We start from the raw sequence: 57,671 nt of genomic DNA on the forward strand, positions 1-57,671 counted from the left end.
CAAAAAAAGCTGTCTCAAGAGTTTCGAGGCATAGCCTAGCTTTTGAGACAGCTCCGTCATTCCTTTAATTATGCTTCAGTATCTGCGTCAGCTGCTTCTTGTTTTTCAACAGATTGGCTGCCAGAGCCTTCCACAACGTTTACGATTTCTTCAATTGAAGTTGCTTCGTCAGCTGCGTTTGCGAAAGTTTCTTCCACCACTTGGTCTTCACCTTGGTTACCTTCGATAAATGCGTCTGCCATTTTAGCAGTGATCAATTTAACGGCACGGATCGCGTCATCGTTAGATGGAATCACTACGTCGATTTCATCTGGATCACAGTTTGTATCAACCATCGCTACGATCGGAATGTTCAATTTGTGTGCTTCTTGAACAGCGATACGTTCTTTACGTGGGTCTACGATGTAGATCACGTCAGGAATACGAGGCATATCAGCGATACCGCCTAAGAATTTTTCTAAGCGTTCACGTTCTTTGTTTAAGCCAACAACTTCTTTTTTAGGTAATACTTCAAAAGTGCCGTCTGCTTCCATAGCGTTGATGCGTTTCAAGCGGCTGATACGTTTTTGGATAGTATCCCAGTTTGTCAACGTACCACCTAACCAACGATGGTTAACGTAGAATTGACCAGCGCGAGTTGCTTCTTCTTTAATTGCTTCTTGAGCTTGTTTTTTTGTTCCTACGAACAAAGCAACGCCGCCTTCTTCAGCAACATTTTTCATGTAGTCGTAAGCTGCATCTACTAATTTGACTGTTTTTTGCAAGTCGATGATGTAGATTCCGTTACGTTCTGTGAAGATATATTTCTTCATTTTTGGGTTCCAGCGACGAGTTTGGTGACCAAAGTGTACGCCGGCTTCTAGCAATTGTTTCATTGAGATTACTGCCATGTTTTGTTTCCTCCAGTTTGGTTTTTTTCCTCTCCTGTCTTCTACTGTATGAAGAACTCCTAGGAGCACCTCTTCACGCATCAGACAAGATGTGGTATTTGGTGATATTTTCACACCTTTGCTAGTATAGCGGAAAAGGGCTATTTTCGCAAGTATCCGACACAAAAAAATTCTCTCAAAAGAAAAATTGCGGTACACTGTTTTTAACGGAAGGAGGGGTTCCATGAATCGTTTAGGCATCATGAGCGATCTGCATATTGATTTGAACGCTATCACAGAGGGCGAACGTTTTTTGTTGGCGCGTTTTTTACGCAGCCAAGATTTGACGCATCTCCACCTAGCTGGTGACATTAGTAATGACGCCAAGCGGATTGGTCTGTCCTTCATCCATGAGTTGCAACGACTGACTAAGCTGCCTGTTACCTTCAACTGGGGCAATCATGACTATTTAAGATTGACGGAAAAGGAGCGCATTGCTTTTCCAGACCCAGGGTTTCTCAATCTGCGACCCTACTCACTATCCGCGCAAACAGCGCTTTTAGCTTTTAATGGCTGGTACGACTATTCCTTCGCACCGGACCAGACTGTAGATTTTGCGACGATGAAACGAGTTTATTGGTTTGATGGCCGTTACCAACGCCCTGAAACAGACCCTTTGATTACAGATATGATTTTGCAGAAGTTAACGACCCAGTTGGAGCAAACGGATAAACAAGTGATTTTGGCGTTGCATTTTGTGCCCCATCATGCGTTTGTCAATTATAGCCGGGCCTACAATGGGCGTTGGGATTTGTTGACCGCTTATCTAGGCAGCCAACGTTTTGCCGAGCTTTTCCAACAATATCAAGACCGAATTCAGGCTGTCGTTTTTGGACATAGTCATCTACGCTATGGCTACCAAGAAGTTGCTGGCATCAATTATGCCAGCCATCCTTTTGGTTATATCAAAGAATGGCGGCTCACAAATGACTTTGCTGAGCTGAAGGGCTTAAACGATTGGAATGACCCGTTAAATATTCCCCACCGATTTCAAAAAATGCGCCACTTGACTGACTTCACGGCTTTTCGTCGTGCACATATGCTGCAGGAGTTCCAGCAAGCACTGACCATTATCCCTTATCACTAAAAAAACCACTTTGCTAGCTTATAGAAGCTTTACAAAGTGGTTTTTGGTTATTTACATATGACTAAAGCTCAGGCCGGGAACAGCGTTCAGCGACCAGTCTGCTGGGGCTTGCTTTTGCCATTCAATATAAGCGGCTGCGCCAATCATGGCAGCATTGTCACCGCATAAGCATAGCGGTGGAATAATCAGTTTCATTTCTGGAAAAGCCTCGGCCAAAGCGGTGGTCAAACTTTCCCGCAAGCCTTGATTGGCTGCCACACCGCCAGCCACAATAAGTTGTTTCACTGGATATTGTTGACAAGCCCGCAAGGTTTTAGCCACCAAGACTTCTACCACACTAGCTTGAAAACTAGCTGCCAAGTCTTCCTTAATTAAGACTTCGCCACGTTGCTCTGCATTATGAACCGTATTGATTACGGCACTCTTCAATCCGCTAAAGCTGAAGTCGAGATTATCTTCCTTAAGCATCGCCCGTGGAAATCCATAGCTATCTTGACCCTCATGGGCTAGGCGGTCGATTTCTTTGCCGCTAGGGTAAGGTAATCCTAGAATTCGACCGATTTTGTCATAGGCCTCACCAGCAGCATCGTCCCGCGTTTCTCCCACAATCTCATAGGAGCCATCTTCGGCCATATAAACTAATTCGGTATGCCCCCCGCTGACTAATAGGGCCATCAAAGGAAATTCTAAAGGTGCAACAAAACGGGCAGCATAAATATGACCAGCCATGTGGTTAACTGGAATCAAGGGCAACCCATGGGCCCAAGCAAAACTTTTAGCAGCCGTGATGCCAATCAACAAGGAACCTACCAAACCAGGACCAAAGGTGACAGCTACTGCCGTCAAGTCAGCTGCGCTTACTTTTGCTTCCGCTAAAGCTTCATCTAAGCATATGGTGATTTGTTCTACATGATGACGGCTAGCCACTTCTGGCACCACACCGCCAAAGCGTTGGTGACTTTTGATTTGCGAAGCGACAATATTGCTTAAGATTTCATGACCATTGCGGACGACTGCCACGCTGGTCTCATCACAACTACTTTCAACTGCTAAAATGAGTGTATCCATCTAAATTTCTCCTCGTTTCAGTTTAAAAATCAAGGCATCCTCCAAAGGACGCTGATAATAATTACGCCGTTGGGCAATTTCAACAAAGCCATTTTTTTGGTACAGACGTTGAGCCGCTAGGTTGGATTTTCTAACTTCCAGAAAAACTTCCTTCACTGTAACGGCGGTCTCGTCAAAAAATTGTTCCAATAAAGCTTGCCCTACGCCTAATTTTTGATGTGTTGGTAAAACAGCCACATTGGTGATCTCTGCCTCATCTAAGACTAGTTGATAACTCAAAAAACCAACTATTTTTGAATCTCGTGTCACGAAAAGGTAGTGAGCAGTTGGCGTCTGTAAATCTGCCAAAAATTGCCTTTCATGCCACGGTGCGCCTTCCGGGTAGGCCTGCTCACTAATTTCAAAAAGCAGCTTTGCCAGCTGCTGCTCATTTTTTTTCATATCATCACACTTCTTTTAATTGGAGTTGCATATCTAACGCATCTTCATTGGTCTCTGTATAATACCCGCGTTTAATAGCTTTTGAGACAAAGCCCAACTTCCGGTAGAGCCGTTGCGCTTGGTTATTATTAATGCGAACTTCTAAGGACATGGTGTCACAGCCGCATATTATAGCAAATTTTTTGGCTTCTTCCAATAGGTAAGTGCCGACACCTTGACCTTGCTGGTTAGGGCTGACGGCAACGTTGGTGATATGACAATCTTTTTCGCGAACGCGACACCCGATAAAGCCCCAGACTTGCTTAGGGGATTCAATCAGCAAATAGCGGTGCAAAAGTGGGGAATTCAGTTCACTCAAAAAGGCGGATTTTGTCCAAGGTAATTGGCCAAAATAGACTTCACGCTCAATTCCCAGTAGCGCTTTAATATCATTCTCTTCAATCGCACGAATCACCAATTCCTGCTCGCCAATCTTGATGGTTTTAGCTTTGAAAGGCGGCGAATCCGCTGGGACGAAGCCGATGGCCGCCAGTACCTGCTTAAATTTTTTCCACATAGTTTGTCGTATCCTCGTGGTGAGTTGCCAACCATTTTTCTTCCGCCTCTACTCGTTTCAGATAATTGGGTAAGAAAGAGGCGATGTCCGTTGGTTCAGCAAAGCTGCCCAATTCAGCTAGCATAAAACCGTTAGGCAAATCTTGCAGCGGCTCTGCACTGAAACGTGCTTTTGGTAATACTTCTTTAATGATTGGCGCAAAAGTTTGCGCAGCGGTACCTAAAAACAGCGGTTCTGACGTAACCGCAGCAATTTGCTGCAGCCACTCAGTTAAAGGAACGTGCTGGTCTGGTAACAAGTTGGTTACCCCTGTTGCAGTAGGCTGATACAAGCCACTATACACATTTTGCCGACGAGCATCAAACAAAGGCACGATGTACTCCGCCCCCTGACCGTTCATAGCTAAAGTGGCCAAGCTGGAGATTCCCACAAGTTCTTTTTTCAAGGTATCGGCTAACGTTTTGCCCGTAGTCACCCCAATACGTAGACCGGTATAAGAGCCTGGCCCTTGCGCCACTACAAAGCGATCAAAATCTTGTGGTACTAGTCCCAGATTCTTCACTAAAAAATCGATAGCCGGCATCAACGTCACACTATGATTTTTATTTTTGGCTGTTTGGTATTGGCCTAACAATTGATGATCTTCCCAAACTGCTAAGGCCAATGGTTCATTTGATGTATCGATAGCTAAAATATGCATATTGATTTCTCCCTCTATGATGTCGACGTTATTGTAGCACATTTTAGAATGCGGTTAAACTTTTGGAAATTTTCTGTAAAACTTTTGCTTAAGCCTGGCTGATTTATTTGAAACACCGTCTTATTTCCGCTATACTGTATTAATGTTTAAATCAGACTATTGAAGGGATGTCTACCATGTATCAATTTAAAATCGGTATCGACCCCAAAACGCATGATGCATTTGTAGCAAATCATCCATTATGCTCCTTGTTGCAATCATCTGCTTGGGTAAAAATTAAAGACAACTGGGGCTCCGAATTAGTGGGGGTCTATGAAAATGACCAGCTAGTCGCTTCAGCACTAGTTTTAATCAAACGATTGCCCTTAGGCTTTACCATGTTGTATACCCCACGGGGACCTATCATGGACTATCAAAATACCGAGCTCGTACAATTTTTTCTAACAAACTTAAAAAAATATGGTAAAAAACAACGTGGGCTCTTTTTAAAAATGGATCCCGGTGTTCATTACCATGATTTTCATGTCGGTGAAGAACCGCTGCTTAACCCAGAGGCTCCCGCGGTCTTAGAAGCATTAGCGCAAGCTGGTGCTAAACATCAAGGCTTTACCATGGCAATGGACGCTACTATTCAGCCGCGTTTTCAAGCTAATATTTATCAAGCCGATTTTAGTGAAGAGCAGCTAAGCAAGAAAACGCGTAAATGGTTGAATACTGCCCGTAAAAAAGGCGTGTATACCGAATTTGTCGGCGTCGAATCGGTGAATGACTTTGCTAAAATTATGGCTGCGACTACGGAACGGAAGCATATTTCCTTGAGAAATGCCGATTACTTCCAAAAACTACTAACGACGTATCCTGATAATTCCTTTATCACATTAGCTCGTTTGGACCAACAAAAACTTTATGACGAGACGAAAGCTCGTTTTGATAAAGCAACCGCAGATTTAGCCGCTTGTCCACCCAATGCCGCCAAAAAGCGCCATAACTTAGAGGAACTGTTAGCCTCTTTGACTCGTGAAGTGACTGAACTAGAAGAGCGGATTGCCACTGACGGACCAATCGCAACCGTCGCCGGTGCCTTGACTCTAACTTTCGGCTCTACCAGTGAGATTTTGTACGCTGGCATGGATGATCGTTTCAAACGCTATATGCCCGCTTACTTGACTTGGTTCGATACAATTCAAGCTTGCTTTGACCGCGGCTGCACTAGCTGTAATATGGGCGGCTTGGACGGCAGCTTAAACGATGGCTTGATCCAGTTTAAACAAAATTTCAATCCTACTATTAATGAACTGATTGGCGAGTTTGACTTGCCCGTCAACAAAGTTCTTTTCTCTTTAAGTGAGACCGCCTATAAGCTGCGCAAAGCAAAACACTAGCAGTTGAACGCCTTGCTTAAACGGCTAAATTGGACAAAGCGAAAAGCGTCACAGTCACCCTGTTAGTAGGGAAAACTGTGACGCTTTTTGGATTGTCTATCCGCGAACTTTATCTACCAAACCACGTAACGTTTGATAAATTTGATATTTTAAAGGTTGCACGATCAAATCGAAAGTTCCAATCATCTCTTCGGTATACCCGCTAAAAGACTGCTTGAACTTCAAGACTCCATCGTGCCCGTCAAACTCACCACTAACCCCGTAAAAATTATATTTAGGGATTCCCGCAGCTACCGCCGTCCGCATAATATCATCTTGCAGTAAATAAGGCGCATAAAATTTCTTGTACTGGTCATATGAACCACTAAATAGGTAGACTACTTCTTGTGGTTGTAAAATAAACAGTGAACCAGCCAAAACGACCGGACCAGGGCCAGTGCGTAATTCTTTAGCTTCTGCAATTCGTTTCACGAAGGTTTGCCGTTCGTCTTCAAATTCACGTTTTTGATTACGACGTTTACGGCTATTAGGATTTTTGGCTAAATCAGCATCAATATCGGCCAAACGTTCTGCCAGCGCCTGCTTTTTTGTTTCCAAATTAGCAATATAAGTATCAAAATCGATCTCTGCCACCATAAACCGCGCTTGGTCGCCAAACTCTTGGAATAATGATTGATAGTAGGCCAAATCTTTATCTTGAAAGGCGCGGCGTTCACTAGTGTGTTCCGTGATTTCTTTAAATAAAGGTAATTCTTCATAGGTCAACTGCCGTAAAGTGATACCAAATTCTTTGGTTTTCTTAATGGAGTACTGGGCAGATTTGCTGTAAGAAGCCCACAATGCTTGCTCATCCATACCAGCCAAGTCTTTGACAAACATCCAGCGTGGTGTTTCATTATGATTGCCCACCGTAAAGCCGTGATGCTTGAAGCCTAATTGTTGCAGCTGCTGAAAAGCTTTCGTTTCAGCAGGGGCAATAGGCGTTCCCATATCATCGCGCTTTTGGTAAACAAAATTCGGTACAATCGTTAAATAAAGACCGCCCTGCTGTTTCACATAGCTTTTGACTGCCTGAAAGAACTCCGCTAAAAGGGTCGCATCATGGAAGTCTAAGAGCGGACCGCCATTGATTTCGTAATAGCGGCCAAAGCGAATCTTAGTACTACTCAATAAAGCCGCCGCCAAAATCGCGCCGTCCTTTTTTAGTGCAACATACTCACTTTGCCAACCGCGATCTTGTCTTAAATGTCCCATCGCTGTTGTTTGTAAAAAGTTTCCCAGCGCCTGTTCCCGGGAAAATGTTTGAAATTCTGCTTCAGAAATTTTACCAAATTCGGCCATTCTGATTATCTCTCCTGTCGTAATTGCTTTTGTGCGTGCACTACATAATGTTCGGCATTTGCCCGATTTTTAGCGATTTCAGCTGCAGTTAGCGGTCGAATCACTCTGGCTGGTCGGCCGAACGCCAGCATACCGGCTGGAATCACTTGGCCTTCTGTGACTAAAGAACCCGCCCCCACCATAGCATTTTCTTCCACGACGGCGTGATTCATAACTAAACTCCCCATGCCAATCAAGGCACCATTCTCAATCCGACAACCATGTAGTAAGCACAAATGCCCCACTGTTACATAGTCGCCAATCTTGACTGGCGCGTCCTCATCCACGTGGATAACGGTACCATCTTGAATATTCGTAGCAGTGCCAATCGTAATAGGGGCATTATCGCCACGCAGAACACTCTGATACCAAATATTGACATCCGTACCTAGCGTCACGTCACCAATCAAATCAACATTTTCTGCTTGCCAATAACTCATTTTCGTCACGCTCCTCAACTGTTTCATTATAGTATAACTGACTGCAAAAAGCATGACGACAAAATTTTTTTAAAAAGTTTTAGCATTTATAAGCAAAAAAGGCTGTGAAAGAAGTGTCTATCCGGATAGAAAAAGACTGGGACATAACTTTTTGCGGTATGCCCCAGTCTCTCAATTCTAAGCGTCATAATCGCCTTCTTCAGCGAACTGACTATTATATAGTTTTTCATAAAAACCGCCTTGAGCTAATAAGCTTTCGTGCGTCCCTTGTTCAATGATTTGCCCTTGATTCATAACTAAAATCAAATCTGCGTCGCGAATCGTAGAGAGCCGGTGCGCAATCACGAAGCTGGTACGGCCTTGCATGACCCGTTCCATCGCTTTTTGGATCAAGCCTTCCAAACGAGTATCCACCGAACTAGTCGCTTCGTCTAAAATCAAGATTTTAGGATCAGAAACAATGGCCCGCGCAATCGTTAATAACTGCTTTTGCCCTAGGGAAACATTGTCGCCTTCAGCATTGATTGCCATTTCATAGCCATCGGGCATCGTCCGGATAAAGTGATCGACATTGGCCGTTTTAGCAGCGTCGACGACTTCGTAATCTGTGGCCTCAAGATTCCCAAAACGAATATTTTCCATGATGGTTCCTTGATAAAGCCACGCATCTTGCAAGACCATCCCAAATTGGGAACGAACATCACTACGCTTCATTTGTTTCGTATCAATGCCGTCGATTTTGATTGCTCCTTCATTGACATCATAGAAACGCATCAAGAGGTTAATTAACGTCGTCTTACCAGCGCCAGTTGGTCCAACAATTGCCACTGTTTGACCGGCTTTAACACTAAAGTTCAAATCCTGAATCAATGGTTTTTTAGGATCATAGCTGAAAGAGACATGCTGGAAAGTCACATTGCCTTCGACCTTTTCTGGCAGCGGAATATCTGTCTCATTTAAAATTTCTTCCGGTTCATCGAGAATCTCAAACACGCGCTTCGTCGCCGCTGAGGCACTTTGTAAGACCGAGGATAGCTGCGTGATTTGTCCCATTGGCTGGCTGACTTGCCAAATGTATTGAATAAAGGCTTGTAATTGCCCTACTACAATCACCGAGTGAATCACGTAATAGCTTCCTAGAACAGCCATGCCGATATAGGTACTGTAGGCAGTCAGCTGAACTAACGGCATCATCAAGCCCGAAATAAAGGCTGCTTTGAAACCAAAGCTCTGCAAGTGGTGGTTGACTTGTTTAAAGCCTTGCAAGGTTTCTTGCTCGCGACCATATAGCTTCAACACGCTAAAGCCAGTCATATTTTCTTGTACAAAGCCATTCAAATCACCTAAAGCATTTTGTTGCCCTTGAAAATATTTTTGCGAGATATGGACGATTGTTCGACTAATGATCAAAGAAGCTGGGATCATAATCAAGGATAACAAGGCCATCATACTATTAATATAAAACATCATCGCCACCGCCATCACGATTCCCAATAGAGCCGTTACGATTGCAATGAAGCTTTGCTGCATGGCATTACTTACCGCATCCACGTCGTTGGTAACTCGGGATAAAATATTGCCTTGCTGGTTGCGGTCAAAGTAAGAGACCGGCAGACGATTGATTTTTTCATCAATATCCCGACGCAAATCGCGCATAGCATTTTGGACCACCTTGGTAACTAGTAACCCTGAAGCTAGTTGGGCCACACAATAACCAACCCCCACGATTAAAATCCAAATCAAACATTGGAAAACATAATCAAAATTGATTGCTTGACCCTCGGCGATATTTTTGGCAATTTCCGTTGTTGGCAACCCAGAAACATAAGGCATAGCGGCATTAAAACCGACTGTTAACACGGTAAAAATAATCACGAGGATAAAGGTTCCTCGGTAAGGCTGGATATAATGTCCTAGCCGTTTAATGGAAGCAAAAGCGTTTTTCATGCTAATTCCTCCTTCGATAATTGTGAAGCCGCGATATCATAATAAATCGGGCAAGTAGCTAGTAATTCGCGGTGTGTGCCAATTCCAACGACATTGCCTTCATTCAGAACGACAATCCGGTCAGCATGCATAATCGTACCAACCCGCTGTGCCACGATCATTACCGTTGACTCCCGGGTTTCCTTCTTTAAACGAGCCCGTAATTTCGCGTCCGTTTGATAATCCAATGCTGAAAAACTATCATCAAAAATGTACAAGGCCGGTTTGCGAATGACAGCCCGGGCAATAGCCAAGCGTTGTTTTTGGCCACCAGAAAAATTGGTACCCCCTTCTGACAAGAGCTCATCTAATTGATCAGGTTTTTGTTTCACAAATTCTGAGGCCTGGGCAATATCTAGCGCTTCCCACATCTCGGCCTCTGTCGCGTCTTTCTTGCCGTATAGCAGATTGTCGCGAATCGTTCCCGTAAAGAGCAAAGCTTTTTGCGGAATATAGCCGATTTTTTCTCGTAGTGCCTTCAATTCATAATCCCGCACATCTACACCATCAAGCAAAATGGCTCCTTGTGATACATCATAAAAACGCGGAATCAATTGAATCAACGTGGACTTACCGCTACCAGTACTTCCGATAAAGGCAATCGTTTCACCTGGTTTGGCAGCAAAACTGACATCACGAATCACCGGCGTTTCGGCATGTCCCGGATAAGCAAAGGTCACATCTTTGAATTCCAGTACTCCCCGTGTTGCGGTTTCTGTAACACCGGCTTGCTCTACGATTTCTGGTTGCATATCAAAAATTTCTTGGATACGGCGGGCTGATACTGCCGCCCGTGGATACATCATAAAGACACTAGCAAACATCATAAAGGAAAAGAGTGCGTGGAAAATGTATTCAATAAAGGCAATCAAATCCCCTACCAGTAAGTCGCCAGCACTGATTTGAACCGTACCACTCCAGATAATCAGCACCATGACGATATTGAATAAGAAGAAAAAGCCAGGTTGCGCTGCGGCCATCAACCGAAATAAACTTTTAGAACTGCTGGCATATTCTTCATTAACGTTTTTAAAGCGTCGTTCTTCAAATTTTTCATTAACGAAAGCTCGAATAACACGTAACCCTGAAAGGTTTTCCCGCAAAATCAAGTTGATACCATCAAGGTTTTTCTGTTGTTTCGTTGACAATGGATCTGAAATTTTGGCAATCACTACAACACTTAATAGTAACACCGGCAAGGCCCCTAACACATAGAGGGATAATGACGGACTGGTCCGAAAGACCATGTATAAGCTAACAATAAACATCATAGGCGTCATGAAGCCTAACCGTAAAATTTGTCCCATAAATAACATGATTTGGAACGCATCGTTAGTTGTCCGGGTAATCAAAGAAGAAACCCCAACCTGTTCATAATTTTGATGGGTGAAGGTTTGGACCTTAGCAAACATATCATCGCGAATATCCCGAACGATATTCGTAGTGATACGTGCCCCAAAATAACCCAACAAAATATTCATGGTAATTCCGACAGCCGTAATCACGATCATCCAAATTCCCATCATTTTGACATATTCAAAGTCTTGATTGACGATACCCACGTCAATCATGCGTGCCAGTAAAGTCGGCAGACCCAGTTCAATTAAAATGAACCCAAACACACATAAAAAGTCAAAAAGTAGCAGCTTTTTATAGCGCATTGTATACTGCAGCATTAATTTCATTTAAACGCCCCCTTATTTTTTCGTCACTTTTCACTATATCATAGCCAAAAATGAAGGAAAACCTTTTTTCCTTTTTACTTGAAAAAGCCCTCAGCCGTTTTCTATACTTCTTTCAGAAACTATGCTAAAATGAACATACTTGTTGTTATACACAACACACGGACGGATGAAGGCTCGATAATCACATGACCAAGGGGCAGCAGGCTCCTTATTCATCAATAACTAGCCGTTTTTGATGAAACGGGTGAAGATTTCACCCTGTTTTGTTGTGTTTAAAAACGATTCAAGAAAACTTGGTTTTCTAAAAATCTACATTGAATTGAAGGAGAAATGAACATGATCTACAAAGTCTATTATCAAGAAACAAAAGTGCGCAATCCTAAGCGCGAGGAAACACAATCACTTTATATTGATGCTGAAAGCGAAGTTGCCGCTCGACACTTAGTCGAAACCAACACCCCATACAATATCGAGTTTATTCAATTATTAGAAGGCAACCATCTTGCGTATGAACAAGAAAATGCCGACTATAAATTGACGGAGTATTAAGATGAAACTTTCCATACGCAATAATGAAACAGCTGTTTTTGCGATTGGCGGACTCGGTGAGATCGGAAAAAATACGTATGGGGTACAATTCCAAGATGAGATCATCGTAGTCGATGCTGGAATCAAATTTCCGGAAGACGATTTATTAGGGATCGATTATGTCATCCCAGATTACAGTTACTTGGTCCAAAATGCGCAAAAGGTCAAAGCCTTAGTCATCACCCACGGTCACGAAGACCATATTGGTGGTGTGCCTTACCTCTTGCGTCAATTAAATGTGCCAATTTATGCCGGTCCTTTAGCCATGGCTTTGATTCGAAATAAACTGGATGAGCATGGTTTACTACGGGATGCAGAATTGCATGAAATCAATGAAGATTCGGTGATTCGTTTCCGAAAAACTTCCGTAAGCTTTTTCCGCACGACCCACAGTATTCCTAATCCTTTAGGAATCGTCGTCAAAACACCACCAGGCAACATCGTTTGTACGGGGGACTTTAAATTTGACTTCACACCAGTAGGAGAACCGGCGGACTTACACAAAATGGCCCGTATCGGTGAAGAAGGCGTCTTATGCCTCTTATCTGATAGTACCAATGCTGAAATCCCCACTTTTACTAAGTCTGAAAAAGTGATTGGTCGCTCAATTTCAAAAATCTTTGAAAAAATTGAAGGTCGCATCATCTTTGCTAGTTTTGCTTCAAATATTTATCGTTTACAACAAGCCGCCGATGCCGCGGTTCAAACTGGACGTAAAATTGCTGTTTTCGGTCGTAGCATGGAAAACGCCATTGTAAATGGTCAAGAATTAGGCTACATCAATGTACCTAAGGGAACCTTTGTGGACGCTCATGAGTTGAATCAGCTCCCGGCTAATGAAGTCATGATTCTTTGTACCGGTTCTCAAGGTGAACCGATGGCTGCTTTAAGTCGGATTGCTAACGGAACCCACCGACAAATCTCGATTCAACCCGGCGATACCGTGGTCTTCTCTAGCTCACCAATTCCCGGAAACACTACGAGTGTCAATCATTTGATTAATTTGCTATCTGAAGCTGGCGCTGAAGTGATTCATGGTAAAATCAACAACGTCCATACTTCTGGTCACGGTGGCCAAGAAGAGCAAAAATTGATGTTGCGCTTGATGAAACCAAAATTCTTTATGCCGGTCCATGGTGAATTTCGGATGCAAAAAATCCATGCTACCTTGGCACAAGATATTGGTATTCCAGCTGAAAACTGTTTTATTATGGAAAACGGTGATGTCTTAGCCTTAACTGCAGATAGTGCGCGCCGGGCAGGGCATTTCAATGCCGGCGATGTTTATGTGGATGGTAGTGGGATTGGCGATATCGGCAACGTGGTCTTACGTGATCGTCGAATTCTTTCTGAAGAAGGTTTGGTGCTAGCGGTGGCTACCGTTAACTTGGAAACCAAAGAAGTCTTGGCGGGTCCAGACATCTTATCCCGTGGTTTTATTTACATGCGTGAATCAGGTGAAATGATTTATGAAGCACAAAAGATCCTTTTCAATGCTTTGCGTGATGCTTTGAAGCAAGAAAATTGTACGGAAGCCAAGTTACGCGATGCCATGACAGGCGCTTTACAACCATTCTTATTTGAACAAACTGAACGTCATCCAATGATTTTACCTATGTTGATGACACCGGATAATATGTAGAAAAAAAGACTGGAACCTAACTCAAAAAGTTAGGTTCCAGTCTTTTCATATCCAAATAAACGGGGGAAGCAGGAGCAATAGCTATACGCATACAGTTACTGCTAAGCTTTGCTAAGCAGAACTAGCCTCCTTCAATCACAACGATTGCCTCAGGTAGAGTTGAGGATGAAAAGTACCTACCTGGTCTCGCAATTAGCCCCTGTCCTAACTTTCTAGTTATGCCATTCAACAATCTCGCAGTATTCAATCGGTCCTTTGCGACCAGTCATGGTTCGAATGACAATGCCATGGGTTACCACGATCACCTGCTCGTATTGTTGATAACGAGCCAACGTATCCTCTACCCGTGCCACTATTTCTTGACGGGTTTCATAAGTCATAAAAAAATCTGCCGGAACCTGTTCAGGCGTTAATGAGTATTGCTCAAAGGCGGCTACAGCCTCTGCTCCAGAGGTCAACTGTCTTCCCGTCTTATCTGGACGCCATTCATGTAAGCCCAGTTCAACCACTAGCTGACGTCCTTCCGCAAAATAATGTGCTGTTTCTAATGCCCGTGTATAGGGTGAGCTTAAGACTAACGTTGCCTTTGCTAAGCGGGCATCCTGTGCTTTTTTCTGAGCATCTTTTCTACCAGCGGCTGTTAAGCCACTTAAATCACGACCATAGCCTACATAGCCTGCTTGGTTGACCGGCTCAAAATCTGGCTCGCCATGACGAACGAAATAAACATTCATTTTTTCCCTTCTTTCTAGTACACTATCCTAAAGGAGTGGTTACAATGAAACAACAATTGATTGATGAGGTTATTGCAGAGGTTTTAAAGCGTAAAGGAACCAAAGTAAAATTAAAAACGAAGAAGACAAAGATCAAAGGTAAGTTTGCCAATCGTAAAACAGCTAAGCAATTTGAGGCTTCTTTAAAAGACTTATTAACCCAAGAACTATCAGCGGAGTATGACCGGTTGATAAAAAAAGAGCGTCTCAGCTAAAGCTGAGGCGCTACTTTATTTCTTATTGTTTTTCAACGTTAGTTGCTTGAGGTCCGCGGTCTGAATCTTCTACGTCAAAAGTTACTGCTTGACCTTCTTCTAAAGTCTTGAAGCCGTCACCATTGATTGCAGAGAAATGTACGAATACATCGCTACCATCTTCACGTTGGATAAAGCCAAAACCTTTTTCTGCGTTAAACCATTTTACTGTTCCGTTTTCCATCTTTCTTCCTCCTCATGCGTCTTGCGCATTTTCTGTTCGTAATTGTTGCTGAGTGAATAAAAAAAGATGACGATGTTCCGAAAACAGCGGTTCTGGATCTTTTCTTATGAAGCCCTAACAAAATTACACATATATTGTACTCTACCCCCAAGATGATTGCAAGAAATCCCCCCTAGATCACCCCTTCTTCTCGCAAGCTAACATAACTATCAAAGCCAGTAATAACATGGTCCAATACTTGGATTCCCATTAATTCACCACATTTTACCAAACGTTTGGTAAATTCGACATCATGCTCAGAGGGATGCGGATTACCGGAGGGATGATTGTGGACAACAATTAGTCTAGCTGCCGATAATTTAACGGCTAATTTGAAAATCTCGCGCGGATGCGCAACACTTTGGTTTAATGACCCAATGAATAATTCCGCTCGTTTAATAACTTCATTTTTAGTATTCAGATATAGAACTAGCAGATGTTCCTGTTCATGATCCTTCAGCTCGGCAATCAATTGCTGGGCTAATTCAAAACTCGAAGTAATCCGACCATTTTTAACCACACCAGCAGTATACAAGCGGCGGCCCAATTCAATCGCAGCCATTATCTCGATAGCTTTAATCTGGCCAATCCCCACAACCTCCTGGATTTCTTCCAAGGTGGCTTTTTTTAATTGATACAGATTTTCAAAGTGGCAAAGACAGTCGCGCGCCAGCTCTAATACATTTCGCTCCTTTGTTCCTGTTCGTAACAAAATCGCCAATAGCTCCTGATCCGACAGTGCTCTCTCGCCAAACACGACTAAACGTTCCCGTGGTAGCGAGCTAGCTGGTACTTCTTTCACAAAAGACCCATTCATCGCAAATCTACTCCTTTCACCAAGTAGTTACGCAATGACTGGGTCTTTTCGTTAGCCTAAGTAAGCAGGAATCTCTGCTAAAGAGGTAAAAATACGATCTGCTTTGGCTTTCATTTCTGCCGTTGGTGGCAATAAATCTGGTACTAAGAAAACCGGAATCCCCGCCGCATGACCTGCTTTGATACCATTTAAGGAATCTTCCAGGACTAAGGTTGTTTGTGGTTCACTGGCCATGATGTTTATAGCTTCGATAAAAATCTGCGGATCCGGTTTGGCTCGAACCACATTTTCAGCTGAGACAATCTCGTTAAAACGATGCGCAATTCCCGCTTGATCTAACAAATGCTCAATAACCGGTCGGTTATTACTAGACGCTACTACTCGGTTAACGCCTAAGTCGTCCAAATAATCTAACATGGTCAAAACGCCTGGTTTCAGTTGAACATCACCTGCAATAAAACGGTCTTTGATGGCTTCATGTCCTCGTTCGATAAATTCTCGCACTTTATCCGCACCAAAATCACGATAAATCACATGGTATTCTTCCCACATTTCCGCATCAGAAACACCCAGAAAACGCAAATACAAATCTAAATCATAGGGGAAGGACATGGCATCCGCCACTTTTTGTGTTTCTTCATAATACAATTTTTCCGTATCAAAAATCAGACCATCCATATCAAAAATTACACCCTTAAGCTCCATTGTTACCTCCCAGTTCTCCTAATAGTTCTCGCACTTGCGATACAAAATACAAGGATCCAGTGATAATCAACACATCATCTGGTTCCATCTTTTCTAGAATTTCGGCTAAGCCAAACTGCCATAATGAAACGATCGTTGTTTCCTCATCTTCCAGATCCCGCAAGTCTGCAAGATCCACGGCCTTCGGATAGGCGAACGTCGTCAAATAACGCCGTGAGCGAGGAATTTGCTTTAATAGCTCGACCATCTCATGGATATTTTTCGTGCGAATAGCGGAAAATAGAAAATAAATTCGGCGGCCTTTGAATTCCTTCTTCACATTTTGGACTAAGCGCCGCATGGCATGGTCATTGTGGGCCCCATCCAAAATCACTAGTGGTTCTTCTGAAACGCGCTCCATTCTGGCTGGCCAAAATGCTTGCATTAAGCCGCTAGCAATCACTCGTTGCGGCTCGCGAATCCCTTGTAATTGACAAAAGACAAAAAACAGCTCAATCGCCATGCCGGCATTTTCCGTCTGATGTTCACCTAACAACGGAATTTTTAAATGCTTGAGCTTGCCTGCTTCATTGGCAAAATCAAAGACTTCGCCCCACTCTTCGTCAGGGTGCAAATAATGCGTTTCGTAATCCACACCATACTTATAAATTGGACTATTCATTTTTACCGCTTGTTCTTGGATGACAGCTAAGGCCGGTTCAACGATATTACCGGTAACTACTGGAATCTCTGGCTTAATAATGCCAGCTTTTTGTTGGGCAATGGCTTCAATCGTATCCCCTAAAATTTCAGTGTGATCCATGCCAATCGTCGTAATACCTGTCAGAATCGGCGCTACAACATTAGTACTATCCAGCAAGCCCCCTAGTCCAACTTCAATGATGGCAACATCGATTTTTTCTTGCAAAAAGTGATCAAAGGCCATCGCCGTTAAGGTTTCAAACTCGGTAATTCCCGCAACAGCTGGTACTTGGTCCAAGTCATTTACTAGTGGCTGAAACTTCTCCACAAGCTGGATTAATTGACGATCCTCGATGGCTCGGCCATTGATGGCGATGCGTTCATTAAAACTTTCAATATAAGGCGAGGTAAAAGTTCCCACCTTCAGTCCTAGTTCTTGCAGCAAGCAACGTAAATAGGTAACCGTGGAACCTTTACCGTTGGTACCGGCAATGTGGATGGTTGTCACTTTTTCTTGGGGATCATTTATCTTTTTTAACAGTGCTTGGACCCGTTCTAGACCTGGTCTTGAACCAAAAGGCAGCCGGCTGTGGATCCATTCAATTGCTTCTTCGATTGTCATATTTCTCAACTCCCACTTCATTATAGCGAAAGCCATCAGTTATTTCATGGGAAATCGCTTTGTTTTTGCGAGAAGGGCGAAAAAGACCGCCACGATGATTCGTGACGGCCGATTTTTATTCGATAGTACGCAGGCTAACAATCCGTTCTTGGACCGCAGCTTGTTTTTCTAAATAGTCTTTTTCTTTCGCCTTTTCACCTGCGACAACGTCTTCAGGAGCATTGGCAACAAAGCGTTCGTTGGCTAATTTTCCTTGAACCCGTTTTACTTCTTGGTCCCATTTTGCCAATTCTTTTTCTAACCGGGCGATTTCTTCTTCGATATTGATCAATCCCGCTAATGGCAAGTAAATTTCTGCACCGGTCAAGACTGCCGACATCGCTAAATCTGGTGCCGTGATCTCACTATCAATCACTAATTCTTCTGGATTACAGAACCGTTCAATATAACTTGTATTTTCTAGCAAGAAAGTATTAACTTTGGCATCCGTCGTTTTAATCAACAAAGTGATGGGTTTTGATAATGGCGTATTCACTTCTGAGCGAATATTACGGACTGAACGAATCAATTCCATCAAAACAGCCATCCCATCAGCTGCCGTATGGTCATCAAATTCAGGGTGGGCCACTGGATAATCCGCCACCACCAGGGATGTTCCCTCATGAGGAATTTTGCTCCAGATTTCTTCCGTCACAAATGGCATGATTGGGTGTAATAACCGCAAGATTTGATCCAGTGTATGAACCAAGATACTACGCGTTGTTTGTTTGGAAGCTTCATCATCTCCATAAAGAACTTCCTTACTCATTTCGATATACCAGTCACAGAAGTCGTCCCAGATAAAGTTATACAGCTGACGACCCGCTTCACCAAACTCAAAACGATCGAACAAATCGGTTACTTTGGTGATTGTTTCATTTAGACGCGTCAAGCTCCAACGATCAGCGACAGTTTTATCGCCAGTCAGATCAATGTCAGCCACCGTCATCCCTTCCACGTTCATAATAACAAAACGAGAAGCGTTCCAAATTTTATTGATAAAGTTCCAAGCTGCATCCATTTTTTCATAACTAAAACGGACATCTTGGCCTGGTGCTGAACCATTTGATAAGAACCAACGTAAAGCATCCGCGCCGTATTTTTCAATCACGTCCATTGGATCAATTCCGTTACCTAGTGATTTCGACATTTTACGTCCTTGTTCATCACGAATCAAGCCATGGATCAAAGCATTTTCAAAAGGACGTTCGCCAGTGAATTCCAGGCTTTGAAAAATCATACGGCTTACCCAGAATGGTAATATGTCATAGCCCGTAACTAAGGTATTCGTTGGGAAGTAGCGCTTATAGTCAGGACTGTCTGTATCTGGCCAACCCATCGTCGAAAATGGCCATAATGCCGAACTAAACCAAGTATCCAACACATCCGGATCTTGAAGCCAGTTTTCAGCATCGACTGGTGCTTCCATGCCGACATACATTTCGCCAGTTTCTTTATGATACCAAGCCGGAATTTGATGGCCCCACCAAAGTTGACGAGAAATTACCCAGTCATGGACATTTTCCATCCATCGTAAGAAATTTTGATTAAAGCGTGGGGGAAAAAAGTTTACGGCATTATTTGTGTCTTGATTAGCGATGGCCTTTTCAGCTAATGGCGCCATCTTAACGAACCATTGCGTTGATAGACGTGGTTCGACTACTACGCCTGTCCGTTCAGAATGACCGACACTATGGGTCATTTTTTCGATTTTTACTAGTCGGCCTAATTCTTTCAAATCAGAAACAATTAATTTACGAGCTGCAAAACGGTCCATGTCAGCATACTTGCCAGCCAATTCATTCATGCTACCATCATCGTTCATAACATTGACCCGTGGTAAATCGTGACGATTACCCACCTCGAAGTCATTAGGATCATGAGCTGGGGTAATCTTTACGACACCAGTCCCAAACTCCATATCAACATATTCATCCGCAATAACCGGAATTTCTTTATCTACCAATGGCAAGATAACGGTTTTGCCAATATATTGTTGATAACGTTCATCTTCCGGATGGACTGCCACCGCGGTGTCCCCTAACATCGTTTCTGGCCGGGTAGTTGCGATTTCCAACTCACCAGTCCCGTCACTTAACGGGTATGTCATATGGTAGAAGGCTCCTTCGACATCTTTATGGATTACTTCGATATCGGATAAAGCGGTCCGAGCTTGTGGATCCCAGTTAATGATGTATTCGCCACGATAGATCAAATCTTTTTCATACAATTTAACAAAGACTGTCCGTACCGCTTTTGATAAGCCATCATCAAGGGTGAAACGCTCCCGACTATAGTCCAATGACAGGCCTAATTTAGCCCATTGTTCACGAATATGGTCTGCGTATTCTTCCTTCCACTCCCAGACTTGATCAACAAATTTTTCGCGACCCAAGTCATAACGAGAAATTCCTTGTTCCCGCAATTTTTCCTCTACCTTAGCCTGCGTAGCGATACCCGCATGGTCCATTCCTGGTAACCATAACGTATCATACCCCTGCATCCGTTTTTGACGGATGATCATATCTTGCAAAGTGGTGTCCCAAGCATGACCTAAATGCAGTTTTCCAGTTACATTAGGTGGCGGAATCACGATTGAATAAGGCTTGGCGTTTTGATCACCACTTGGTTTGAATAAGTCTTGTTCAAGCCAAGATTCATAGCGGCCCGCTTCAACTTCTTGCGGATTGTACTTGGTTGATAAATTATCAGACATAATGCTCCTCCTTTAGTGCTAAGTTTGATTGTAAAAATTATGAGCCGGCCATTCTCCACAGTTATTGGATTGAGTTGCGTATCACTAGTATTGCTCTACATCGCCTCTGTCTCTCTTTGAGAGCCAATCGCTGTGTTTCAATGCTGCGGACACTACTCGCATACGCCACTAGTATTGCTCAACATCACCTCTGCCTCTCTTCGAGAGCCAATCGCTGTGTTTCGCAACAAAAAAGCCCTAAAATACGATTGTATTTTAGGACGTAATAGCTACGCGGTACCACCTAATTTGCAGAATGTTTCTGCCGCTCATTGTGCGTGTTAACGGACGCAAGGCGTTTATTCCTACTGCGATGTTCAGAATAAAGACTCCCAAGCTACCTTCACTAGTATTTGTTAGAAACGTTTCACCTAGTCGTTTCTTCTCTGAAAACAAAATTCCAGTTACTCTTCTTGTTCTTAGTCTTGCCTTATTCTACAATGCACTATCAAGTTAGTCAAGGACTAGAGTGCGCTAGCAACGGCTAAAGCTTGTTGATAGTCTGGTTCTTGTGACATTTCTGGTACAATTTCTTCATAGACAATTTTACCGGTTTGATCTAACACAAATATTGCACGAGCATACCGGTTCAATTCTGGAATCAAGATACGGTAGCTTTCGCCAAAATGATTTTCAGGATCATGCAGCATTTGCATGTCTACTCCCTCAGCGGCGCACCAATGCTCTTGTTCTTCGCGAGTGTTATTAGAAATCGTCAAAAACTGCACGGTAGCCAATTCACCAGCTAATTGATTGAAACGCTTGGTTTGGATAGAACAAACGCGTGTATCAATATCTGGTACCACACTAATCAAGATAGGTTTTCCCAGCAAATCCGATAGTTGGATGACCTGTTTTTTTAAATTCAGTAATTGAAAGTCGGGACTTTTCTCTCCCACTTTTGGTGGTTCACCGACTAACGCGACCGTCTGGCCTTTTTTAGTTATATTCACGAACATCCCTCCTAGCTTCAGTATAGAGGAGGGATGTTTAGAATACAAAATAAGTGCCTATTCTAAAACGTCTTGCAGTTTTCGTGCGGGAAACTTGTCGTCAAAGTAGATTAAGGTTTGTAGTTCGGTGGTTAAGTCGATGTACTGAACTTTCACGTTACTTGGCACGATAACTCGGTCGGGCGCAAAATTTAAGATTGCCGTAATCCCCGAAGCTACGATGACATCAATTGCCTCTTGCGAAAACTGACTAGGTACGGTGGAAATCGCCACACTGGCACCCGTTTCATTAACAACTTTTGTAAAATCTTCCATTGGGTAGACCTTGAGCCCATCAATTTCACTGCCCACAACACATGGATCGTTTTCAAAAGCACAAACGATATTCAAATTTTCATTTCGGCGGAAATTATTTTTAATCAAAGCTCGGCCTAAATTACCGCAGCCAACTAACGCGATACATTTCTCTTGCTGCGTATTCAGAATACTACTGAATACCTCAATCAAATAAGGTACATCATAGCCATAGCCACTACGACCTAATTCGCCTAGATGAGAAAAATCGCGCCGAATTGTTGCTGGCGGGACTTGGATCATATCGCTAAATTCTTTTGATTTGATACGTGTTACACCTGATTCACCTAACATTTTTAAATAACGCAAGTACAACGGAAATCGTTTTGCCGTTGCTTTCGGAATTTCTCTTTTTGGTGTCATATGATATCCCTCTTTGTTAATTTATTCACATATCGAGTGTATCATGGATTCAAGATTCCTTCAACAACTTTGTGAAGTAAACGACAAAGATGAGGATTCCCTCATTCAGCTTTGTTTTTTATTTACTTTAAGATAACACCGCCACAAAAAATGAGACTGCTTAAGTAAGCAATCCCATTTAGACAGGTTATTTTACAGAACCTTCTGCCACGCCTTTGATAATTTGTTTTTGCATGAAGAAGTAGAAAATGATAACTGGCAATACGGCAATGACTAAACCCGCTAACGCTAAATGCCATTGTTTTGTGTATTGTCCGAAGAAGAAAAACATCTTCAAAGGAATTGTTTGTGTATCCGGTGAGTTAATGACCAATGAAGGCAACAGATAATCATTCCAGATCCACATTGTATTCAAAACTGCTACGGTTACCGTCGTTGGCTGTAACATAGGGAAAATGACTTTCCAGAAAACTTGGAAACGATTAGCCCCGTCAATAATAGCTGCTTCATCTAATGCTTTAGGAATTGATTTCAATGCTCCATGATAAAGGAAAATCGACATACTTGCACCAAAACCTAGATACATAAAGATGATCCCGACTTGGTTCAACATTTGTGCCTTCCCAAAAATACTTACTAAAGGAATCATAACTGATTGGAATGGTACTAGCATGGCTGCTACAAAGCCCATGAAAATAATCGTACTAATTTTTGTTTTGCTTCTTTCCAATGCATAAGCACACATTGCTGAAAAAATTATAATGAATACCACACTAAAGATCGTAATAACTAAAGAGTTAAATAAAGTCTTCAAAAAATCCAATTGTGTAAATGCTTCAGGATAGTTGGCAGTAGTAAAGTTTTCCGGCACACCTAAAGGATTTGTAAAAATTTCTTGCTTTGTTTTAAAAGAGTTCGTCAGCATTAGGTAAAATGGAATCAACCAAATTAATCCTAATAACAATCCTAAAAGGGCGCGTCCAAGTTGTTTGGGTGTGCTATTTGGCATTATGCTTCGACCTCTTTTCTCTTAGTTAAGTAGACTTGCGTTAAGGAAATGATAGCTACGAATATGAAGAAGACTACCGCTTTAGCCTGTGCATAGCCCATTTTATTTTCCAAGAACGCTGTGTTATAGATATTCATTGCCACCATTTGAGTAGAATTGTATGGTCCACCGTTGGTTAATGATAAGTTTTGATCGTACAATTTGAAACAGTTTGATAAAGTCATAAACAAGCTGACTGTGAAACCAGGCATAATCAAAGGAAACTTAACATTCCAGAATTTTTGCCAAGCTGTTGCCCCGTCTAGATCGGCTGCTTCTAGCAGTGACTCGTCCACACCTTGTAAGTATGAGATATAGATAACCATGATATAACCTGACATCTGCCAGCACATCACGATGACCATAGCCCAAAAGCCAGTTTCTGTTGTTGATAGCCACGTTTTTAGTGCGGGATTGCCAATCATATCACCAATGGCTGAAAAGGCATTAATAAAAATAAATTGCCAGATGAAACCCAGAATCAGCCCACCAATCAAGTTAGGCATAAAGAAAATCGTTCGTAAAATGTTGGCACCCTTGAATTTGCTTGTAACCAGCATTGCCAAACTTAAACCAATCACATTGATCAAGATAATAGAAATAACGGCAAATTTTGTTGTAAACCAGATGGCATTCCAAAATCCTTCGTCAGAAAACAGCCGTTGATAATTTGCTAGTCCTACGAAGTCGCCTTGTGCAACTGCATCCCAGTTAGTAAATGAATAATAGATCCCATAAATAAAGGGAACAATCACGACTAAAATCAGTGCAATGACGACGGGCGCCGAAAAAAGGTAAAACCAAGTCTTTTTTTGATGTTTCATCGTCTTCTCCTCCTAATCTAAAACACGAGAAAGTGCCTCATCCAGCCCTCTCTCGTGCAGACTTTAAGACTTATTTTCTTTCGTCACTCCATTTGTCTTGTGCAGTTTTAACAACTTCATCCCATGATGCTTCGCCAGCAACATATTTTTGGATTTGTGCACCGACAGTTTGTTCACCCCAACCTGCAGGGTAGCCCATGAAGACCCAACCAGTTGTTTTGCCTTCAGTATAGTAAGTGTAAACTTCTTTTGATAATGGATCAGAGATTTTATCTGTATCGAAACCTTTGTAGGCTGGTACAAATTTGAAGTCTTCCAAGACGATTTGTTTACCTTCATCCGTTGTGTATAGGTAATCTAGGAAGTCTTTTGAAGCTTGAACTTCTTCATCAGAAGCATTTGGATTTACACCCCAGTACATTGGTACACCGACAGGAATCGTTCCTTCGGTCACGCCGTCGATTGGAATTGGTAATAAACCAATATTGTTATTTGCCAAATCTTCATTGATACCAGCAATCGTTGGGTAAACCCAGTTACCTTGTTGTGTCATAGCTACTTTTCCGTTAGAGAAAAGTTGTTCGATTTGTTGAGAGTAGTCTAAGCTATTAGTTGGTTGAACAGAATATTTATTGCTAATGTCGATATATTTTTTGAATTGATCGCCATATTTAAACGAAACAGTTTTTGATTCATAAGCTTTCATGACATCATTATCAAATTCAGCATTTAAAAAAGCATTAGATCCATGTAAACCTGTAATCCATTGTTCTTTAGCTGCTAATGCAAATGGTGCATCAATACCCAATTCAGCTTTTTTCTCATCCAAAGTTTTAGCTGCAGCTTCTAAGTCTTCTAATGTTTTAATTGAAGAAGCATCGATACCGGCTTTTTCAAAAATTTCTTTGTTATAAAGCACACCATACCCTTCAATATTGTATGGTAACCCTAAAACTTTACCATCTTTGGTTGAACCAGTTAAGGTACCATCTAATGCTTGCTTAGCAGCTTCTGTATCAGACAAGTCTGTTAGACTCTTTTCCCACATATTAACATCTTCTGGCCCACCAATATTATAAATATTTGGTTCATTACCTGAAGAAAATTTTGATTTCAAAGCTGCACCGTAGTCGCTACCACCACCAACTGTTTCGATATTAATTTTAACGTTTGGATGTTCTTCTTCATATTTCTTAGCCAACGATTCGAATTGATCCTTAAACTCTACTTTAAATTGGAAAATATCGATTTCTGTTTTATCACCACTGGCACTATTATCAGTACCACCTGCATTATCTGATGCGTTACCGCAGGCAGCCAAGCTCAACCCAATTAAAGCTGTAAAAGAAACTAAACCAATTTTTTTCCACATTTGCATTTTCATGTTTCGTCCTCCTAATCTTTTCTACACACTTATTATGCAACCGATTTCACTAAGTGTCAATTCCGTTTCCAATGTTACCGATAACATAAATTATGTCATAGTTTGTTTAGTCTAGACATTCAGGTAAATAACTTACTTATTGCTATCTGTCAAGCAATCGGTTTCGTTAATTTTCTAATAAATCTCCTTAGTCGATTTTTACAATAAAAAAAGCAAGAGGTTTCCCTCTCGCTTTATTAAAAGAAATCCGCAAACTCGGCTTCTTTCTTCCCAACTTTTACTTCTTCGATTTTAAGTCCTGCTAAGGAACGTTCAATCATTCCCACAACATCTAAACGTTCTTCGTAAGCCAATACTTTTTCTAGTTTAGGACGTGTTTTAGGTTGCGGTGGCGCAAAAATCGTACAGCAATCTTCAAATGGTTGGATGGCTAATTGGAATGTGTCAATTTCTTCGGCAATCTCAATGATTTCGGTTTTATCCATGGTCACTACAGGACGGATAATGGGGGTTGCCGTTACTTCATTGATAGCTACCATACTCGGTAAAGTTTGTGATGCCACTTGCCCCAGTGACTCGCCGTTAATAATGACTAAGCCTTTCCGTTGTTCCCGGATCAAATCAGTTAGGCGCAACATAAAGCGGCGCGTAATGGTCATCCAGTAACCTTCTGGGACACTTTTTTTGATTTCTTCTTGAATCTCCGTAAAAGGAACTTCGATAAATTGGATACTACCGGCGTAGGGGGCTAGCTTCTCCGTTAAATCTTTGGCTTTTTGCAGCGCTTGTTCACTAGTGTAAGGTGGTGAGGCAAAGTGAACGGCCTCAATTTCAACGCCCCGTTTCATTGCTAGGTAGCCAGCAACAGGTGAATCAATTCCCCCAGAAAGCATCAGCATGCCGCGACCACTCGTACCTACTGGTAAACCACCGGCTCCTTTGAGTGTTTCACAAGAAAGATAGGCGCCATCTAAGCGGATTTCTACGCGCAAATCAATGTCTGGTTTACGCATTTGCGCTTGAATGCCAGGGAAAGTGTCGACTACGGCATTACCTAAGAGAAGATTCAGTCCATGAGTATCTAGTTCAAAGTTATGGTCGGAACGCTTAGCCGTGATTTTAAAGGTCATGCCTGTTTGATAACGCTCTTTAACTAAAGCCAAGGCGATCTCTTTAATAGATTCCAACTCTTTTTCAACCCGAATGCTAGGAGAAAAGTTTTGGATCCCAAAGACTTTTTGTAGCAGAGGCATCACTGCTTGACTATCTGAACCGTTCAACAGTAAATGCATGCGATCACGATCGGCGTGGATCTTGATATCTGGAAACGCGGCTAACGTCCGTTTAACATTTTGAGCTAATTGATTGATAAAGACTCGGCGATTCTTACCTTTGGTGGAAAGTTCACCGTAACGTACCATAATTTCTGAATAATTCACTGTAAAACTCCTTTAGTTTAGTTTTGCAAATTTTTGATACAGCTGATTGAAGATAATCATAAACTGTTCCGCCTCGGCCATGGTGTTGCTTTCATCTAAGCTGACCCGGACAGCGGTCGTGGCAATATCCCCCGGTACATGCATCGCGTGTAGCGTACTACCGGCAACTTTTTTGCGGCTAGAACAAGCACTAGTAGTTGAAATATAAATTTGTTTTTCTTCAAAAGCATGGACTACGACTTCCCCGCGAATACCTTTAATCCCAAAACACAGAATATGAGGAGCAAACGCATCGGTAGCTTCCGTAAACAATGTTACATTTTCATACTCAGCTAAAGCAGCCCGTAAGTAGTCACGAATCAACCGCACATGACGTGGTTTTTCAGCAATTTTTGCTTGATACAAGTTCAAGGCTTTAGCCATTGCGACGATCCCCGGTGTGTTTTCAGTCCCACTCCGTTGATTTTGTTCCTGACCGCCGCCATTCATCAAGGGCGCTAACTTACGATTAGGATTCCAATAAAGAAAGCCTACACCGCGAGGCCCGTGAAATTTATGGGCGGAAAACGTGGCAAAATCAACCCGTTCAGTTAACCACTCTGCCAGGGGCACTTTACCGATTGCCTGCACTGCATCTACATGAAAATGAATCGTCGGGTATTCAGCCAACACTTCGCTAATAGCAGGAATAGGTTGGATTGAGCCAATTTCATTGTTAACTGCCATAACCGAAACTAAAATCGTATCTTTGCGAATCTTTTGCTTTAACATAGTCACGTCGACAAAGCCATGTTGATCAACTGGTAAAGTCTCGACTTCAAAACCGGATTCTACTAATTGTGCTGCCGCTTCACTGACAGCTGGATGTTCAATTGCCGAGATCAAAATATGTTTACCAAAAGCTTGTTTCGCTAATGCGGTCCCCTTGATGACCCAGTTGTCGCCTTCAGTTCCGCCACTAGTAAAAAAAATGCTCTGCGGAGACTTATCAATACTTTGCGCAATCTGCTTGCGGGCCTCTTGCAGAAGCCGTGTTGCTTGGGTACCTAAATCATGAAGACTGGAAGGATTGCCCATGATACGTTGGCTTGTTTTTACATATGTATCAAGTGCTGCCGGATAAATGGCCGTTGTCGCACTATTATCAAAATAGATCAATTGTAGGACTCCTCTTTTAAAAAATTCCTACCTATTATATATTTTTTCCTGCTGACTTTCAAATGCTAATTCTTTTGCTCCCTTAGTTTCAATCACTTGTCTTCCAGCGGATTTTATAGGTATACTTAGCGAGAGAACAAAAATGGAGGGAAGAAATTTTATGACATTGACAGATACGTATACTTTAGCAAATGGTGTCAAAATTCCAGTCGTGGGGTTAGGTACTTGGCAAACTCCTGACGGTAGCGAAGCCGAAGAATCTGTGCGCGCAGCCTTAAAAAATGGTTACCGCCATATTGATACAGCTGCAGCTTATGGAAATGAGGCTAGTGTGGGTCGGGCGATTAAGGAAAGTGGCATCCCGCGGGAAGAAATTTTTGTCACTTCTAAACTTTGGAACACGATGCACGGCTACGAAAATACTTTAGAGGCTTTTGATGAAACTCTGACAAATTTAGGGATGGATTATTTGGATCTTTATCTGATTCACTGGCCCAACCCCATCAAATTCCGCGACAACTGGGAAGAAGCCAATGCAGGTTCTTGGAAAGCGATGGAAGAATTATACGAAGCCGGCAAAATCAAAGCCATTGGTATTAGTAATTTCCGTGAACATCACATTGATGCCTTACTAAAAACAGCTAAAATCACGCCGATGGTCAATCAGATTCGTCTGACTCCTGGGGATCCACAAACCGCTTTAGTCAACTATTGCCGTGATCATGGTATGTTGCTAGAAGCATATAGCCCATTAGGAACTGGTAAAATTTTCGAAGTTCCTGAAATGAAAGAGCTGGCTGAAAAACATCACAAAACGGTTGCGCAAATCGCGCTGCGTTGGTCTTTACAAATGGGCTTCTTGCCATTACCAAAATCGGTTCATGAAAACCGGATCCAAGAAAACGCTGATATCTTCGATTTCGAATTATCTGGTGAAGATATGGCGTTAATCGCTGAATTGAAGGACGTGGCCGGAACTGCCTCTGATCCTGATACAGCTACCTTCTAAAGCATAAAACCTAAAGACAATCAGTGGCTGTCGCGTCATTTTTTAGCGACCCTCCCACTGGTTGTTTTTTTCATACATAATTAGTTTTTTTCTATAAAATGAAGAGTTACTGAGTTTTCCTAAATATTTTTCATAGTGATTGTAATTTTCAGAAAATTTGTTATTATTAGACAAGTCAAAAAAATAACACCTTTTTATTGAAATGAGGAATTATTATGGAAAATAAACTAGAAAAACAACTCACTTCTCGCCATATTACGATGTTAGCGTTAGGGGGCGCGATTGGAGCCGGACTTTTCAAAGGAGCAGGCGAAGCCATAGGTATTGCCGGACCGGCTGTCATGATTGCCTTTTTATTGGGAGGCATTATCCTTTTTATCGTCATGAAGGGACTAGGGCGACTGGTCTTGCATCAAGAGCAGCATAACAGCGGCTTATCAGGACTGATTGAACCCTTACTAGGTGGTCGAGCTGCCCACTTTACTGATTGGGTCTATTGGTCACTCTGGATGATCAACATTATTGCCGAAGCCGTCGCAGCAGGTAGCTTTCTACAACTGTGGTTTCCTCACACACCGGTTTGGTTATTCGTGCTCTTGATTGCTCTCTTGACAACGATGATCAATTTGTATTCGGTTCGTTTGTTCGCCGAAACCGAATATTGGCTAGCATTTGCTAAAATCAGTGTCATTATCTTGCTTATTTTGTTTGGTGGCTACCTCGTGATTCAACAGTTTTTTGAAACAGGACCGCAGGCTTTTGCACAGTTAACTGCCAATGGTGGATTTGCACCTCACGGTTTAAAGGGCCTGATGAATGCCATGTTAGTCGTGATTTATTCTTATGGTGGCTCTGAATTGATTGCCATCACAGTTAGCGAAACCGCCGACCCTAAGAAGGCCATCCCGAAAGCTATTAAGGGCGTTATGGGGCGGATTGTTTCCTTTTACTTATTACCTTTGTTTCTCTTAATGGTGATTTATCCTTGGCAAACACTAGCTCACACATCGGTTAGTCCCTTTGTCATGGTCTTTCAAAAAATGCACATTCCTTTTGCCACAGATATTGTGAACTTTGTGATCGTATTGGCGTTGTTCTCCTCCATCAATTCTGGCGTATATGCTTCATCTCGTACCCTATATTTCCGCCTAAAAGACCGAACTGATGGACCAGCTCAAGCGTTGACTAAGCTGAATGGTCATCGCGTGCCACAGCGGGCCGTCTTGTTCTGCACAGGTACTCTTTATATTGGTGTAGTGTTCTCTTATTTCTTAGGAAATGATTTATTTAATTATTTAGTCGGTTCACTTTCTTATTCAGTCCTTTTGATTTGGTTATTGATTAGTTTTGCGGCTTGGCGCTTAGCTCAGCAACAAGGACAAAAATTGCAGCTAGCTATTGGCAGTTTGGCAATTTTGGCTTTACTAATCATTCTATGCGGCATTTTTGCTACCAATAATCTGGTTGTAACACTCGTTACCGCGGGTCTTTACGGCGTGATTTTACTAAGCTACCGCACAGCACCTTTGTTGAAACAAGCCTAAAAACAGGAACTTTCCAATCTTTGGAGAGTTCCTGTTTTTTAGAAATAATAAGTAAAGAAAAGAACCAATGAACATAGAAAGCCCGCAAATAACCCATCACGCCAAGTAATCGTGTAGCGCCTAGCATAAGTTCGAGGACCTTCCGTAAAGCCACGGGACTCCATGGCGACGGCTAAGGTTTCCGACCAACGGACCGCTTTGACTAATAAAGGTACCAATAGGCGCGGCGACCACGCAACAGCCGTCACACCACGGGCGGCTAGGCTTGCCCGTACATTCTGGTATTCTATCTGAATCAAAGGGGCAATATGGAAGGCAGCTAAAAGACCATAAGCAAAAGTGCTAGGCAGACGTAATTGCTGTTGCAATGAATAGCTAAAATCCGTCAACGTCGTTGTGGCAGCAAAGGAACTGCCTAACAACCCAAAACAGAATATACGCGATGCCAACTGTAACCCGTAAAGCAGGGGGCCTGCTGAACCGGCCGTTGTCTCGGTGCCATAAAAGTAGCCACTGAAGAAAACGCCGACTGCGGCTAACGTCAAGATGCCTAACAGCTTAAGCAGCTCTTGCCACGAACGATAGCAGCTGACAACTACTAAAAAAATCCCTGCTAGTACCACGTTCAAGACCAGATTATTTTGAAAAGAGACGACTAACGCGCTCAATAGGATCACGCCAAACCTGACGGTGGGGTTGAGAGTCCGCATGACTTGCCTCCTCTCGGTAATTTGTTAAGTCCACTAATTGGCTAGCAAATACGTTTAAAAGAGCTAAATCATGACTGACTACCAAAACAGTTGTCCCCTGCTGAGCCTTTTGATGCAGTAACGTCATGATGCGCCAAGCATTCTCTAAATCTTGACCATATGTCGGTTCGTCGCACAAAAGTAAGGCGACTTCCCGCTGCAAAAAACTGGCGACTGCCAGGCGGCGTTGCTGTCCTTGACTTAATTGAAAGGGAGAACGGTCCCTTGCTTCCCATAAGCCTAATTCCTTTAAGCCGGTTGTTGTCCCTAGTTCTGCTGTCACCGTTGTCATGACAAATTGATCTTGGGGATTCTGCATGATCCAGCTGATGTTACGAAAGATATTACGCTTTTTTAAACGCTGACCTGCTAGTAAAATGCTTCCTTGGTAAGTCCGCAGTTGTAAAATACTTTTTAAGAGACTGGTTTTACCAAAACCGCTGGGAGCATAAAGACCAATCAAGTCTCCTTTGCGAAAACTCAAATCTAGCCTCAGTTCACCCGTAGGTAACGGTAAACGGTAGCCGTCAAAAATTAATTGCGGCGTTGCTGGTTGCAGCGGCTCAGGTAAGGGTAGTGCCGCTTGCCGAATCTGTTCTAAGGTCGTCAGCTCCGCCGTGGTTAGCCAAGTTCCTTCTTCCAAAAGCAACCACTCAGAAAGCCATTGCCAATGACTGGTTTGATGATCCACAATCAATAAACCGACTTGCTTTTGTTGCAATTTTTGCAACTTGAGGCTCAAACGCTGTGCAGCGGCGAAATCTAGATTAGCAAAAGGCTCATCTAATAAGAGGTAGCGACTTTCTAAAGCGACACAGCAAGCTAAGGCAACTAACGGCTTTTCACCGTCAGATAAGGTTACGATTTTTCGTTTGGCCAACGCTTCGATCTCACAAAACCTTAGCGCTGCCATGACTTTTTCAGCCATCAAATCGGGCTCTATCTGGATATTTTCCAAACAAAATAGTAATTCTTCTTCCACGGTTTCCATACAAAATTGACTGTCGGGATTTTGAAACATCATACTGATATGGCGGACCCGTTCACCACCTGCCATGCCAGTCACTTCTTTATCATCCACCCAGACAGAAGTCTCAGGGAGTAGTGTCAGACCCGCTAGGCCCAATAACAAGGTACTTTTACCACAGCCAGAGGGTCCATACACACCTTTTGCCTCGCCAGGCGCCAATGAAAAGTCGGTTGCCACACCTTGCGACATAAGTTTTGCGGTTAGGCTCACTGACTTACGCCTACTTTATATTGATTCAGAACACCCATTTTGGCTAAATGATCTACCGTTATTTTCACTAATACGCCGGAAAATAGTAAGGCAGATAGCCAGCGGATCACAAAAATCGTCAACAACAGCTGCCAAGCCAGACCGGTAAAATTGGCGCGGTAGATGCCCCAGATGAAGCTGGTAATAGTGGCCATCGTTGCACCGATGAACAAGGAGGACCAGCCCGCCTTGCGGTAACCGGTGGCCGCAAAACCTGCTTCGGTACCAATTCCTTGAACAAACCCGCTAACAAAAATAATCGGACCATAAAAGTTCCCCATAAAAACCTCCAAGAGTGCGGCAATCATTTCAGTGATAGTGGCGACACCTGGCTTTTGGATCACATACCCAGCAAAAGCAGCCGCCATAAACCAAACGCCGAAAATGAATTCATTTGCTAAAACAGATAGACCAAAAGGCGTTAACAGAACACCTAAATAGACACCGAGATGGACCGCACCTAAGTAGATTACGCCAAAAACCAGCGAAGTGATACCTACCATAATGATATCTTTCAGTTGCCACTTAAACATGTGCTGTACCTCCTAATGAGGGACTATTAACAGAAATCGTTGCCTCTAAGACATAATGCGGTAAATGCTCATGGGCATAACTTAGTGCCGCTTCAAAATAAGCAAAAAGTTGTTGCGCTGTTCCAGTCAGAAAAGTAACGTAATGGGCCGATTGAGGAGCCAAGCCCATCTCTTGCGCTAGCGCCACAATATGGGCAATCTCTTCCATATAGTCTTGGCCAAAACTGTAAAATGAATATTTACAATGGACGAGAAAATCACCTTTTTCACGAATCAAAGCTTGATTAGGCTGTGCCTGACTACCATTCAGATAACTATCCCCCTCTTGGTCCCCAGGACAACCTTTGGAAAAGGTCAACTCCCCTACCATGTGAGTTGTTGGTTCATAGGTGTTGATAAATAGTGCAGCGGTCGCGTCAACAACACTTGCCTGTTCCCCGCGGTACAAGGTACTGAAAAGATCAGTTTGACTCCAAACGGCTTCCGTCACTGTTTCATTGATACTTTTTAGAAGTGTATTTGCGTAGTCGTCTTTCATAGGATAGAGACTGACGCGGCAACCTGTGATATCTATTTTGCTTAGTGAACATTCTGTCATGTGATTCATCCTCTCCTTTAATTTTCTGTCCATCAAAAAAAGCGTTCCTCCTTTTTCATATCCACTGACAGACAGAAAAAAGCGAAACGCTACAAAAGTTTTGTACGTTGCCACTTCCCTACGTTGGTACTAACCAAATCAGGTTCTAAGGGACTAGATTTTCATCTATCTCAGCCAAAGGCGCCCCTAGTGGATAATCTATTCTACTTTACATGGGCAGTGTAGCATATACCAAGAGTGGATACAATAAAAAAACACTTTGTCTATTATACTGGCCATTTCCGGGTGAACTAATACCTAAAAATTGCCTAACAAAAAAGCCTTGGCTTGCGCCAAGACTTTTCTACATCATATCGCGGTTATTAAAGTAAAATGCTTCAATTCGTTTGAAAGCACCTGGTTCAACTTTTTCCAAAGCCGTTCCGATTTCATCTAAAGCATCTTGGTAACGGTAATCTTTATTAAACAGTTCCAAGCTCTTTTCGATGGCATCACGGATGTTTGCATGGGTATGACGATAACGGTTAGCATATTGCATCATTTGTTCCGTCAAAGCCGCACTGTCAACCAAGTCGTTGGTTTTCTTATCTAGCAATTCTAGATCTTCTTCACACAATTCGACTAAATGATTGATTTCTTCCATATTGATGCGGATTTTGTTTAATTCTTTGCTTAACTCTTCGATACGATCTGTAGCAACAAAGAAGAATTCCAGATAATCTGCCGGCAGACCTGGCAAGCGTTGTTTTTCAACGTAACGCTTCAAGTTGCGCAGTTTAAATTCAAACTGGTCGATTTTCTCTTGCGCAACTTTTTCCCCTTTACGGAGATCATGCAGTGAGCTGTCGATTTCTACTTGTTGGTTTTCGATATCGTTGAGGATTTGGTAAGCATCTTTTAAGAAGCTTTGAACGATAGAATAAGGAATCGTATGTTCATCCAGTTGTGGTTGTAACGCCTCAAATTGACGAGTCAACTCTTCTAATTCTGTTTGGAAACCACGGGAGCGTCCCAATTCATTGTGATTCAAGGTGTAGCTTTGAGACGTATGGTCCAATTCGATCATCAATTGACGGTTGTTTTTCTTCGCATGATCGATATACTCACCGACCGTCTTTTGATTGCTTTGTACGTATTTTTTCGCGTCCATTTCGCGTTCAAGAACGTCATAGAGACCATCAATAGCGGCTTCTAAATCACGATTGCTGACTTCAACTGAATCAGCTTCCGTTTTTTCTAGATCCCCCATTGTTGCCTTCACTTTGTTGCGAACACGTTTGATGTCATCAGCAAAATTTTTCTCTGGGAAGACATAGTAATCGCGCACCATCTTGTTGTAACCATCTTCGATCTCTTTTAATTGATCTGGATAGGTTTTGTTCAAGTCAGTGTAAAGTGGTGGAATACGTTTGATCAAATCTTCTAATTCATAAGTGTGGCGTTCAGCTTTTTCGAGAACTTCACGAGCTTCAATCGGATCGCCTGAAGTATTCAATGTTACAAACTGGGTAAATTCAATCTCGACATTTTTCACTTGCTTTTGGAGTTCACTGTAGGCAGGTCCGTAGCTAGCGCTGTCTTCTTTCAACTGTTTCTTCAGCTCTTCATACACATCAAGAGCCTGTTGGACCTCAAGGGAATTACGTTCTTCACTCTCACGAAGCTCTTTTAATCCTTTACGGATCTCTTCGACTTGGCGTTCCATTTCAGCCATAGTCGTTTCAGCTTCTGCAACCGCGTTTTTCGCTTTTAGGAAACGGAAAGTTTCATTAAGGTTTTCCACCTCAAAGATTTGGCTTTCCAACTCTGCAAAAGAGGTTGTGGAGATATCGGTCCATTTTTGGTTCCACTCACGGAAAGTGTTTTGGCTTTGTCCAACCAGGTGCATCTTTTTCACTTCATCGACTTCTTCAATAACAGGCAGATCAAACAAGGTTTCTTTGCGTTTTTCTAAAACATCCAGACGTTCTTGATTTTTCTTTCTCATAAAATAGCCGACTAGATAAAGTACAGCCGCGACAATGATGATTGCGATGACAATTCCAATGATTACATTGCTTCCCATGTAGGTTCCTCCAATAAAGTTCTTCTATTGACAACTTTTTCGTTCATAGAAAAAGGGTTCTTTATGATTAACAGGCTGAAAACTCTATGGCAAATTATATCATAGTCCAGACCTGGTAGCACTAACTAAATCAAAAAATTCCCTTGGAGAAACGTTGATTTTTTCTAAAGATTTTCTATTCAGTTTGGTAAATATTGAAGCAATTCAGGGAGTCGTTTTAGGACGATATCAGCTTGTGACTGATCTAGTTCTTGGGCTTGTTTCAAGGCGAAGACAGACATACCGCTTGCTTTAGCAGCTTGGATTCCTTTAGGAGAATCTTCTACCGCAATCGCTTGCTGCGGTAGAACCGCCAAGCACGTCAAAGTGTGTTGATAGATAGCGGGATGCGGTTTGCTTTCTACAAACTGTTCGCCGCTTACGACACAATCAAAATACCCAGCTAGTCCGGTTGTTGTCAACATATGCTTGATCTCACTCATAAGCGATGAGGAAGCAAGTCCAATTTTAAGCTTTCGTTCTTTCAAGGATTTCAAAACGCTTGGTACATCAGGATTTAAAAGCGTCACATAGTCAGCCGGATGCGTTTCTTTATAACGCTCGTAAGCCGCTTGCATCGCCGCTACCTCAGCAGGTTCCTTGATAAACTCAGACCAAAATTGCTGCATGTTTCCTCCTACAAAATAGCTAGGCGGATAAGCCTCCAATGAAATTCCCTGTGATGCAAGGAATTTTTTGCGTCGTTCATAGTAAAAACCTTCACTATCAACTAACACGCCGTCCATATCAAAGATGACTGCTTGTACCGTCATTCGTCTGTCCTCCTTACTTAAAAGACACCATCTATCAGTTTACCAAAAAAATATAAAAATTTAAAGACCTCCCAACGATTCCTTTCAGAAAATCCATGAAAGAAAGTGCGCGTCAGCTTGATTTTTCCAGAAATCTCTTGTATTCTGTTAAAAATGAAAAAAACATTAGAAAGGGGCGTGGATAAAATGAAGGTCGTAAAATTTGGCGGCAGTTCGCTAGCCTCTGCTACGCAATTAGAAAAGGTCGTCGCAATTTTGCAGGCAGATCCCGAAAGACGCTATGTCGTCGTCTCAGCGCCAGGAAAACGCACGGAAGAAGATATTAAAGTAACCGATCTTTTACTACAGATTTATGATCGGCTTTCTCAAGAGTTGGACGCTAGCACGCTGATTGAAGAAGTCATCAGTCGTTATCAAGCTATCGCAGATATTTTTCAATTACCTAGCGAGATTATGAAAAAAATCCGCGACCATTTTTTAAAGCTTTCCCAGCTCGCGATTGAAGAAAATGATTTTCTGCGTGATACCATCGTAGCCAGTGGTGAGGATATGAACGCCCGCCTAGTAGCTGGCATTTTGAATCAGGCAGGCTTAACGGCGCGCTACTTGCATCCTCGTGACTTTGGTCTTTTGGTCACTGCCGAGCCTGGCAATGCCCGTATACGTCATTCTTCTTATAGTAAAATGGCCAAGTGGAAAAATAGTCAGGAAATTTTAGTGATTCCTGGTTTCTTTGGCGTCACAGATACAGGACAGATCTGTACTTTTTCTAGGGGCGGCTCAGATATCAGCGGCTCTATCGTAGCGGCGGGTGTCGCGGCGGATCTTTATGAGAATTTTACCGATGTTGACGGGATTTACGTCGCCCATCCAGGCATCGTTCATGAACCTGAAATGATTGAAGAACTGACTTACCGTGAAATGCGTGAGTTGGCTTATGCTGGCTTTTCCGTTTTTCACGATGAGGCTTTGATGCCTTCCTACCGAGCTAAAATTCCGGTGGTCATTAAAAATACCAATAATCCCACTCATCCTGGGACGCGCATTACGCTAGACCGGACTACTCACTCGCGACCGGTTGTCGGTATTGCTGGCGATAGTGGTTTTGTCTCTCTGTATATCAGCAAATATTTGATGAACCGTGAAGTTGGTTTTGGTCGCCGTGTCTTACAGATTTTTGAAGACTTTGGTTTGAGCTACGACCATATGCCCTCTGGAATTGATGATATTTCGATTATCTTACGAGAAAACCAATTGACACCTGTTCTTGAAGAAGAACTTTTACGAACCTTAGCCTATGAGCTGGATCCTGACGAGCTACGCATCACCCATGACCTCTCAATTTTGATGGTAGTTGGGGAAGGCATGCGCCAACGGGTCGGGGTCACCGCCGAAACAACCGCCGCCTTGGCCCGCAAAGAAATCAACTTGGAGATGATCAATCAAGGTTCTTCTGAGGTAAGTATCATGTTTGCCATTCATAATGAGCAAAAAGCCAAAGCGATTCGTGCGTTATACTATACATTTTTTGATTAGGGAGGCCTTCATATGGGATTGATTGTCTTGATGGGCGCACAAGCAGTAGGGAAAATGACCGTTGGAAAAGCTTTGACGCAGCAATTGGACGCCAAGCTTTTATATAATCATCAAACAATTGACCCTTTTGCCACTTTTTTAGGCTACTCGGCGCCCACTTTCCAACTGTCAGATTGGATGCGAAAAGAATTATTTCAAGCCTTTGCTACCCATCCTGAGCTACGGACCTGTGAACACTTGATTTTTAGTGTTTTAATCAATTTCGATGATCCGGCTGATAAGGAATTTTTGGCTGACATTAGCAATATCTTTCTGGCCCAGGATTTACCAGTCTATTTTGTTGAATTAGTGGCAGATTTAAACACACGTTTGCACCGAAACACCACGTCAGAACGTCTTGCCGCTAAACCTTCTAAACGCGATATCGAAGCGTCCCAAACAGAATTATTAACAAGCCATGCGACACATCGCTTAGTTTCACTGCCACAAGAGCTAACAACCCTATTTCCGCAAATTCCGACTTATGTCTTAGATAATTCGCAACTAACGCCTACAGCAGCGGCAACGGCCATTGCTAGCTTTATCCATAGACATAAAAATAAATCGCCACAGGCCTAACTAAAAGACCGTGGCGATTTATTTTTATGACTATTTTTTTGGGCCGTTAAGGCTTGGCGAATCCGTTCTTCCGGTGCATACTTTGCTTCCCAATCGGCTGGTTTCAACACTTTTTCCGTGATAGGGTCATAATGCGGTTGGCCATCTGGAAACAGCTTGCCCATATTGGCCTCATGCACAATAGTAAAAATTGGAGCTGGATCAACACCTAACATGACAAAAGAACCATAGGTCAAATACAAAAGATCCGTCAGAGCATCTACTTCGTCCACTAAAGGATCGGTTATTTGCTTCTGTTTCCCCTCGATTTTGGCCGCCGCCCGATCAAGCGCTTGGTGCATCTTTACTACCTGCTCGGCGAAACGTTCTGGCTCACCTTCGACAGCTGCGTATAAAAATTCCGTGATTTCTTCTATTTTAAATTCCGCCCGATGTTCAGCCAACTCAGCGTCAAAGGCAGTCGGCTGTTTGGGTATCCGTGGATCAAAAATCTGATGAAATTCCTGTGTTTGCTCATAAGGCGTCCTCATCAAAGCCCTCCTCCAACAAGCCATAATGGATCAGTGCTTGCTTAATCCCATCTTCGTCATTCGGTAAAGTAACGTAATCCGCAATTTCTTTAATCTTGGGTCGGGCATTGCCCATGGCCACACCAATCCCCACGCCTGTTAGCATTTCTAAATCATTATAGCTATCGCCAAAAGCCATAATTTCATGCAACTCCAGCCCCTTAGCTTCTGCAAAACGTTCAATTCCTCGTAATTTAGAGCCACCTTTAGGAATCATGTCAGCCGTATAAGGATTAGAGCGGGTAAAATGTACCTCTGGCAATTTGTTTTCTAACTTGCCCGCCTCACTAGACGGACTCAGTAAAACACATTGATAGATTGGCTCTGCTAAAATCGCTAATTCCCGGTAGCGTCCAGGACGATTTTCCGGATTAAATCGTTGTAAGAGTCGTTTGATACTTCGAACCGAGGATTTAGGAATCAGTTTTGCAAAGCGTTTTAAATAAGCATTTTGGCCCAGCGTCATAATTTTACTGCCGTCAATATGATCAGCGGCGCCAAACATGATTTGCCGTTGTTCTTGCTCCGCAAAGTCCACGATTTGGTTCAGCACACTTTGAGAAAAGGGATCGGCAAACAGCACTCGTTCCCGGTCATACACATATTGTCCGTTATAGGTGATAAATACATCCAAAGGCAGCTGATTGATCTGCTCATTCAGGCGATGCGGCCCGCGACCAGTTGCCACTCCGACAATGATGCCCTGCTTTTGAACAGCCTCTAATGCTCGTCGTGTTGAGGGAACTGTTTTTGCCTGGCTAGTGACTAAGGTGCCATCGATATCAAATAAAATAGCTTTAATCATAATTCTCCTTAAAATAAATCAAGTTGTTTGGGATTTAGATGTTCATATTCAATTCCCAACTGTTTTTTAAACTGTAGTGCGTTTTCCGCCGCATCTCCGCCAGAATTGTTATTGAAAATGACGGTGACTTCTGAGACTTTTGTCGCCAGTTGTTGAACCGCCACGGCTAATTGGCTCAACTCTTCGTGATTATATCGATACAAGGTCCGTTTTTTGCGCCATTCACTATCATTGGCGCGCCACCCGGCAACATTCCGACCGTGAAAGCGGAAAACGAGAAAATCTGTATTTGTCACGAAAGGATAAAAAGGCACGGGATTCAGCGGAATTTGCGGTTCATCCACCACTACTAGTGAAAATTTTTCTGCCGTCATAAACTGCAACGTTTGTTTGACGTATTTGTCTAGATACCACGAGCCATTCCGCAGCTCAATTGCTAGCGGCAAATCCCCAAACCACTGACGCAGTGTTTGCAAATAGCGGACATTTTCTGGTGTACAGCCAAAAGCCGCCGAAAACTGAATCAAAAAGGCCGACAGCTTGCCTGACTCGATCATCGGTGTCATTGCGTCAAGAAACGCGGTCACCATGGCTTCTTCCGAAGAGTAATATTGCTGCCAGTCCCCTTGGCAACTAATGCCCGAATAGACTTTGACTAAAAATTTAAACTCTGAGGGCGTTTCTTGCACCCACTTTTCTACACTACTTTTTCGAGGAATACCATAATAAGCGGTATCCAATTCCACCACCGGTAAGTGCGCGGCATATTCGTATAAGGAGGTATTCTTCTTGCCAGTTAAATACTCATGTTCATTGAAGGACGTTAAGCCGATACGAATCATTTTTATTCCACCCTGTTTTTTCTAATAAGATTAGTATACAATAACCACGAGTCAAGTGACAAAAAAGAATCTTGAGGTGAAACCATGAAAGATATTTTAGTTTTACATACAGGCGGAACCATTGCCATGCAAGAAAATGCTACTGGTGAAGTTAGCCCCGGAGCTACTAATCCTTTAATGGATGCTCATTTGGACATTCCAGCAGATGTGAATCTGATCGTAGAGGATATCTTTAATTTACCCTCTCCCCACATTACCCCAGAGCACATGTTACAGTTGAAAAATCGCATTCAGGAGGTCGATGTTGCAGGGGTTGTCATTACCCATGGTACCGACACATTGGAAGAGACAGCTTTCTTCTTAGATACGACGATTGGTGATGGCTGTCCCATCGTATTGACTGGCGCAATGCGTTCCAGCAACGAATTAGGCAGTGATGGCTTATACAATTTTGAGTCAGCTATTCGAGTAGCTGCTTGTCCCGAAGCCCGAGGCAAGGGTGTTTTAGTCGTTATGAATGATGAGATTCATACTGCTCGCTACGTGACAAAGACCCACACCACCAATGTAGCGACATTTCGGACACCAACCTTTGGACCTATTGGCTTAGTAACGAAACAGCGAATCTTATTTTATCAAGAACTGATTGTTAACGACCGTTTAGCAGTTGATGCAGTTGCCGGTCACATTCCCATTATTAAAGCCTACGCCGGGATGACCGAGGAGTTATTTGAATTATTGAGCCCTGCCACTATTGATGGCTTGGTGATTGAAGCGCTGGGAGCTGGTAATCTGCCACCACAAACATTGCCGGCAATCAAACGCCTCTTAGACCAAGAGATTCCTATCGTTTTAGTGTCCCGCTGTTTCAACGGTGTAGTGGAGCCTGTTTATGCCTATGATGGCGCGGGCAAGCAGTTAGCCGATATGGGCGTTCTATTTTTGAACGGCATCAATAGTCAAAAAGCGCGACTTAAATTGTTGATTGCCTTAAATCATCCTTTAAAGGGCGCTGATTTAAAAACATTTATGGTGACCCAATAATCAACAAGCATTCTTTATTCCGTTAATGTACGTAAAAGACAGAGAACTTTTCTAGGTTCCTGTCTTTTTTCTTTGCTTACTGTTGCATCAGCATTTTGTTACCGGTATCAGAGAGTTTTCTGGCAAATAAAATTGACTTGCGCAACCGTTTGCGCTTACTATTGAATTAAGCATAAAAGGAGGAGCGGGCATGAAAAAGATCAAACGCTTATTTGACATCCATCCATGGAAAATCAGCACTCATACCTTGGATAAAGAAAACAAACGACTACAGGAGTCTTTGACTAGCATCGGCAATGGTTATATGGGGATGCGCGGCAATTTTGAAGAACAATACAGTGGCGACCATCATCAAGGAACCTACTTAGCCGGCGTCTGGTTTCCAGATAAAACACGTGTGGGCTGGTGGAAAAATGGCTACCCCGAATACTTTGGTAAAGTCATCAATGCGATGAACTTTGTTGAGATGGATCTCTTCATTGACGATATCGCCGTAGACCTAAATGTTCAGCAACCAGAAGATTTCTATCTGGAATTGGATATGCAAAACGGCTTATTGACACGTCGCTTTACAATTACAACCGCCAGCGCGAAAGTTCAGTTTACCTTCCGCCGTTTCGTCAGCATCGTAAAAAAAGAATTAGCTGTCGTGCAGCTGCAAATCGAGGTTCTAGCAGGTAATCCAGTTGTGCGGGTCGTTTCTAAATTAGACGGGAACGTTCAAAATGAGGATAGCAATTATGACGAGCATTTCTGGGAAGAAAAGGCCACCGGATTCCAGGGCGAATTAGGCTACTTGACCGCGCAAACGGTTCCGAATCCTTTTGGTGTTGAACGTTTTAGCGTAACAGGTTTAATGCAACATCATGCAACAACTACCGGTAGTCCGCAAATGGCACCGATGATGGTTGCGCAGCAATTTGTTTTTAATTTAAAGGAAAATGAATCCGCTACCGTAGAGAAAAAAGTGGTAATTGTTACTAGTCGTGATATTCCTGAACCACAGCAATTGACGCAAGCAGAAGTCTTGTTGCAGCACTACGACCTGCCGTTTGATAAATTATTAGAAGAACAGGCCTCTGCTTGGACTGAACGTTGGGTGCAAGCGGATGTGGTGATTGAAGGCGATGACGAAGCACAGCAAGGCATTCGTTTCAACTTATTCCAGCTCTTCTCGACTTATTATGGCGAAGATGAGCGCCTGAATATTGGTCCGAAAGGCTTCACTGGTGAAAAATACGGCGGTGCTACTTATTGGGATACGGAAGCCTACGCTGTGCCACTTTACTTAGCCCTTTCACAGCCAACCGTCACGCGTAATTTGTTGCGTTATCGCTATAATCAACTGGATGGTGCGCACTATAATGCGCGCCAGCAAGGTCTCAAAGGTGCGTTGTACCCAATGGTAACCTTCACCGGGATTGAATGTCACAATGAATGGGAAATTACCTTCGAAGAAATCCACCGAAATGGTGCAATTGCCCATGCAATCTATAACTATACAAATTACACTGGCGACACTACCTACCTGAAACATGAAGGCTTAGCTGTTTTAACGGAAATTTCTCGTTTCTGGGCAGATCGGGTTCATTTTTCAAAACGTAAAGGCCAATATATGATCCACGGCGTCACGGGTCCAAACGAATACGAGAATAACGTCAATAATAACTGGTATACCAACTACCTAGCAACTTGGGTATTGCGCTATACCCGCGATAGTTATTTGTCTTTCCAACATGAAACTGAAATCAAAATCGACAGTGATGAATTAGCGCACTGGACGGACATTATTGACAATATGTATTTCCCAACCGATGAGGATTTAGGCATTTTTGTCCAACATGATACCTTCTTAGACAAGGATTTAAAACCAGTCACAGAGTTATCGTTAGACGATCTACCATTAAATCAGCATTGGTCATGGGACCGCATCTTGCGCTCTTGCTTTATCAAGCAAGCCGACGTCTTACAAGGCCTATATTTCTTTAATGATCAGTTTGATATGGAAGCAAAACGTCGCAACTTTGAATTTTACGAACCAATGACCGTCCATGAATCCTCCCTCTCTCCTAGTGTCCATGCTATTTTAGCTGCCGAACTAGGAATGGAAGAAAAAGCTGTGGAAATGTATCAGCGGACGGCTCGTTTAGACTTAGATAATTACAATAACGATACCGAAGATGGATTACACATTACTTCCATGACGGGTAGCTGGTTAGCTATCATCCACGGTTTCGCACAAATGAAGACCTTCAACGACGAATTAAGCTTTGCTCCATTTCTACCTAAAGGCTGGCAACGCTATGCTTTCCACGTTAATTACCGTGGTCGCCTGTTGGATATTCAAGTGGATCAGCATGTGACGGTCCGTTTGTTAGCAGGCGAACCTTTGAGCTTGAAGCTTTATGATGAAATAATTACCCTAGACGACCAAGTTTCTGTAGCTGTAAAGGAGGACTAACCATGTTTAAAGGCGTATTATTCGATTTAGACGGCGTCATCACCGATACAGCTGAATATCACTATCAAGCTTGGAAAGCCTTGGCAGCTGACATTGGTATTACTATTGACCGTGCCTTTAATGAACAGCTTAAAGGCGTCAGTCGCGATGATTCATTAGAGCGGATCCTCGTTCATGGTGGACGGGCGGATGACTTTTCGGCTGCCGAACGTTCGGAGCTGGCAACGAAAAAGAACGATCATTACCTACAGCTGATTGCCAATGTTTCGCCCCAAGATGTCTATCCTGGCATCTTGGACCTATTAAAAGCTTTAAAGACTCATGACATTCGTATTTCGTTGGCTTCTGCCAGCAAAAATGGCCCTTTCTTATTAAAACAGATGGCGCTGACTTCTTATTTTGACGCTATTGCGGATCCTGCTAAAGTCGCTCATGGTAAACCCGCACCAGATATTTATCAGTTAGCCGCCCAAGAAGTTGCACTAGCACCAGCAGAATGCATTGGTATTGAGGATGCGATTGCCGGAATTGAAGCAATCAAGGCTAGCGGGGCCCTGCCAGTCGGTGTGGGCAGTCCTGTTGATTTGGGCACTGACATTGCGCTGGTACCAGACACTAAGTCTTTAACATTCGCCTTTTTAGAACAGGTTTGGCAAAATCACTGATTGAATCATTTCTGATTTTCTGGCAAGATGGCTAGGAGGAGGATGGACATGAGTATTACTGTAAAAGATGTGGCTAAAAAAGCCGGTGTTGCAACGTCGACCGTTTCACGCGTTATCAACGACCATCCCAGCATTTCCGAAGCCACCAAGAAAAAAGTACGCAAAATTATGGCAGAGATGCATTATGTTCCCAATCGGACGGCTCAAAGCCTAGGCAAGCGAACGGCTGGCGCGGTGGGTATTATTCTGCCGCCCCTGGATTCAAAAGAAAAAATGGGCAATCCCTTTTTCTTAGAAATCATGGAGGCGATCAACGAAGAAGGCATGGCTCGCGGTGTTACCACCGCCGTGGCTGCGGCGAAGGATATGTCTGCCCTATTGGACAACGTCAAACGTATGCATCAGCAAAAACAAGTGGATGGCTTTGTCTTGCTCTATGCCGCTCAGCATGATCCAGTTTTCAATTATCTTTTTGAAGAAGACGTTCCCTTTACACTGGTAGGTCAGCCTTATGAACATGAAGAAGATGTCGTTTATGTGGATAATGACAATCAATTATTAGGTAAGTTAGCCACTGATTTTCTAATTCAGAACGGACATCAAACTATTTTGTTTATTACCAATACGATTCAGGAAAATGTCTACTTCGAACGCTATTTCGGTTATCAGAAAGCTCTTATGCTAGCCGGATTAGCCAATCAGCCAGTGGTTCCCTTGATTACGACAGAAAATTACGTTGATTTCGAGGACCTACTGAAAGAATCTGGTGCGACTGCTGCCGTAGTGCTGGACGATGTCTTTGCTCTAAGAGTCATGCAGCTAGCACAAATGTATGGTTTTCAGGTCCCAGAAGATCTATCTCTGATTAGCTTCAATAATTCCGTCTTCTCCACACTGCAGCATCCTTACCTCACTAGTATTGACATTGATGTTAGCGAATTAGGCCGTGTCGCGGTACAAAGATTATTAGAGCAGCTGCAAGATACTCCGGTAAGCGGGGTACGCTTTGTCGTCCCTCACCACTTGATTAAACGGGAAACCGTGATTAAACGCTAAAACTACGAGTTAGCATGAAAGCTTTACAAACTAAAAAAGCACATCACTTCTTCTGTAGTGGTCCCCAAAAGTTAGATCGTTGGTCTAGCTTTTGGAGCTCGCTCCATTCAGAGGAAGTCGATGTGCTTTTTCTGCTGTCAAAATGACAAGTAGCTTAACTATTTAATAACCATTGCCTCAAAGGGGCGTAGCGTGATTTGTCCCACGACGGCAGTTTGTGGATAGTTTCCTAGAATCACTTCTGTATACCCCGCCGGTATTGTGACCATTTGCGGTTCTTCACTAAAATTGGCTACCACTAACCATGATTCTTCTGCCAAGCGCCGTTCATAAAAGAAGACTTTTTCAGGGGCTTCATGAGGAATAAAATCCCCCCAAACGACGATAGCATGTTCTTTGCGCAGTTGAATCAACTTTTGATACGTGTAAAAAATTGAATCAGGATCTGCCAGGGCAGCTGCAACATTGATTTCTGGATAGTTGGGATTAACAGCTAGCCAAGGAGTCCCAGTAGTAAAGCCAGCTTGAGCTTCAGCAGACCATTGCATTGGCGTGCGGGCATTATCCCGGCCCTTAGTATTGATTGAGCGAAGAATTTCTGCTTCAGCATACCCTTCCGCCAAACGTTCTTGATACATGTTCCGACTTTCAATATCATCGATTTCTGCTAGCGACGTCACGGTACGGTTAGTCATGCCAATTTCTTCCCCTTGGTAAATATAAGGCGTCCCCTTCATCATATGCAGTAAAATCGCCAGCATCTTAGCACTGGCCACGCGATATTTTCCATCATTACCCCAGCGGGAAACAATCCGTGGCAAATCATGATTATTCCAAAATAAGCTGTTCCAGCCCTTCGTTCCTAAAGCCGTCTGCCATTTATACAAAACAGCTTTTAGCTCCCCGACATTTAAAGGACGCAAATCCCACTTCTCTTTAGCCGGATCTTGATCCAAGACAGCATGTTCAAACTGAAAAACCATCGACAATTCATTTCGCTCTGGGTCAGAATAAGCCATTGCTTCAGCCGGTGTCGCCCCCCACGTTTCCCCCACCGTCATGACGTCATAATTGCCAAACGTTTCTCGTTGCATTTCTTGCAGGTAATCATGGAGTTTTGGACCATTGCTTAAAATTTCCTGATCCGGCTGTTTGCCAATCAAATCGATGACATCCATGCGGAAGCCACCAATGCCTTTTTCCAGCCAAAAATTCATCATTTGATAAATTGCTGCTCGAACTGTTGGATTTTCCCAATTAAGATCTGGTTGCTTTTGACTAAAAAGATGCAGATAATACTGACCACTGCCTTCATCCAACTGCCAAGCACTGCCACTGAAGTTCGAACGAATCCCATTAGGAACATCACCCGCAACTGGATCTCGCCAAATATAATAATCGCGGTACGGCGACTTAGGATTACGGGCTTCCACAAACCAAGCATGTTCGTCTGAAGTGTGATTTACCACCAGGTCCATCACGATGCGAATATCCAAGTCCTTAGCTTTGGCAATCAGCTCCTCCATGTCGACCATCGTCCCAAATTCAGTCATAATGGCTTGATAATCACTAATATCATAGCCATTATCATCATTGGGAGAAGCATAGACTGGCGAGAGCCAAATAGCTGTAATACCTAACTTATGCAAATACGGCAGTCTCTGAATGATTCCTTGTAGATCCCCAATACCATCACCATCGCTATCTTGAAAACTACGGGGATAGATTTGATAAACCACCGCTTGTTGCCACCATTTTGTCATCTTGATTCCTTCTTTCTAAAAAGCATCATGTCTTATTCTATTACGATTCTAAAGCCATGTTGTCCGATAAAATCTTTTTCATCCGCTGACCGGACTTGTTGAGATAACTGAGCTGTTTTGTGGGTTAGCTGCAGATCTTGGGTTCCTTCATTAAAAACGGCCTGTAGTATTTGACCTTGATACGTTCGTTTTAGCCAAATCACTTGTTGCTGATCATCAACTTGCCATTCCATTGAACCATAGGCGAATAAATCAGTGTGCGCCTTGCGTAGGCCAATCAACGCTTTCATAAAGGCCAGCATTTTCTGATCCTGATCTTGCGGGTCCCAGACCATACATTTGCGACAATCAGGATCCTCCCCACCTGTCATACTGACTTCCGTGCCATAATAAACACAGGGTGCGCCTTTTTGTAAAAACATAAAGCTCATAACAGCTTTCACCAATTCCTTATTTCCATCGCAAACAGTCAAGATACGGGCGGTATCATGAGAGTCCAATAGATTAAAGGTCACTTCATTAACTTGGTCCACATACAACATTTGCTGCTCATTCATACCACTGATCATCTTAGACGGCAAAATACTTTTCTCAACAAAAAATTCCTTGATATTATCCGTGAACGCATAATTCATCACTGCATGGAACTCATCGCCTTGCAACCAACGCTGTGAAGAATGCCAAATTTCGCCTAGTATATAAAAGTCTTCTTTCTCAGCTAAAACTTTCTCATGGAACAGTTTCCAGAAATGATGATCAATTTCATTAGCCACATCTAAGCGCCACGCATCGATCCCAAATTCACGAATCCAATAAGTCGCGATGTCCAAGAGATATTTTTGGACTTCTGGATTGGCTGTGTTCAATTTTGGCATATGAGGCGTAAAGGCAAACGTGTCAAAAGTCAAATCACGCGCAGTTTCTGGAATGTTGGTCATTTCATAGCTGACCGGAAATGAATGGATATGGAACCAGTCCGCATATGGCGAGTCCGCCCCTTTTTCAATGACATCCTGCCATTGAGGAGAGTCATCGCCAATATGATTGAAGACCGCATCAAGCATGATGCGCATCCCACGGCGATGAGCCTCATCTACTAATTTTTTGAATAATGCTTTATCACCAAATGCTGGGTCGATTTCATAATAATCAATCGTATCGTACTTATGATTAGAAGTAGCTTTGAAGATTGGACAGAAATAGATGCCATTAATACCTAAGGCTTCCAAATGATCTAAATGATCATAGACTCCTTGCAGATCACCACCGAAGAAGTCCTCCCGGTCCGGGTCTTTACTGCCCCAAGGCAAGGTTCCCTTAGGATCATTTGTCGTATCACCATTAGCAAATCGTTCAGGAAAGATTTGATACCAAACTGTCTCTTTTACCCACTCAGGAGCTTTGAATCGGTCGATTTCTTGAAAATACGGCATTTTAAAATAAAATTTGGCACTAGCTAAAAAGGATTCATCATAAGGGAATACCCCTTGATCATTGAAGAAAACTTGCTGGCCATCCATTCCCTCTACATAAAAGCCATACTGAAGGCGGGCAAAAGGTGCACCTGTTTCAATTTCCCAATAATCATGCAAATCGGTCGTTAGCGTTTTGGTCATATCTGTTCTTTCTAAATACCATTTTTCCTGACCAATCAAATAGGGGTCGCCCATAATAATAGCGACATGGCGTGCATCGCTACGAGCGGTCCGCAAACGGATGCGCATTTTATCTTGTTTATACAAAAAAGCATATTCACTCTCTGGTCTGTGATAGATTGCTGCTGTTAGCATTGCGTCATCTCCTCTCTTCTTTATCTTAGGCGAAAGCGATTTCTCTCTCAATCAAATTTCCTCTGTTAGCGATAACAGAATCACTAATGGAAAAAGCCATAAGGGAATCATACCCTTACAGCTTCTTTTAACGTGTTGACTCTCGTACGATTAATTCCGGTAAAAAGCGGTGATAGCCCTGAGTTGCACCATTATCTTCAATTTTTTTCACTAACATTTCACCACAAGCCTCGCCCATTTCGATAATGGGCTGTTTCATCGTCGTTAATTTTGGGGAGCTGACTTGATCTAAAAAGACCCCGTCAAACCCAATGATGCCAAAATCTTGCGGAATGTCTGCGCCACAGCTTTGCAAGCCGCGTTCGACTCCAAGTGCTAAACGATCAGAACTGCAGACAAAGCAAGTATTCTGGTTCAAATTTTCCCAATATTGAGCAATAAAATGCTCGCTTTTAGTAGAACGATTAGGCAAGTGGTAAATCTGTGCTGGCAGACCAGCCGCCGTCATGACTTCTTGATAGCCCGCTTCCCGTGCTGTTTCAAAGGGCTCATTCACATCAATTCCGATAAAAATCACTTGCTGATAGCCTGCCTCAAGCGCATATTTTGTCGCAATTGCGGTTCCATAATGATTGTCACTGTCAACAAAATCAATATTCTGATCATTTTCCCCGAAAAGTACTACTGGCTTTTTCAAGCCGCGAATCCAATCAAAATCTTCTTGGCGGAAGCCAGTGAGAATATAGCCATCACAGGCCCCACGATCAACCCCGTCTTTCGTTACTAGCTGTAAGGAATAGTGGGCTTTGCCAACTGCTTTAGCAATTCCCATCAATAAGTTCATGTAATAGGGCTCCGTTGTATCCAGCTCTTCTAAAATATATAGTTTAATGATTTGCGACCGATTGGTAACTAATGCTTTGGCAGCGATATTAGGATGGTAGTCCAACTCCTCCATCGCTGCATAGACCAGCTCTTTCAATTCATCAGTCACTTGTTCTGGATGGTTAATAACGCGGGAGACAGTCATTTTGGAGACATTAGCTTTTTTCGCTACATCTGTTAAGGTTGCCATGTGTTTCCCCCTCTATGACCACAAGATATTGGCACTGCAATATATTTGATCCCCAATACGGATTTCGTGGTGACTGGTTAAGGTTTCTTGATCCACCTCATACCAACTCTCAATTTCATGACCATATTCGACTTCTTTTTCAAACTTGATATGAATCTCTTTTGGTTGATGCTTCGTTAAAAAGTCAAAGCCTAACACATCAATCAGCCAATTGAAATACATGGCATTATTAACATGCTGGTTACTATCAATGTCATAATAGCGGACCCGGTAAGGTAGAAAAGTCCCAGCTGCAACCGGTAGAATCTTGGCGCCACGATGGATTTTCTTGATTTTTTCACTCTCATAAGGCGCAATGATTTCCTCTAGTACGCTGCTCATTTTGCGATTGACTAAATCCATGAGGACAAAAGTCGACTCAATCAAGACACATTCGGCACCGCTGGCATCATGAATCCAAAAATTCCGGTAACAAAAATACTTATTATAGCTGATAGCCTCAGTGGTGATTGTGATCTGTTCGCCGACTTCAGGCAAGCGCTTGATGGTCATCTCATAATTTGTAATGACCCAAGTCAAGCCAAAATTCGTGACAAACTCCTTGCCACGATCTAAGGCATCACTTTGTGCCTCTGAAGTTTTGATGACCATCCCTAGCATCGCTGGTAAGGTCAAATGCCCATTAACATCACAATGATAAAACGGGACTTCTACTGTTTCTGAATAACGTTTTCCCATAAATTCTTCATCCTTCTAATAATGTATCCACTAACGTGCCATAGCTTTCGCCAAACATATTCAAATGTGCCAAAGCGTAATAGAGTTGGTACGTCGGTAAGCGTTGCTGCCAGCCTTCTGCCAAAGGATAGGCGGCCTGGTAGCCTTGCAAAAATTCTTCCGTAAAGCCACCGAAAAGTTGCGACATCGCAATATCTAGCTCTCGGTCGCCGTAAAATGCAGCTGGGTCTAGAAAAACCGGTTGTCCGTTTTGACTATACATGGTGTTGCCGCTCCACAGATCACCGTGCAGCAGACTTGGCGTTTGGTCATGTGCCCATTCATTCTCGATGGTTTGAATCAGCTTTTGGAATTTAGCCTCCCGCCCCGCATGCCAGACATGACGCTCGTGAGCAAATTGCACTTGCGGTTTCAAGCGCTGCTGGATAAAGAAAGTCACCCAGTCAGCTTGCCAAGTATTAGACTGCGGCAAAATACCAATATAGTTATCCGTTTCAAAGCCAAAAGACGTATGGGTTATTTGATGTAGCTTCGCCAACTCTTGACCTAACTGAAAGGCCGCACCACTACCTGGCTCGATCCACTCTAAAAGTAACCAACCAGCCAACTCGGTCTGACCGCTGGCAACAACCCGGGGAACCCTGACCGCTTGCTTTAAAGCTTTCAAGCCATCAATCTCGGCTTGAAAGAACCCGCGGTGCATATGCGGATGGACCTTCAAAATATACTCATTTTGGGTGGTTTTTACGTAATAGCTTTGATTGATATCCCCGCCAACCACGGGACGATAGGTCTCAACCGTTTCTGGTAATTGTTGAAAAATTGCCGTCAGCATCTTCATCACCCTTCCAGATATAGTCGTTGTAAATCTGTTCTATCTCCTGCGGAAAGTTGCAAACCTCTTGACAAAAAGTCGGTTATGGTGCCATAGTCTGCTTGAATTTGCTGCAGACTAGCCGCCAAAAATGACTCGCGTGCTTCCATCAATGTAAGAATACCTTGCACCACTTTTTCTGGTGCATGAGCTTCTTGCGCTCGTTGTTGGATATGTTGGATTTTTTTTGATAGGAACTGGTTTGTTGCTAAATAGTCGGCCATAATCGTCTCCTGAGAAACGCCTAAAGCCGCTAAAATCATCGCGGCAGCAAAGCCGGTGCGATCTTTACCAGCCGTACAATGAAACAAGATTGCGCCTGATTCTTGGGACAATAACTGTGCAAAAAATTCTTGATATGTTTTTAAAGAATGGGGCTCAGTCACAAAATGACGGTAGACTTTGATCATCTGTTCTTCTGGTGGCAAGCCATTTTCCAAAGCTTCAGCTAATTGCCTCATGGACAACGAGTTCTGCGTTTCATCCACTGCAAAAACAGGCATAAACAAGTTTTGACTTGTACCAATTTTCTGATCTGGTTCCTGTTGTCGTTCTTCTGGGGAGCGGAAGTCAACAACCGTTGCAACACCATATTCGGCTAACGCCTCGCTATCAGAGTCACTGACTGCTTCTAAGCTGGCGGACCGCAGCAGGCGTTGGGACTTGACCTGCTTACCATTTGCCTCATAGCCGCCTAAACCACGTAGATTTTCAATCGTTTGAATCGTTTTGATCTGTTCCATCACAATCCCTCACCTTCTCAAAAAAATTATACCACAAGTTCTGAGAGGGAACTGTCATCAACTAAAAACACCTTCGTTCCCTTACGGTACTAGAAGGTGTCTCTACTGATAGAAATTAGTCTTGCTTTGTTTGCGCCAATAACACATTGAAAAAGAAAGCTAGACCAATCGTTAAAATGATGTGCCCTAAGCCAGCAATTCCACTGATGGCGGCATTGCCCTCGATGCCTAGAACTGTCATGCTTCCATGAATCAATAACATTAGAAGAGTCAGCCCCAAGCCAATGTTATAAAACAAAAAGAACTTATTGAAATTTTTATGCTGACTCAGTTGGAAATTTTGTTCTAACAAAAGCACAATTAAAAAGAAAAACATCCCCAAAATTAAGGTGTGAGTGTGCAAAACACCTAATTGCGTCTGGCCACTAAAATCATTAAATTTCGTGAATTCTCGGTAAAAGACACCGAAGGCTAAGCCAATAATCATATAGCTCATACTGACACGTGTTAATTTTTTCATCATATTTTCCACTCCTCCCAAAAAGTGACACTGTGTTACTGAGATCAGTGTAGCAAAAATAGTGACACTGTGTCAACATAGGGAAGCGTCTTTTTTCCATATACTAGCGTAAATTATTTATGACGAGCGAAGATTTTTGTCATGATTCGCTCCTTCCGACGATGATCAAAACGGTAACGAATATGGAAAAAACCACCCATAATCAATAGTAAATCAATGACTAGCCGTAACCAGAATTGCTCCTGTCCAAAGGCTTCAAATAAATCATTGGTGGCGACTACGCCGTTTAAGACACCGGCAACCGCAATATAAAACCATGCCACGGCTTTATTGAAATAGCGAAACAGCTGGTCGATTTCTTTCTTCGCAATACTATCCTGTAAAATACGGATACCACGTTCTTTTTCCTTTTTTATTTTTAAAGGCGGCAAAAGCCAATACCAAGGTGAGACTTTGGGATAATCCTTGCCCTCTTTTTGAAATTTCTTGATGATGCGATTAGGTTCGGACAGCTCCAACGCTCCTTGGTACAGTGGGAAAAAGTAAAGCATCCAAATACCAACAAAAGCAAATAGTGCATTGAATTTCGCCATCTGCTACCCCTCCTCTGTAAAACAGCCGCCTTTAGAATTATCTAAAAGCGGCTGTTATCATATTCAGCTTGCTATGCCAAAGCGCCCATTGGGTCCCATGGGGCTAAAACGACTGGCGTTTGCTCCAATTGTGCTTGTTGTTCTTCCGTCAATAATTCTTTACGAACGACGATTTGATACGTATATTCGTCCATCCAAGCATCGCTCATGACGAAGAAGCCTTGTTCGCCTACTTTATCGCCCCAGCTATTTTCAACTTTCCATTTAGTTGAATGTCCGTCGACAAGATCCACGCCCGTCAGCACCATCGCATGGGTCATTAGGCTTTCGCCATAATCCAAGCGTTCGGCTTTTGTCATGGTAAAGTCTGTATCAAACAAATTGTTCATATCAAAGACATCCGTTGCCATGATACCAGTGTCGCGAGTAGAAGACTGTCCTACATCACAACCGAACCAGACAGATTCGCCTTGTTCCAGTTGCGCAATCGCCAATTTTTTGAAAGCATCCATGTCAACGTTCAAATAACGAACATCTTTGCCCCCTACCACATTTCCAAGCATTTCAACTGTATAGGTTTTGTTGTAAGGTTTGTCAGCCGTTGGCGCGTTAATAATGCTGACATAGTCATTAAGATCAACGCCCACATATTTTTCATAGAAAGATTGTGGTGTTAAATTACGATCAATGTGATAGTTTTTATCTTCATCACGGTATTCAAAATCAAAAGTTTCTGGTGGTGTTCCCAGTGAAATCGTCAAGAAGTTATAAACATCGTGAAGCATATCTGCTTTTGCTGCTTGAATCTCTGCTTCAGATTTTCCGTCAGCAACTAGTTGACGTAATGTCACGGCATCTTTCCGTAACATTTTGTTCAAATAGTTGTTTAAGTCACGTGAATTTGAACTGTTGCTGCTTTCTGGCATAACACTCTTCGGAACGACCCCATATTTTTGGAAGATAGAAACGATCATATCCCATTGACCACCATCTTGTTGTGGTGTTTGCAATAAGAAAGCGACTTTACGACTAGTTAGTTCTTCCTCTGCTGTTGCTAAAATATTTTCATAGAAATAATTCGCTTTTTCATATTTATCCCAGAAAAAAGTATAATTTTGGGATAATTCAAAGTCTTTTAATTTGAAACTGTTCAACATTTTGTGACGGAAGGTATTTAATGCTGCAAACATCCAGCAGCGTCCGCTTTGTTTTTGATTGGCTACTTTCCCTGTTGCCAAGTCGATAGAAAAGACGGGTACATTTGCAACTGGTCCTTCTGGTAATTGGGCTGCAGCTGTAATACCGTTTTTAACAACGGCATTTTGTGCCAATCGTTGTTTTGCGTCGCCGGTAAATTCATCTCGGAAACGTTTTGTCATTTCAGGTTGGATTGCTTTTGTCATAATTATCATCCTCACTTTCATACAAGTTTCATTGTACGCTTCTTAGTTTTTGAACTCAAGGGGCGACTTTGAAAAATTCGCTGATTGCGCGCGTTCTTTACGACCTTTGAGGCGTCGAAGCAGCTGTTGCCGCCAATTTTCTACCAAACCGCTGGCTAAAAAGCTCGTTAAGACAAAGGCAGCTACTAGCCATAGTAAAAACCAACCAAAGCCGAAGGTCCAACTGGATACACCGACTGCTCGTAAGCCTTTGACAATAAAGCCCTGCAGTAAATAGGCCGTGATTGTGTTTTGACCCCACTTTGTATAGAACGCCTGCCGCCTTGGTACCCAAGCAAAAAAAGCAAAAGCAGTTAACACGCTTAAAAAATAGATTAGTAAACGGACGATGGCACCCAATGCTGGAACTGCTAAAAAATCTTCATAGGGCTGAGAACCAAAAAACCAATACTTATTAAGCCATGGATTAATTGCGATAAAAAGCGCCACGCCGATAAATAGAGCAGGCGCGATTCGGCGCATGTGCTGCCTCATCCAATGAAAATGATAAGACGTCATATAGTGTCCTAAGAGAAAGAAGGGGAAAAATACAAAGGTTCTAGATAGACTCAATTGCTGATCGATCCAAGGAATATAGCCTACTAATAAACCTAAAAGCAACGCAGCACCTAACGCAGTTTGGGCTTTAAAGCGTCGAAAAACAAAGAGTGCGGCATTCCAAAAGAATAAGCTTAATAAGAACCATAGCGACCATTCCGGCTCAAAAATCGAAAAGACTAAGTTATCATTTAGGCCAGTTACATAATAGAACAAGCTGTAAATGGCCTGAAAACAAAGATAAGGAACGATTAGCTTTTTAAAAAGTTTTTTCAGATAATCTTTTCGCTGATAATTCTTTGAGAAGTAACCGGATATCATGATAAAGGCCGGCATATGGAACAAGAATATGACATAGTAAAAGACTTCATAGCCTAATCCGCGGGTAATAAAAGGTTGTAACAAATGAGTCGCAATCACCAAATACATTAAAATGAACTTGGCATTATCAAAAAAAGGCTCACGTTTTTGTGTCATTATATGATTCCTCCTCTTTTTAGTATAGAGGAAAAACCTTAAAAACAAACGGATTTTACGCAAATGTAAGAGGATAGATAACTCTTTGCAATAATCTGATTTGTTATTCATAGACTCCAAGCACAAAAAAACGGCCGCAGCCGTTTTTTTAGAAAGGTTCCGCTAAATGGTCTAAATGATTCAGATAGCGTCGTTTGGATAAGTAATAGAAAACCAATTGAAAAGCGAAAAAGAGACAAACGATCCAGCCATAGTAGCGCCATACTGGTAAAGGTGCCAACTGCTGCAGGGCCAAAAGTGCCACGGCGAAGTGCCCGGCAGCAAGAATTGGCGGCACAAAATACATAATCTGCATTTGTTTGCGTACTAGCTGATGGCGTTCCTCTCGCGTTGTGCCTAGAACGTGCAGTGCCCGATGATAAGCGCCATCTTTTTGAATATCTCCGAATAAACGGAAATACAAAATTGAGGCGGCAAAAGTAAAGAACACTGAACCTAGCAACACGGCAATCATCAAAATCAGACCGTTAGCTTGCCGATTTTCCTGCCAAACTTGATAAAGAGAGGTATAGAAAAATTGACGCTTTACAAATTCATTAGGGCCCACCGTCTCTGATATCTCATCATAATTCGCATG

The 57,671-nt window shown here is 42.8% G+C and carries 55 protein-coding genes, 1 riboswitch and 1 other annotated feature (1 of these 57 running past the window's edge); of the genes, 13 read left to right on the top strand and 42 right to left on the bottom strand.

All coding sequences use genetic code 11. The features are described from left to right. Nucleotides 1-68: 68 nt before the first annotated feature. Nucleotides 69-890, bottom strand: coding sequence for a 30S ribosomal protein S2 (gene rpsB, locus ECA01S_RS05320; protein ID WP_067392269.1), 822 nt, complete (start codon nucleotides 888-890; stop codon nucleotides 69-71). Between the two features lie 223 nt (nucleotides 891-1,113). Here rpsB and ECA01S_RS05325 point away from each other — a divergent pair, with 223 nt between their 5' ends. Next, on the top strand, nucleotides 1,114-2,016 hold the full coding sequence (locus ECA01S_RS05325) for a metallophosphoesterase (RefSeq protein ID WP_067392272.1): 903 nt from the start codon (nucleotides 1,114-1,116) through the stop codon (nucleotides 2,014-2,016). A 51-nt stretch (nucleotides 2,017-2,067) separates the two neighbouring features. On the opposite strand, the gene tsaD is transcribed toward ECA01S_RS05325, so the two are convergent. From tsaD to tsaB, 4 genes are read right to left on the bottom strand one after another with little or no spacing between them, the layout of a single operon-like run. Continuing rightward, complete coding sequence (tsaD, locus tag ECA01S_RS05330; protein WP_067392274.1) at nucleotides 2,068-3,084, bottom strand: tRNA (adenosine(37)-N6)-threonylcarbamoyltransferase complex transferase subunit TsaD; 1,017 nt, start codon at nucleotides 3,082-3,084, stop codon at nucleotides 2,068-2,070. Next, nucleotides 3,085-3,525, bottom strand: coding sequence for a ribosomal protein S18-alanine N-acetyltransferase (gene rimI, locus ECA01S_RS05335; RefSeq protein WP_067392275.1), 441 nt, complete (start codon nucleotides 3,523-3,525; stop codon nucleotides 3,085-3,087). Nucleotides 3,526-3,529: 4 nt separating this feature from the next. Beyond that, entirely contained in the window at nucleotides 3,530-4,081 is a 552-nt protein-coding gene (gene rimI / locus ECA01S_RS05340; protein WP_067392277.1) for a ribosomal protein S18-alanine N-acetyltransferase, read from the bottom strand. Next, nucleotides 4,065-4,781, bottom strand: coding sequence for a tRNA (adenosine(37)-N6)-threonylcarbamoyltransferase complex dimerization subunit type 1 TsaB (gene tsaB / locus ECA01S_RS05345; RefSeq protein WP_067392280.1), 717 nt, complete (start codon nucleotides 4,779-4,781; stop codon nucleotides 4,065-4,067). Before tsaB ends, rimI (ECA01S_RS05340) begins: the two co-directional genes overlap by 17 nt. Nucleotides 4,782-4,957: 176 nt before the next feature. Here tsaB and ECA01S_RS05350 point away from each other — a divergent pair, with 176 nt between their 5' ends. Beyond that, nucleotides 4,958-6,163, top strand: a complete 1,206-nt coding sequence (locus tag ECA01S_RS05350) for an aminoacyltransferase (RefSeq protein ID WP_067392283.1) — start codon at nucleotides 4,958-4,960, stop codon at nucleotides 6,161-6,163. Nucleotides 6,164-6,259: 96 nt separating this feature from the next. Here the strand turns inward: ECA01S_RS05350 and ECA01S_RS05355 are convergent, their stop codons facing one another. The 4 genes from ECA01S_RS05355 to ECA01S_RS05370 form a co-directional block, all read right to left on the bottom strand. Continuing rightward, nucleotides 6,260-7,504: an aminoacyltransferase gene (locus tag ECA01S_RS05355; protein WP_067392286.1), complete on the bottom strand. Its 1,245-nt coding sequence runs from the start codon at nucleotides 7,502-7,504 to the stop codon at nucleotides 6,260-6,262. A 5-nt stretch (nucleotides 7,505-7,509) separates the two neighbouring features. Beyond that, entirely contained in the window at nucleotides 7,510-7,983 is a 474-nt protein-coding gene (locus ECA01S_RS05360; RefSeq protein WP_067392288.1) for a gamma carbonic anhydrase family protein, read from the bottom strand. 177 nt (nucleotides 7,984-8,160) lie between these two features. Then, nucleotides 8,161-9,930 carry an ABC transporter ATP-binding protein gene (locus ECA01S_RS05365; protein WP_067392291.1) on the bottom strand — a complete coding sequence of 590 codons (1,770 nt, stop codon included), beginning with the start codon at nucleotides 9,928-9,930 and terminating at the stop codon, nucleotides 8,161-8,163. Next, complete coding sequence (locus ECA01S_RS05370; RefSeq protein WP_067392292.1) at nucleotides 9,927-11,654, bottom strand: ABC transporter ATP-binding protein; 1,728 nt, start codon at nucleotides 11,652-11,654, stop codon at nucleotides 9,927-9,929. Before ECA01S_RS05370 ends, ECA01S_RS05365 begins: the two co-directional genes overlap by 4 nt. A gap of 336 nt (nucleotides 11,655-11,990) precedes the next feature. On the opposite strand from ECA01S_RS05370, the gene ECA01S_RS05375 reads away from it, so the two are divergent. Both ECA01S_RS05375 and rnjA read left to right on the top strand, forming a co-directional pair. After that, on the top strand, nucleotides 11,991-12,203 hold the full coding sequence (locus ECA01S_RS05375) for a DNA-directed RNA polymerase subunit epsilon (protein ID WP_067392295.1): 213 nt from the start codon (nucleotides 11,991-11,993) through the stop codon (nucleotides 12,201-12,203). A gap of 1 nt (nucleotide 12,204) precedes the next feature. Further along, entirely contained in the window at nucleotides 12,205-13,884 is a 1,680-nt protein-coding gene (gene rnjA, locus ECA01S_RS05380) for a ribonuclease J1 (protein ID WP_067392298.1), read from the top strand. Between the two features lie 212 nt (nucleotides 13,885-14,096). Here rnjA and ECA01S_RS05385 read toward each other — a convergent pair whose 3' ends face one another. Beyond that, nucleotides 14,097-14,618: a histidine phosphatase family protein gene (locus ECA01S_RS05385; RefSeq protein ID WP_067392299.1), complete on the bottom strand. Its 522-nt coding sequence runs from the start codon at nucleotides 14,616-14,618 to the stop codon at nucleotides 14,097-14,099. A 44-nt stretch (nucleotides 14,619-14,662) separates the two neighbouring features. Between ECA01S_RS05385 and ECA01S_RS05390 the strand changes: the two genes are divergently transcribed. Further along, a complete protein-coding gene (locus tag ECA01S_RS05390; RefSeq protein WP_067392301.1) occupies nucleotides 14,663-14,872 on the top strand; it encodes a hypothetical protein in 210 nt (69 codons plus the stop codon). A gap of 22 nt (nucleotides 14,873-14,894) precedes the next feature. Here the strand turns inward: ECA01S_RS05390 and ECA01S_RS05395 are convergent, their stop codons facing one another. The 12 genes from ECA01S_RS05395 to ECA01S_RS05450 form a co-directional block, all read right to left on the bottom strand. After that, a complete protein-coding gene (locus ECA01S_RS05395; protein ID WP_067392303.1) occupies nucleotides 14,895-15,095 on the bottom strand; it encodes a cold-shock protein in 201 nt (66 codons plus the stop codon). A 172-nt stretch (nucleotides 15,096-15,267) separates the two neighbouring features. Next, nucleotides 15,268-15,951 (bottom strand): RadC family protein, encoded by a 684-nt coding sequence (radC, locus tag ECA01S_RS05400; protein ID WP_067392306.1) that lies wholly within the window; start codon nucleotides 15,949-15,951, stop codon nucleotides 15,268-15,270. A 51-nt stretch (nucleotides 15,952-16,002) separates the two neighbouring features. Further along, on the bottom strand, nucleotides 16,003-16,656 hold the full coding sequence (locus ECA01S_RS05405; protein ID WP_067392308.1) for an HAD family hydrolase: 654 nt from the start codon (nucleotides 16,654-16,656) through the stop codon (nucleotides 16,003-16,005). Continuing rightward, the gene (locus ECA01S_RS05410; RefSeq protein WP_067392311.1) at nucleotides 16,646-17,959 is read right to left on the bottom strand and encodes a bifunctional folylpolyglutamate synthase/dihydrofolate synthase; all 1,314 of its coding nucleotides are present in this window, start codon (nucleotides 17,957-17,959) and stop codon (nucleotides 16,646-16,648) included. The genes ECA01S_RS05405 and ECA01S_RS05410 overlap by 11 nt, the downstream gene beginning before the upstream one ends. 115 nt (nucleotides 17,960-18,074) lie before the next feature. Further along, complete coding sequence (locus ECA01S_RS05415; RefSeq protein ID WP_067392314.1) at nucleotides 18,075-20,714, bottom strand: valine--tRNA ligase; 2,640 nt, start codon at nucleotides 20,712-20,714, stop codon at nucleotides 18,075-18,077. Between the two features lie 253 nt (nucleotides 20,715-20,967). Then, nucleotides 20,968-21,183, bottom strand: a binding site (T-box leader). 34 nt (nucleotides 21,184-21,217) lie between these two features. Beyond that, nucleotides 21,218-21,712, bottom strand: coding sequence for a thiol peroxidase (tpx, locus tag ECA01S_RS05420; RefSeq protein WP_174519965.1), 495 nt, complete (start codon nucleotides 21,710-21,712; stop codon nucleotides 21,218-21,220). A gap of 51 nt (nucleotides 21,713-21,763) precedes the next feature. Beyond that, nucleotides 21,764-22,423, bottom strand: a complete 660-nt coding sequence (locus tag ECA01S_RS05425) for a redox-sensing transcriptional repressor Rex (protein WP_067392319.1) — start codon at nucleotides 22,421-22,423, stop codon at nucleotides 21,764-21,766. A gap of 187 nt (nucleotides 22,424-22,610) precedes the next feature. Then, entirely contained in the window at nucleotides 22,611-23,432 is an 822-nt protein-coding gene (locus tag ECA01S_RS05430) for a carbohydrate ABC transporter permease (protein WP_067392322.1), read from the bottom strand. Then, nucleotides 23,432-24,295: a carbohydrate ABC transporter permease gene (locus tag ECA01S_RS05435; RefSeq protein WP_067392325.1), complete on the bottom strand. Its 864-nt coding sequence runs from the start codon at nucleotides 24,293-24,295 to the stop codon at nucleotides 23,432-23,434. The genes ECA01S_RS05430 and ECA01S_RS05435 overlap by 1 nt, the downstream gene beginning before the upstream one ends. Nucleotides 24,296-24,365: 70 nt before the next feature. Next, on the bottom strand, nucleotides 24,366-25,679 hold the full coding sequence (locus ECA01S_RS05440; RefSeq protein WP_082703255.1) for an ABC transporter substrate-binding protein: 1,314 nt from the start codon (nucleotides 25,677-25,679) through the stop codon (nucleotides 24,366-24,368). A gap of 236 nt (nucleotides 25,680-25,915) precedes the next feature. Then, nucleotides 25,916-27,118 carry a tRNA uracil 4-sulfurtransferase ThiI gene (thiI, locus tag ECA01S_RS05445; protein WP_067392327.1) on the bottom strand — a complete coding sequence of 401 codons (1,203 nt, stop codon included), beginning with the start codon at nucleotides 27,116-27,118 and terminating at the stop codon, nucleotides 25,916-25,918. A 12-nt stretch (nucleotides 27,119-27,130) separates the two neighbouring features. Beyond that, nucleotides 27,131-28,276 (bottom strand): cysteine desulfurase family protein, encoded by a 1,146-nt coding sequence (locus ECA01S_RS05450; protein ID WP_067392330.1) that lies wholly within the window; start codon nucleotides 28,274-28,276, stop codon nucleotides 27,131-27,133. A gap of 160 nt (nucleotides 28,277-28,436) precedes the next feature. Between ECA01S_RS05450 and ECA01S_RS05455 the strand changes: the two genes are divergently transcribed. Beyond that, on the top strand, nucleotides 28,437-29,285 hold the full coding sequence (locus tag ECA01S_RS05455; RefSeq protein WP_067392333.1) for an aldo/keto reductase: 849 nt from the start codon (nucleotides 28,437-28,439) through the stop codon (nucleotides 29,283-29,285). 215 nt (nucleotides 29,286-29,500) lie between these two features. Next, complete coding sequence (locus tag ECA01S_RS05460; RefSeq protein WP_067392336.1) at nucleotides 29,501-30,829, top strand: amino acid permease; 1,329 nt, start codon at nucleotides 29,501-29,503, stop codon at nucleotides 30,827-30,829. Between the two features lie 38 nt (nucleotides 30,830-30,867). Here the strand turns inward: ECA01S_RS05460 and ECA01S_RS05465 are convergent, their stop codons facing one another. From ECA01S_RS05465 to ECA01S_RS05490, 6 genes are all read right to left on the bottom strand, one after another. Next, a complete protein-coding gene (locus tag ECA01S_RS05465; RefSeq protein WP_067392339.1) occupies nucleotides 30,868-31,539 on the bottom strand; it encodes an energy-coupling factor transporter transmembrane component T family protein in 672 nt (223 codons plus the stop codon). After that, complete coding sequence (locus ECA01S_RS05470; protein ID WP_217994735.1) at nucleotides 31,466-32,797, bottom strand: ATP-binding cassette domain-containing protein; 1,332 nt, start codon at nucleotides 32,795-32,797, stop codon at nucleotides 31,466-31,468. Before ECA01S_RS05470 ends, ECA01S_RS05465 begins: the two co-directional genes overlap by 74 nt. A 17-nt stretch (nucleotides 32,798-32,814) precedes the next feature. Continuing rightward, entirely contained in the window at nucleotides 32,815-33,390 is a 576-nt protein-coding gene (locus ECA01S_RS05475; protein ID WP_067392345.1) for an ECF transporter S component, read from the bottom strand. Further along, on the bottom strand, nucleotides 33,383-33,988 hold the full coding sequence (locus ECA01S_RS05480) for a YkoF family thiamine/hydroxymethylpyrimidine-binding protein (protein ID WP_067393167.1): 606 nt from the start codon (nucleotides 33,986-33,988) through the stop codon (nucleotides 33,383-33,385). Before ECA01S_RS05480 ends, ECA01S_RS05475 begins: the two co-directional genes overlap by 8 nt. A gap of 98 nt (nucleotides 33,989-34,086) precedes the next feature. After that, nucleotides 34,087-34,186, bottom strand: a riboswitch (TPP riboswitch). A gap of 145 nt (nucleotides 34,187-34,331) precedes the next feature. Further along, on the bottom strand, nucleotides 34,332-36,053 hold the full coding sequence (ezrA, locus tag ECA01S_RS05485) for a septation ring formation regulator EzrA (RefSeq protein ID WP_067392354.1): 1,722 nt from the start codon (nucleotides 36,051-36,053) through the stop codon (nucleotides 34,332-34,334). 179 nt (nucleotides 36,054-36,232) lie between these two features. Beyond that, a complete protein-coding gene (locus ECA01S_RS05490) occupies nucleotides 36,233-36,865 on the bottom strand; it encodes an HAD family hydrolase (RefSeq protein ID WP_067392357.1) in 633 nt (210 codons plus the stop codon). 186 nt (nucleotides 36,866-37,051) lie between these two features. On the opposite strand from ECA01S_RS05490, the gene ECA01S_RS05495 reads away from it, so the two are divergent. Continuing rightward, complete coding sequence (locus ECA01S_RS05495; RefSeq protein WP_067393170.1) at nucleotides 37,052-38,401, top strand: aspartate kinase; 1,350 nt, start codon at nucleotides 37,052-37,054, stop codon at nucleotides 38,399-38,401. A 12-nt stretch (nucleotides 38,402-38,413) separates the two neighbouring features. After that, nucleotides 38,414-39,019 (top strand): DEAD/DEAH box helicase family protein, encoded by a 606-nt coding sequence (locus tag ECA01S_RS05500; RefSeq protein ID WP_067392360.1) that lies wholly within the window; start codon nucleotides 38,414-38,416, stop codon nucleotides 39,017-39,019. Here the strand turns inward: ECA01S_RS05500 and ECA01S_RS05505 are convergent. Genes ECA01S_RS05505 through ECA01S_RS05515 form a run of 3 tightly spaced genes read right to left on the bottom strand, consistent with a single transcriptional unit; the run spans nucleotide 39,016 to nucleotide 41,235 of the window. Then, nucleotides 39,016-39,549 (bottom strand): pyrophosphohydrolase domain-containing protein, encoded by a 534-nt coding sequence (locus tag ECA01S_RS05505; RefSeq protein ID WP_067392363.1) that lies wholly within the window; start codon nucleotides 39,547-39,549, stop codon nucleotides 39,016-39,018. The genes ECA01S_RS05500 and ECA01S_RS05505 overlap by 4 nt on opposite strands. Continuing rightward, nucleotides 39,533-40,393: a Cof-type HAD-IIB family hydrolase gene (locus tag ECA01S_RS05510; protein WP_067392365.1), complete on the bottom strand. Its 861-nt coding sequence runs from the start codon at nucleotides 40,391-40,393 to the stop codon at nucleotides 39,533-39,535. The genes ECA01S_RS05505 and ECA01S_RS05510 overlap by 17 nt, the downstream gene beginning before the upstream one ends. Nucleotides 40,394-40,401: 8 nt before the next feature. Next, on the bottom strand, nucleotides 40,402-41,235 hold the full coding sequence (locus ECA01S_RS05515) for a DUF72 domain-containing protein (protein ID WP_067392367.1): 834 nt from the start codon (nucleotides 41,233-41,235) through the stop codon (nucleotides 40,402-40,404). A gap of 84 nt (nucleotides 41,236-41,319) precedes the next feature. On the opposite strand from ECA01S_RS05515, the gene ECA01S_RS05520 reads away from it, so the two are divergent. The 4 genes from ECA01S_RS05520 to ECA01S_RS05535 all read left to right on the top strand — a co-directional run bounded on the left by ECA01S_RS05520 (nucleotide 41,320) and on the right by ECA01S_RS05535 (nucleotide 46,461). Then, the gene (locus ECA01S_RS05520; protein ID WP_067392370.1) at nucleotides 41,320-42,279 is read left to right on the top strand and encodes an asparaginase; all 960 of its coding nucleotides are present in this window, start codon (nucleotides 41,320-41,322) and stop codon (nucleotides 42,277-42,279) included. Between the two features lie 190 nt (nucleotides 42,280-42,469). Then, nucleotides 42,470-44,740, top strand: coding sequence for a maltose phosphorylase MdxK (gene mdxK / locus ECA01S_RS05525; protein WP_067392372.1), 2,271 nt, complete (start codon nucleotides 42,470-42,472; stop codon nucleotides 44,738-44,740). 2 nt (nucleotides 44,741-44,742) lie between these two features. After that, nucleotides 44,743-45,405 (top strand): beta-phosphoglucomutase, encoded by a 663-nt coding sequence (gene pgmB, locus ECA01S_RS05530; protein ID WP_067392375.1) that lies wholly within the window; start codon nucleotides 44,743-44,745, stop codon nucleotides 45,403-45,405. A 48-nt stretch (nucleotides 45,406-45,453) separates the two neighbouring features. Further along, nucleotides 45,454-46,461, top strand: coding sequence for a LacI family DNA-binding transcriptional regulator (locus tag ECA01S_RS05535; protein WP_067392378.1), 1,008 nt, complete (start codon nucleotides 45,454-45,456; stop codon nucleotides 46,459-46,461). Between the two features lie 158 nt (nucleotides 46,462-46,619). Here ECA01S_RS05535 and ECA01S_RS05540 read toward each other — a convergent pair whose 3' ends face one another. The 11 genes from ECA01S_RS05540 to ECA01S_RS05590 form a co-directional block, all read right to left on the bottom strand. Further along, nucleotides 46,620-48,224, bottom strand: a complete 1,605-nt coding sequence (locus tag ECA01S_RS05540; RefSeq protein ID WP_067392380.1) for a glycoside hydrolase family 13 protein — start codon at nucleotides 48,222-48,224, stop codon at nucleotides 46,620-46,622. 32 nt (nucleotides 48,225-48,256) lie between these two features. Beyond that, on the bottom strand, nucleotides 48,257-50,014 hold the full coding sequence (locus tag ECA01S_RS05545; protein ID WP_067392383.1) for a glycoside hydrolase family 13 protein: 1,758 nt from the start codon (nucleotides 50,012-50,014) through the stop codon (nucleotides 48,257-48,259). Nucleotides 50,015-50,141: 127 nt separating this feature from the next. Then, nucleotides 50,142-51,089, bottom strand: coding sequence for a LacI family DNA-binding transcriptional regulator (locus ECA01S_RS05550; RefSeq protein ID WP_067392385.1), 948 nt, complete (start codon nucleotides 51,087-51,089; stop codon nucleotides 50,142-50,144). A 12-nt stretch (nucleotides 51,090-51,101) separates the two neighbouring features. Continuing rightward, on the bottom strand, nucleotides 51,102-51,827 hold the full coding sequence (locus tag ECA01S_RS05555; protein WP_067392388.1) for an acyl-ACP thioesterase domain-containing protein: 726 nt from the start codon (nucleotides 51,825-51,827) through the stop codon (nucleotides 51,102-51,104). A gap of 7 nt (nucleotides 51,828-51,834) precedes the next feature. Beyond that, nucleotides 51,835-52,662, bottom strand: coding sequence for a fructosamine kinase family protein (locus ECA01S_RS05560; RefSeq protein ID WP_067393173.1), 828 nt, complete (start codon nucleotides 52,660-52,662; stop codon nucleotides 51,835-51,837). Nucleotides 52,663-52,667: 5 nt separating this feature from the next. Further along, nucleotides 52,668-53,444: a tyrosine-protein phosphatase gene (locus ECA01S_RS05565; protein ID WP_067392390.1), complete on the bottom strand. Its 777-nt coding sequence runs from the start codon at nucleotides 53,442-53,444 to the stop codon at nucleotides 52,668-52,670. Between the two features lie 115 nt (nucleotides 53,445-53,559). After that, nucleotides 53,560-53,967: a DUF2871 domain-containing protein gene (locus tag ECA01S_RS05570; protein ID WP_245631199.1), complete on the bottom strand. Its 408-nt coding sequence runs from the start codon at nucleotides 53,965-53,967 to the stop codon at nucleotides 53,560-53,562. A gap of 110 nt (nucleotides 53,968-54,077) precedes the next feature. Next, on the bottom strand, nucleotides 54,078-54,557 hold the full coding sequence (locus ECA01S_RS05575; RefSeq protein WP_067392393.1) for a hypothetical protein: 480 nt from the start codon (nucleotides 54,555-54,557) through the stop codon (nucleotides 54,078-54,080). 71 nt (nucleotides 54,558-54,628) lie between these two features. Continuing rightward, a complete protein-coding gene (locus tag ECA01S_RS05580) occupies nucleotides 54,629-55,960 on the bottom strand; it encodes a C1 family peptidase (protein WP_067392396.1) in 1,332 nt (443 codons plus the stop codon). 42 nt (nucleotides 55,961-56,002) lie between these two features. Further along, on the bottom strand, nucleotides 56,003-57,034 hold the full coding sequence (locus ECA01S_RS05585; protein WP_067392399.1) for an acyltransferase family protein: 1,032 nt from the start codon (nucleotides 57,032-57,034) through the stop codon (nucleotides 56,003-56,005). Nucleotides 57,035-57,182: 148 nt separating this feature from the next. Beyond that, nucleotides 57,183-57,671, bottom strand: partial view of an FtsX-like permease family protein gene (locus tag ECA01S_RS05590; protein WP_067392402.1) — the end only. The gene runs 1,539 nt beyond the window's last position; the window shows 489 of its 2,028 coding nt (coding positions 1,540-2,028); the start codon falls outside the window, past its right edge; its stop codon occupies nucleotides 57,183-57,185.

The sequence above is a fragment of the Enterococcus canis NBRC 100695 genome (assembly GCF_001544375.1).
Taxonomy (GTDB): Bacteria; Bacillota; Bacilli; order Lactobacillales; family Enterococcaceae; genus Enterococcus_H; species Enterococcus_H canis.

Excerpts from the sequence above, each read along its gene's own strand:
- rpsB (WP_067392269.1), bottom strand. The coding sequence starts at position 890 with ATGGCAGTAATCTCAATGAAACAATTGCTAGAAGCCGGCGTACACTTT.
- ECA01S_RS05325 (WP_067392272.1), top strand. The coding sequence starts at position 1,114 with ATGAATCGTTTAGGCATCATGAGCGATCTGCATATTGATTTGAACGCT.
- tsaD (WP_067392274.1), bottom strand. The coding sequence starts at position 3,084 with ATGGATACACTCATTTTAGCAGTTGAAAGTAGTTGTGATGAGACCAGC.
- rimI (WP_067392275.1), bottom strand. The coding sequence starts at position 3,525 with ATGAAAAAAAATGAGCAGCAGCTGGCAAAGCTGCTTTTTGAAATTAGT.
- rimI (WP_067392277.1), bottom strand. The coding sequence starts at position 4,081 with ATGTGGAAAAAATTTAAGCAGGTACTGGCGGCCATCGGCTTCGTCCCA.
- tsaB (WP_067392280.1), bottom strand. The coding sequence starts at position 4,781 with ATGCATATTTTAGCTATCGATACATCAAATGAACCATTGGCCTTAGCA.
- ECA01S_RS05350 (WP_067392283.1), top strand. The coding sequence starts at position 4,958 with ATGTATCAATTTAAAATCGGTATCGACCCCAAAACGCATGATGCATTT.
- ECA01S_RS05355 (WP_067392286.1), bottom strand. The coding sequence starts at position 7,504 with ATGGCCGAATTTGGTAAAATTTCTGAAGCAGAATTTCAAACATTTTCC.
- ECA01S_RS05360 (WP_067392288.1), bottom strand. The coding sequence starts at position 7,983 with ATGAGTTATTGGCAAGCAGAAAATGTTGATTTGATTGGTGACGTGACG.
- ECA01S_RS05365 (WP_067392291.1), bottom strand. The coding sequence starts at position 9,930 with ATGAAAAACGCTTTTGCTTCCATTAAACGGCTAGGACATTATATCCAG.
- ECA01S_RS05370 (WP_067392292.1), bottom strand. The coding sequence starts at position 11,654 with ATGAAATTAATGCTGCAGTATACAATGCGCTATAAAAAGCTGCTACTT.
- ECA01S_RS05375 (WP_067392295.1), top strand. The coding sequence starts at position 11,991 with ATGATCTACAAAGTCTATTATCAAGAAACAAAAGTGCGCAATCCTAAG.
- rnjA (WP_067392298.1), top strand. The coding sequence starts at position 12,205 with ATGAAACTTTCCATACGCAATAATGAAACAGCTGTTTTTGCGATTGGC.
- ECA01S_RS05385 (WP_067392299.1), bottom strand. The coding sequence starts at position 14,618 with ATGAATGTTTATTTCGTTCGTCATGGCGAGCCAGATTTTGAGCCGGTC.
- ECA01S_RS05390 (WP_067392301.1), top strand. The coding sequence starts at position 14,663 with ATGAAACAACAATTGATTGATGAGGTTATTGCAGAGGTTTTAAAGCGT.
- ECA01S_RS05395 (WP_067392303.1), bottom strand. The coding sequence starts at position 15,095 with ATGGAAAACGGAACAGTAAAATGGTTTAACGCAGAAAAAGGTTTTGGC.
- radC (WP_067392306.1), bottom strand. The coding sequence starts at position 15,951 with ATGAATGGGTCTTTTGTGAAAGAAGTACCAGCTAGCTCGCTACCACGG.
- ECA01S_RS05405 (WP_067392308.1), bottom strand. The coding sequence starts at position 16,656 with ATGGAGCTTAAGGGTGTAATTTTTGATATGGATGGTCTGATTTTTGAT.
- ECA01S_RS05410 (WP_067392311.1), bottom strand. The coding sequence starts at position 17,959 with ATGACAATCGAAGAAGCAATTGAATGGATCCACAGCCGGCTGCCTTTT.
- ECA01S_RS05415 (WP_067392314.1), bottom strand. The coding sequence starts at position 20,714 with ATGTCTGATAATTTATCAACCAAGTACAATCCGCAAGAAGTTGAAGCG.
- tpx (WP_174519965.1), bottom strand. The coding sequence starts at position 21,712 with ATGTTCGTGAATATAACTAAAAAAGGCCAGACGGTCGCGTTAGTCGGT.
- ECA01S_RS05425 (WP_067392319.1), bottom strand. The coding sequence starts at position 22,423 with ATGACACCAAAAAGAGAAATTCCGAAAGCAACGGCAAAACGATTTCCG.
- ECA01S_RS05430 (WP_067392322.1), bottom strand. The coding sequence starts at position 23,432 with ATGCCAAATAGCACACCCAAACAACTTGGACGCGCCCTTTTAGGATTG.
- ECA01S_RS05435 (WP_067392325.1), bottom strand. The coding sequence starts at position 24,295 with ATGAAACATCAAAAAAAGACTTGGTTTTACCTTTTTTCGGCGCCCGTC.
- ECA01S_RS05440 (WP_082703255.1), bottom strand. The coding sequence starts at position 25,679 with ATGAAAATGCAAATGTGGAAAAAAATTGGTTTAGTTTCTTTTACAGCT.
- ECA01S_RS05455 (WP_067392333.1), top strand. The coding sequence starts at position 28,437 with ATGACATTGACAGATACGTATACTTTAGCAAATGGTGTCAAAATTCCA.
- ECA01S_RS05460 (WP_067392336.1), top strand. The coding sequence starts at position 29,501 with ATGGAAAATAAACTAGAAAAACAACTCACTTCTCGCCATATTACGATG.
- ECA01S_RS05465 (WP_067392339.1), bottom strand. The coding sequence starts at position 31,539 with ATGCGGACTCTCAACCCCACCGTCAGGTTTGGCGTGATCCTATTGAGC.
- ECA01S_RS05470 (WP_217994735.1), bottom strand. The coding sequence starts at position 32,797 with ATGTCGCAAGGTGTGGCAACCGACTTTTCATTGGCGCCTGGCGAGGCA.
- ECA01S_RS05475 (WP_067392345.1), bottom strand. The coding sequence starts at position 33,390 with ATGTTTAAGTGGCAACTGAAAGATATCATTATGGTAGGTATCACTTCG.
- ECA01S_RS05480 (WP_067393167.1), bottom strand. The coding sequence starts at position 33,988 with ATGACAGAATGTTCACTAAGCAAAATAGATATCACAGGTTGCCGCGTC.
- ezrA (WP_067392354.1), bottom strand. The coding sequence starts at position 36,053 with ATGGGAAGCAATGTAATCATTGGAATTGTCATCGCAATCATCATTGTC.
- ECA01S_RS05490 (WP_067392357.1), bottom strand. The coding sequence starts at position 36,865 with ATGACGGTACAAGCAGTCATCTTTGATATGGACGGCGTGTTAGTTGAT.
- ECA01S_RS05495 (WP_067393170.1), top strand. The coding sequence starts at position 37,052 with ATGAAGGTCGTAAAATTTGGCGGCAGTTCGCTAGCCTCTGCTACGCAA.
- ECA01S_RS05500 (WP_067392360.1), top strand. The coding sequence starts at position 38,414 with ATGGGATTGATTGTCTTGATGGGCGCACAAGCAGTAGGGAAAATGACC.
- ECA01S_RS05505 (WP_067392363.1), bottom strand. The coding sequence starts at position 39,549 with ATGAGGACGCCTTATGAGCAAACACAGGAATTTCATCAGATTTTTGAT.
- ECA01S_RS05510 (WP_067392365.1), bottom strand. The coding sequence starts at position 40,393 with ATGATTAAAGCTATTTTATTTGATATCGATGGCACCTTAGTCACTAGC.
- ECA01S_RS05515 (WP_067392367.1), bottom strand. The coding sequence starts at position 41,235 with ATGATTCGTATCGGCTTAACGTCCTTCAATGAACATGAGTATTTAACT.
- ECA01S_RS05520 (WP_067392370.1), top strand. The coding sequence starts at position 41,320 with ATGAAAGATATTTTAGTTTTACATACAGGCGGAACCATTGCCATGCAA.
- mdxK (WP_067392372.1), top strand. The coding sequence starts at position 42,470 with ATGAAAAAGATCAAACGCTTATTTGACATCCATCCATGGAAAATCAGC.
- pgmB (WP_067392375.1), top strand. The coding sequence starts at position 44,743 with ATGTTTAAAGGCGTATTATTCGATTTAGACGGCGTCATCACCGATACA.
- ECA01S_RS05535 (WP_067392378.1), top strand. The coding sequence starts at position 45,454 with ATGAGTATTACTGTAAAAGATGTGGCTAAAAAAGCCGGTGTTGCAACG.
- ECA01S_RS05540 (WP_067392380.1), bottom strand. The coding sequence starts at position 48,224 with ATGACAAAATGGTGGCAACAAGCGGTGGTTTATCAAATCTATCCCCGT.
- ECA01S_RS05545 (WP_067392383.1), bottom strand. The coding sequence starts at position 50,014 with ATGCTAACAGCAGCAATCTATCACAGACCAGAGAGTGAATATGCTTTT.
- ECA01S_RS05550 (WP_067392385.1), bottom strand. The coding sequence starts at position 51,089 with ATGGCAACCTTAACAGATGTAGCGAAAAAAGCTAATGTCTCCAAAATG.
- ECA01S_RS05555 (WP_067392388.1), bottom strand. The coding sequence starts at position 51,827 with ATGGGAAAACGTTATTCAGAAACAGTAGAAGTCCCGTTTTATCATTGT.
- ECA01S_RS05560 (WP_067393173.1), bottom strand. The coding sequence starts at position 52,662 with ATGCTGACGGCAATTTTTCAACAATTACCAGAAACGGTTGAGACCTAT.
- ECA01S_RS05565 (WP_067392390.1), bottom strand. The coding sequence starts at position 53,444 with ATGGAACAGATCAAAACGATTCAAACGATTGAAAATCTACGTGGTTTA.
- ECA01S_RS05570 (WP_245631199.1), bottom strand. The coding sequence starts at position 53,967 with ATGATGAAAAAATTAACACGTGTCAGTATGAGCTATATGATTATTGGC.
- ECA01S_RS05575 (WP_067392393.1), bottom strand. The coding sequence starts at position 54,557 with ATGGCGAAATTCAATGCACTATTTGCTTTTGTTGGTATTTGGATGCTT.
- ECA01S_RS05580 (WP_067392396.1), bottom strand. The coding sequence starts at position 55,960 with ATGACAAAAGCAATCCAACCTGAAATGACAAAACGTTTCCGAGATGAA.
- ECA01S_RS05585 (WP_067392399.1), bottom strand. The coding sequence starts at position 57,034 with ATGACACAAAAACGTGAGCCTTTTTTTGATAATGCCAAGTTCATTTTA.